Annotated in this window: 43 protein-coding genes, 2 tRNA genes and 1 pseudogene (1 of these 46 running past the window's edge); 26 read left to right on the plus strand and 20 right to left on the minus strand. The window is 61.9% G+C overall.

What is annotated here, in order from left to right:
- The 3 genes from HZC36_16725 to HZC36_16735 form a co-directional block, all read right to left on the minus strand.
- On the minus strand, nt 1-764 hold a 764-nt coding region (locus HZC36_16725; GenBank protein MBI5708631.1), incomplete at its 3' end, for a hypothetical protein.
- Nucleotides 765-875: 111 nt separating this feature from the next.
- Nucleotides 876-2318, minus strand: coding sequence for a Gfo/Idh/MocA family oxidoreductase (locus HZC36_16730; GenBank protein ID MBI5708632.1), 1443 nt, complete (start codon nt 2316-2318; stop codon nt 876-878).
- Between the two features lie 66 nt (nt 2319-2384).
- Nucleotides 2385-3155, minus strand: coding sequence for a hypothetical protein (locus tag HZC36_16735; protein ID MBI5708633.1), 771 nt, complete (start codon nt 3153-3155; stop codon nt 2385-2387).
- A 257-nt stretch (nt 3156-3412) separates the two neighbouring features.
- Between HZC36_16735 and HZC36_16740 the strand changes: the two genes are divergently transcribed.
- The 4 genes from HZC36_16740 to HZC36_16755 all read left to right on the plus strand — a co-directional run bounded on the left by HZC36_16740 (nt 3413) and on the right by HZC36_16755 (nt 6237).
- Entirely contained in the window at nt 3413-4153 is a 741-nt protein-coding gene (locus HZC36_16740) for a PEP-CTERM sorting domain-containing protein (GenBank protein ID MBI5708634.1), read from the plus strand.
- 318 nt (nt 4154-4471) lie between these two features.
- Complete coding sequence (locus HZC36_16745; protein MBI5708635.1) at nt 4472-5197, plus strand: PEP-CTERM sorting domain-containing protein; 726 nt, start codon at nt 4472-4474, stop codon at nt 5195-5197.
- 263 nt (nt 5198-5460) lie between these two features.
- Nucleotides 5461-6063, plus strand: coding sequence for a PEP-CTERM sorting domain-containing protein (locus tag HZC36_16750; GenBank protein MBI5708636.1), 603 nt, complete (start codon nt 5461-5463; stop codon nt 6061-6063).
- Between the two features lie 98 nt (nt 6064-6161).
- A tRNA-Arg gene (locus tag HZC36_16755) sits at nt 6162-6237 on the plus strand.
- Between the two features lie 213 nt (nt 6238-6450).
- Here the strand turns inward: HZC36_16755 and HZC36_16760 are convergent.
- On the minus strand, nt 6451-7470 hold the full coding sequence (locus HZC36_16760; protein ID MBI5708637.1) for an aspartate-semialdehyde dehydrogenase: 1020 nt from the start codon (nt 7468-7470) through the stop codon (nt 6451-6453).
- A 252-nt stretch (nt 7471-7722) separates the two neighbouring features.
- Here HZC36_16760 and HZC36_16765 point away from each other — a divergent pair, with 252 nt between their 5' ends.
- A complete protein-coding gene (locus tag HZC36_16765) occupies nt 7723-8373 on the plus strand; it encodes a PEP-CTERM sorting domain-containing protein (protein MBI5708638.1) in 651 nt (216 codons plus the stop codon).
- Nucleotides 8374-8628: 255 nt separating this feature from the next.
- Here the strand turns inward: HZC36_16765 and HZC36_16770 are convergent, their stop codons facing one another.
- The 4 genes from HZC36_16770 to purF form a co-directional block, all read right to left on the minus strand.
- Nucleotides 8629-9681, minus strand: a complete 1053-nt coding sequence (locus HZC36_16770; GenBank protein ID MBI5708639.1) for a hypothetical protein — start codon at nt 9679-9681, stop codon at nt 8629-8631.
- A 26-nt stretch (nt 9682-9707) separates the two neighbouring features.
- Nucleotides 9708-10592 carry a hypothetical protein gene (locus HZC36_16775; protein MBI5708640.1) on the minus strand — a complete coding sequence of 295 codons (885 nt, stop codon included), beginning with the start codon at nt 10590-10592 and terminating at the stop codon, nt 9708-9710.
- Nucleotides 10593-11065: 473 nt separating this feature from the next.
- Nucleotides 11066-13780 (minus strand): HEAT repeat domain-containing protein, encoded by a 2715-nt coding sequence (locus HZC36_16780; GenBank protein MBI5708641.1) that lies wholly within the window; start codon nt 13778-13780, stop codon nt 11066-11068.
- Between the two features lie 4 nt (nt 13781-13784).
- Nucleotides 13785-15260: an amidophosphoribosyltransferase gene (gene purF / locus HZC36_16785; GenBank protein ID MBI5708642.1), complete on the minus strand. Its 1476-nt coding sequence runs from the start codon at nt 15258-15260 to the stop codon at nt 13785-13787.
- A 394-nt stretch (nt 15261-15654) separates the two neighbouring features.
- Here purF and ispH point away from each other — a divergent pair, with 394 nt between their 5' ends.
- Both ispH and HZC36_16795 read left to right on the plus strand, forming a co-directional pair.
- Nucleotides 15655-16776: a 4-hydroxy-3-methylbut-2-enyl diphosphate reductase gene (gene ispH / locus HZC36_16790; protein ID MBI5708643.1), complete on the plus strand. Its 1122-nt coding sequence runs from the start codon at nt 15655-15657 to the stop codon at nt 16774-16776.
- A 37-nt stretch (nt 16777-16813) separates the two neighbouring features.
- A pseudogene (locus tag HZC36_16795) lies at nt 16814-17026 on the plus strand (type II toxin-antitoxin system HicB family antitoxin).
- Nucleotides 17027-17047: 21 nt separating this feature from the next.
- On the opposite strand, the gene HZC36_16800 reads toward HZC36_16795, so the two are convergent.
- Both HZC36_16800 and trpB read right to left on the minus strand, forming a co-directional pair.
- Nucleotides 17048-18136, minus strand: a complete 1089-nt coding sequence (locus HZC36_16800; GenBank protein ID MBI5708644.1) for a hypothetical protein — start codon at nt 18134-18136, stop codon at nt 17048-17050.
- Nucleotides 18137-18302: 166 nt separating this feature from the next.
- Complete coding sequence (gene trpB / locus HZC36_16805; protein ID MBI5708645.1) at nt 18303-19484, minus strand: tryptophan synthase subunit beta; 1182 nt, start codon at nt 19482-19484, stop codon at nt 18303-18305.
- Between the two features lie 242 nt (nt 19485-19726).
- Between trpB and HZC36_16810 the strand changes: the two genes are divergently transcribed.
- Nucleotides 19727-20302, plus strand: coding sequence for a peptidylprolyl isomerase (locus HZC36_16810; protein MBI5708646.1), 576 nt, complete (start codon nt 19727-19729; stop codon nt 20300-20302).
- Here the strand turns inward: HZC36_16810 and HZC36_16815 are convergent.
- Nucleotides 20299-21372, minus strand: a complete 1074-nt coding sequence (locus HZC36_16815) for a mannose-1-phosphate guanylyltransferase (protein ID MBI5708647.1) — start codon at nt 21370-21372, stop codon at nt 20299-20301. The two genes, HZC36_16810 and HZC36_16815, sit on opposite strands and share 4 nt — an antisense overlap.
- A 35-nt stretch (nt 21373-21407) precedes the next feature.
- On the opposite strand from HZC36_16815, the gene HZC36_16820 reads away from it, so the two are divergent.
- From HZC36_16820 to HZC36_16845, 6 genes are read left to right on the plus strand one after another with little or no spacing between them, the layout of a single operon-like run.
- Nucleotides 21408-22199, plus strand: a complete 792-nt coding sequence (locus HZC36_16820; GenBank protein MBI5708648.1) for an endonuclease III — start codon at nt 21408-21410, stop codon at nt 22197-22199.
- Nucleotides 22196-24847 (plus strand): hypothetical protein, encoded by a 2652-nt coding sequence (locus HZC36_16825; protein MBI5708649.1) that lies wholly within the window; start codon nt 22196-22198, stop codon nt 24845-24847. The genes HZC36_16820 and HZC36_16825 overlap by 4 nt, the downstream gene beginning before the upstream one ends.
- A 24-nt stretch (nt 24848-24871) precedes the next feature.
- The gene (gene plsY, locus HZC36_16830) at nt 24872-25627 is read left to right on the plus strand and encodes a glycerol-3-phosphate 1-O-acyltransferase PlsY (GenBank protein MBI5708650.1); all 756 of its coding nucleotides are present in this window, start codon (nt 24872-24874) and stop codon (nt 25625-25627) included.
- Nucleotides 25621-26418, plus strand: a complete 798-nt coding sequence (locus HZC36_16835) for a zinc ribbon domain-containing protein (GenBank protein MBI5708651.1) — start codon at nt 25621-25623, stop codon at nt 26416-26418. The genes plsY and HZC36_16835 overlap by 7 nt, the downstream gene beginning before the upstream one ends.
- The gene (locus tag HZC36_16840) at nt 26415-27488 is read left to right on the plus strand and encodes an LptF/LptG family permease (protein ID MBI5708652.1); all 1074 of its coding nucleotides are present in this window, start codon (nt 26415-26417) and stop codon (nt 27486-27488) included. Before HZC36_16835 ends, HZC36_16840 begins: the two co-directional genes overlap by 4 nt.
- Nucleotides 27485-29815, plus strand: coding sequence for an LPS-assembly protein LptD (locus HZC36_16845; protein MBI5708653.1), 2331 nt, complete (start codon nt 27485-27487; stop codon nt 29813-29815). The genes HZC36_16840 and HZC36_16845 overlap by 4 nt, the downstream gene beginning before the upstream one ends.
- Before the next feature lie 254 nt (nt 29816-30069).
- On the opposite strand, the gene HZC36_16850 is transcribed toward HZC36_16845, so the two are convergent.
- The gene (locus HZC36_16850; GenBank protein ID MBI5708654.1) at nt 30070-30855 is read right to left on the minus strand and encodes an ABC-2 family transporter protein; all 786 of its coding nucleotides are present in this window, start codon (nt 30853-30855) and stop codon (nt 30070-30072) included.
- A gap of 23 nt (nt 30856-30878) precedes the next feature.
- Between HZC36_16850 and HZC36_16855 the strand changes: the two genes are divergently transcribed.
- From HZC36_16855 to HZC36_16870, 4 genes are all read left to right on the plus strand, one after another.
- The gene (locus HZC36_16855; protein ID MBI5708655.1) at nt 30879-32834 is read left to right on the plus strand and encodes a hypothetical protein; all 1956 of its coding nucleotides are present in this window, start codon (nt 30879-30881) and stop codon (nt 32832-32834) included.
- 86 nt (nt 32835-32920) lie between these two features.
- On the plus strand, nt 32921-33403 hold the full coding sequence (locus HZC36_16860; GenBank protein MBI5708656.1) for a hypothetical protein: 483 nt from the start codon (nt 32921-32923) through the stop codon (nt 33401-33403).
- Nucleotides 33400-34752, plus strand: coding sequence for an aspartate kinase (locus HZC36_16865; protein MBI5708657.1), 1353 nt, complete (start codon nt 33400-33402; stop codon nt 34750-34752). Before HZC36_16860 ends, HZC36_16865 begins: the two co-directional genes overlap by 4 nt.
- Nucleotides 34749-35561, plus strand: coding sequence for a hypothetical protein (locus HZC36_16870; GenBank protein ID MBI5708658.1), 813 nt, complete (start codon nt 34749-34751; stop codon nt 35559-35561). The genes HZC36_16865 and HZC36_16870 overlap by 4 nt, the downstream gene beginning before the upstream one ends.
- Before the next feature lie 81 nt (nt 35562-35642).
- Here HZC36_16870 and HZC36_16875 read toward each other — a convergent pair whose 3' ends face one another.
- Nucleotides 35643-36296 carry a 2TM domain-containing protein gene (locus HZC36_16875; GenBank protein ID MBI5708659.1) on the minus strand — a complete coding sequence of 218 codons (654 nt, stop codon included), beginning with the start codon at nt 36294-36296 and terminating at the stop codon, nt 35643-35645.
- Nucleotides 36297-36410: 114 nt separating this feature from the next.
- Here HZC36_16875 and HZC36_16880 point away from each other — a divergent pair, with 114 nt between their 5' ends.
- The gene (locus HZC36_16880) at nt 36411-38066 is read left to right on the plus strand and encodes a hypothetical protein (protein MBI5708660.1); all 1656 of its coding nucleotides are present in this window, start codon (nt 36411-36413) and stop codon (nt 38064-38066) included.
- A 168-nt stretch (nt 38067-38234) separates the two neighbouring features.
- On the opposite strand, the gene HZC36_16885 is transcribed toward HZC36_16880, so the two are convergent.
- Nucleotides 38235-39038, minus strand: a complete 804-nt coding sequence (locus HZC36_16885) for a prepilin-type N-terminal cleavage/methylation domain-containing protein (GenBank protein ID MBI5708661.1) — start codon at nt 39036-39038, stop codon at nt 38235-38237.
- Nucleotides 39039-39455: 417 nt separating this feature from the next.
- On the opposite strand from HZC36_16885, the gene HZC36_16890 reads away from it, so the two are divergent.
- Nucleotides 39456-40967 carry a proline--tRNA ligase gene (locus HZC36_16890; GenBank protein ID MBI5708662.1) on the plus strand — a complete coding sequence of 504 codons (1512 nt, stop codon included), beginning with the start codon at nt 39456-39458 and terminating at the stop codon, nt 40965-40967.
- Between the two features lie 57 nt (nt 40968-41024).
- Here the strand turns inward: HZC36_16890 and HZC36_16895 are convergent, their stop codons facing one another.
- The gene (locus HZC36_16895) at nt 41025-41576 is read right to left on the minus strand and encodes a hypothetical protein (protein ID MBI5708663.1); all 552 of its coding nucleotides are present in this window, start codon (nt 41574-41576) and stop codon (nt 41025-41027) included.
- A gap of 37 nt (nt 41577-41613) precedes the next feature.
- On the opposite strand from HZC36_16895, the gene HZC36_16900 reads away from it, so the two are divergent.
- On the plus strand, nt 41614-43734 hold the full coding sequence (locus tag HZC36_16900) for a hypothetical protein (GenBank protein MBI5708664.1): 2121 nt from the start codon (nt 41614-41616) through the stop codon (nt 43732-43734).
- Here the strand turns inward: HZC36_16900 and HZC36_16905 are convergent, their stop codons facing one another.
- Complete coding sequence (locus HZC36_16905) at nt 43735-45051, minus strand: M20/M25/M40 family metallo-hydrolase (GenBank protein ID MBI5708665.1); 1317 nt, start codon at nt 45049-45051, stop codon at nt 43735-43737.
- A 27-nt stretch (nt 45052-45078) separates the two neighbouring features.
- Here HZC36_16905 and HZC36_16910 point away from each other — a divergent pair, with 27 nt between their 5' ends.
- Nucleotides 45079-46014 (plus strand): hypothetical protein, encoded by a 936-nt coding sequence (locus HZC36_16910; protein ID MBI5708666.1) that lies wholly within the window; start codon nt 45079-45081, stop codon nt 46012-46014.
- 86 nt (nt 46015-46100) lie between these two features.
- Here HZC36_16910 and HZC36_16915 read toward each other — a convergent pair whose 3' ends face one another.
- Both HZC36_16915 and HZC36_16920 read right to left on the minus strand, forming a co-directional pair.
- Nucleotides 46101-47579 carry a glycosyltransferase family 39 protein gene (locus tag HZC36_16915; GenBank protein MBI5708667.1) on the minus strand — a complete coding sequence of 493 codons (1479 nt, stop codon included), beginning with the start codon at nt 47577-47579 and terminating at the stop codon, nt 46101-46103.
- Entirely contained in the window at nt 47576-49414 is a 1839-nt protein-coding gene (locus HZC36_16920; GenBank protein MBI5708668.1) for a 5'-nucleotidase C-terminal domain-containing protein, read from the minus strand. The genes HZC36_16915 and HZC36_16920 overlap by 4 nt, the downstream gene beginning before the upstream one ends.
- Nucleotides 49415-49899: 485 nt before the next feature.
- On the opposite strand from HZC36_16920, the gene HZC36_16925 reads away from it, so the two are divergent.
- From HZC36_16925 to HZC36_16940, 4 genes are all read left to right on the plus strand, one after another.
- Nucleotides 49900-49975: transfer RNA gene (locus tag HZC36_16925), tRNA-Ile, on the plus strand.
- Nucleotides 49976-50118: 143 nt separating this feature from the next.
- Complete coding sequence (nadB, locus tag HZC36_16930) at nt 50119-51615, plus strand: L-aspartate oxidase (protein MBI5708669.1); 1497 nt, start codon at nt 50119-50121, stop codon at nt 51613-51615.
- A 157-nt stretch (nt 51616-51772) separates the two neighbouring features.
- Entirely contained in the window at nt 51773-53146 is a 1374-nt protein-coding gene (locus HZC36_16935; protein ID MBI5708670.1) for a VCBS repeat-containing protein, read from the plus strand.
- Nucleotides 53143-54879 (plus strand): hypothetical protein, encoded by a 1737-nt coding sequence (locus HZC36_16940; GenBank protein ID MBI5708671.1) that lies wholly within the window; start codon nt 53143-53145, stop codon nt 54877-54879. The genes HZC36_16935 and HZC36_16940 overlap by 4 nt, the downstream gene beginning before the upstream one ends.
- 28 nt (nt 54880-54907) lie before the next feature.
- Here HZC36_16940 and HZC36_16945 read toward each other — a convergent pair whose 3' ends face one another.
- Both HZC36_16945 and HZC36_16950 read right to left on the minus strand, forming a co-directional pair.
- On the minus strand, nt 54908-56752 hold the full coding sequence (locus HZC36_16945) for a hypothetical protein (protein MBI5708672.1): 1845 nt from the start codon (nt 56750-56752) through the stop codon (nt 54908-54910).
- Nucleotides 56736-57671: the 3' portion of a hypothetical protein gene (locus HZC36_16950; protein ID MBI5708673.1), read on the minus strand. It continues 1065 nt past the right edge of the window; only the last 936 of its 2001 coding nucleotides appear in the window; its start codon lies beyond the right edge, outside the window; it ends in the stop codon at nt 56736-56738. The genes HZC36_16945 and HZC36_16950 overlap by 17 nt, the downstream gene beginning before the upstream one ends.

The raw sequence follows: 57671 nt of genomic DNA on the forward strand, positions 1-57671 counted from the left end.
TCCCAATCGGGCTGGTTGAATCCCGCAGCCAGTCTCTCGCCAAGCCACACGGGTTGCCTTACGATCCGGGGGTCGTCATCTCCACCGTAATACCGGATGACCTTGTCACGCGAGATCCAGAGCCCAGCAGTAGATTCGCCCGTGTCAATCGTCAAGGAGATGGCGGCCTCCTTGGTCGTCGGGTTCCAGATGAGCCCGTCTTGGCGCGTGAGCTCGACATAGAACGGCCCGCGATGCCACCGAAGGAGCCTGACTCGGAGCGAGACAGGGTCCAGCGTGTAGAGGGCGATCGGCCCTTCCGCACCCTTGTTTCCCTTGGCCAGAAGCACGCGCCCCGATTCGTCTGCACATGAGAACGACATGGAGCGAGGAAGTTCGCGCTTGCGGGTCCCAATCTGGATGTACTGAGTTTCCAGCCAGCCGCCTTCTTTGTCTGTGTGCGGCCGGATCCGGGCCGCGTCATTGCCAGACCACCAGGCGTCCTGGCAGGCGCCGGGGAGCTTTGTGATCTGGCGCGCCTTAAGGTCCACCACGACGGCCATTTGCGTATAGATCCGATAGATCAGCAGCCGCCCGCCATCGGGGCTGATCCTGATCCGTTCCGGTTGGAAGAAGTCCTCGTCTTTTGGCAGGTCGACAGCCCTGTCATCGGGCCAGAAGCAGAGTTGAGGCCTGTAAGGACCCTCAAACGAGTCTGTGGTGTAGTAGAGCGTTTTGCCCGAACGATCCCAGGCCAGTGCCGCGATCTCTCGGCCCTTCGGCAAGGCCATCCGCGCCTGTTCGACATAGTCGGGTCCTTGAGCCAGGACTCCTGAGCCGCAGCCTATCAGGGCAAGTAGTGTCGCAAACGTATGGTCATCGCCTCCTAGCTTTGCTTACGCCACAATCCCCAGTTCCGGCACGTTCTTCCAGACCCCTCGGGTGAAGTCGGGGACATCCACCGACCTTCCCCGCCTGGCCACTGAGACCTCGGAGAGCGGCGAGATCGCCGACCAGGCTGCCGCGTCGTAAACGTCCTGATCCAGCGGGAGACCGTTGCGCAGGCAGTAGACCATGCGCCAGAGCATGATGAAGTCCATGTCGCCATGGCCGCCGAGGTTGCCGGGCAGGTTCTTCACCTTGGTGTAGAGCGGGTGGTCGTATTTCTGGAACCACTTTCCAAGCTCTGCGTCCTCGGTCCAACCGTCGGCGCTCTTGGTCGCCAGCAGCCGGTTTTGCGCATCCTGGGTGCCCTTGGGCGCCTCGATGACCATGCGGTTCGGGTAGCCGCCGAAGACTCCCCGCGTACCCTGGAGCAGGTTCAGCCGGTTGTAGGGGCGCGGAAGCTGCTCATCCCACTGCACCATGATCGTCTTGCCCATCACCGTGCGTATGATCGTAGTATTGATGTCTCCGCAGATGAACTTGGCCTTATTCCACTTGTGGTCCGGCGGGAAGTTGTCCTTGGCGTATTGGGCGCGGACCCGCGAGTTCGAGGAGACCGAGCTGAGGAAGTCCATGCGGTCGCCTCGGTTGATGCCCATGTACTGGCACACCGGCCCCAAGCCGTGCGTCGCATAGAGGTTGCCGTTTCGCTTGATGTAGTGGGGAGTTCTCCAGCTCCCGGTGCCCCGCTCGATCTCGTGCATTTGGCCGCGCAGATCATGGATATAGGCGGCTTCGCCATGCAAAAGCTCACCAAAAAGTCCTAGGCGCGCCATGTGCAGGACCAGGAGTTCCTCTCGCCCGTAGCAGCAGTTTTCCATCATCATGCAGTGCTTGTGGGTCTTTTCCGAGGTCTCGACAAGCTGCCAGCACTCGTCGAGCGTCACACAGGCCGGCACCTCGATGAAGGCGTGCTTGCCCCGGTTCATGGCATCCACCGCCATGCGGGCGTGCTCCTCCCAGGGCGTCGAGATAATGGCGATGTCGATGTCGTCGCGGTCGAGCATCGCCTTATAGCTGTCTTTGCCGGGGCCGTAGATCGTCGGCTTGGGGCGGCCTGCCTTTACACACCGGTTGGCGCTGTTTTCGGCCCAATCGGGATAGAGGTCGGCGATCGCCTTGACTTCGACGCCATCGATTTGCAGCATCTGGGCGACGTGGCCGGAGCCTCGCGCGCCCACGCCAATGAACCCGACGCGCACCTTGTCCAGTTTCGGAGCCGCATAGCCCGCCATGGTCTTCTGGTTCTGAGCAGGAGTCGGCTCGGGGAAGGAGATTGAATCCGGTCCGAAGTCCGAGGCCCGAGGTCCGAGGGAGTTTGCCAGGGCTGACGAGGATAGGGCAGCAGCTCCGGCGGTGCCGAGGAACTGGCGTCGGTTGATGCGTTGGCTCATGGCGCCTAAGTTACCGCAGGTTCGGGGTCAATGGTGTTGCCGCCGGTTGGTCCATCGAAGAGGCGGCTACTTCTTGAGCTTCATCGAGATGTCCATCGTTTGCACGACATCCATCCCGTTGGCGCGAATCGTATTTCTGCCCTTGGCGGCAGATGACTCTGGAAATCCCGTGGCGACGTCGACCACAACGGTCCCTTGGGCGTCGATCACGAGGGTGACCTTCGTGGCGGCGGATTTTGCGCCGGACGAAGCCCCCATTTCGGCGCTGCCTTTCATCGCGTAAAGGATATGGGCCAGGGTCTTCCCACCTCGCTTCTCAACCTTCAGAAGCTTGAAGGAGATCGGAACTTGGCCGCCCTTGCTGATGGTCGCTGCGCCGGAGCTCGCGGCTCCCATCATGTCCTTCATGTCGATCGACGACTTCCAGGTGCTGCCGGGAGAAACGGGGCCGCTCGGAAAGACGACCCCGAGAAAGCCCGCACCCATATTCGACATGGAGCTGGCCAAGGGGTTGGCGGCCGCCTTTCCTCCCATCTCCAGCTTCCCAACGTTATTGCCTAGCGGATCGTAGAGTCCGGTTACGGTGAAGCCCCTGGTGGTGTCCTCGATCGCCTTCGCCATCCCCTCCATCATGCTGCCCTTCGGGGCTGAGACCGAAACGTCCGTGATCGTTGTCTTGACCTTGAAGCCCTTCGCGGATTTCGACAGGACCTCTAACGTCATGGTGATCCGCTGGGTGGAGTCCATATTCATGGGCCCGGCGCTATTGGCCCCGGCTTTCATCTGGATCGCCGTTGTCGCCGAGTAAACGGCTTTCTTGCCAGCAGGTGGGTTCAATCGAAGGGTAATCGCTTGAGGCCACGCGGTGGCCCCGACGAGCGTTGCCAGACATAGACAGGAGAGGGTCCTCACACCCTTCAGACGCGGCAGCAGGCCCCCTTTGATGCCGAAATTGACAGGATCCGAGCCCGCTTTTTTCTGCTCAGCCCTGTTTGGCACGCAATGTGCTCACCTCATTGACACAGACCGAGGTGAAGCCATCCAGGCAACACCCAACATGGCCAGGAGGCCCCGCTCGGTCAAGGGAGTGAACCATGAGCAACGCACGAACTTCTCGAATCCTCGTCCTCGCCGCCGCAACCGCCCTTATGGCTCAGGCAGGCGCCGTCACCTTCAGCTTTAGCGGCAATTCGGGCATCAACGGCCAGGCCCTATCCGCCACAGCCAAGTTCACGGTTTCGGGCAACCACTTGACCGTCGTGCTCACCAACACGGGCCTTTCCGCGGCCAACGCCGGTGGCAACGTGCTCGACGCGCTCTATTTCAACATCAACGGCACCCCGACCCTCTCCAACGGCAACGCCACGCTCACCGCAGGTTCGAACCTGGTTAAGAAGAACAACAACGCGAACCAGAGCGGCAGCAACCTGAATTGGGAGTGGATGTACAGCGCCCCCGCCGGCGCCGGCTCGATCGGCTCCCGTTCCTATGGCATCGGCGCCTCGGGCTTTGGTGGATTCGCCAAGGAGAGCGAGAGCTTCGACCAGGTCTTCCACGGCGGTTCGCATCATCCGGGCAACAACGACAGCGCCTACGGCATCGTTCCGACGGCGGGCATTTCGGCGGGCAACGGCTCCAATCTCTATTGCCGCAACTCCGTGACCTTCGCCTTCGACGTCAACCAGCCGATCCAGGAGAGCGACATTCGGAACGTCGCCGTCTCTTACGGCTCGGCCGGCGAGACCCAGCTCCAAGCGGTCCCTGAGCCCGCCACGCTCGCCGTGCTCGGCATCGGCGGTCTGGGACTGATTCGTCGAAAGCGAAACCGCCGATAGTCGAGGCTTCGGAGGCTCTCACCGAAAGGGGAGGCGGCAGGGAATCCGCCTCCCCTTTCTTGCTGCATTTCACCATTTCGGTACTTCGGTATTTCTAACAGGCTCCGAGGACCAATTACCGGGTTGAGACCTGGCATACGTACCGGCTTACGCGTGCGCGCGTCACGCGAGGAACGGGGTTTGACAATTACCGAGTGTGCTCAGCCGGACCCCATCGAACCTGGGAACGGGGCGTTGATTCGATTTGGTCCCAAGTCGGGAGCCGGTTGAGACGGGTGCTTTGAGCCGCAGAAGCGGCTAGTGAAAGGAGAAGAATTGATGAACCATTACTCTGTCAGCCGCTTGGCTATGATTGTCGCACTTTCAACTGCGGCGATCAGCGCCCATGCGCTCACGTTTACCTTTACCGGCGTTTCCGGGACAAACGGCCAGAACCTGAGCGCTGAAGCCACGTTCACGGTTTCCGGCTCGACCTTGACCGTCGTTCTCACCAACACCGCTACCGAGGCCGCAAGCGACGGCGCTAACGTTTTGGATGCGATCTACTTCGACGTCGATGGCGTCTACTCGTTCTCAAACGGCCAGGCGGCCCTCACGTCTGGATCGAGCCTCCGCAAGAAGGACGGCAGCACGGCATCGGGCAATCCGCTCAACAACGAGTGGATGTTTGACGGCCCTAAGGGCGCGCCGGTCAACCGAGACCTCGGGATCGGCTGCACGGGTTGGCTCGATTTCAACACGAATGCCGAAACGTTCGATCGCGTGTTCCATGGTGGAACGGGCAGCGCCGGCGCCAACGACAACTATGGCCTGATCCCGACTGCCGGCATCAGCGCGGGCAACGGATCGAACCTGTATGCCAGGAACTCGATGACGTTCACGTTCACGGTAAGCGGCGGCCTTACCGAAGCCAAGATCTCGGGAGCGAAGGTGTCCTATGGCTCAGGCGGCCAGACCGTGATCGAGCACGACCCGGTGCCGGAACCGGCCACCCTTGCGGTGCTCGGTCTTGGGGCGCTTGGCCTGATTCGGCGACGCAAGTAAGGTGCCTTCGCAACGAAGTAGCCCTTGCTGCTTACAAGGGCCACACGTGGCCCGTTGCCCCCCTTGGGGACAGCGGGCCATATTCGTTCTTGGGGGACCCAATCGGCCAAGAAGGTACCAATGTCCCCGCAAAATTGCGGGCTAGACGGGAATCTAGGGCCAGCACGTCACAATCTTCCCTTCCCCGGACAATTACTACCTAGCCATCTAGCACTAGTGCGGGGCACTCATTGCGCTTGCTTCATAGATGGAAAGGAGCACAAATGAATACGAGGTCAATCAGAAGTGTGCTGGTTGGGATTGGGGCAATCGGATTCGCAACGGCCCATGGGGCCATCCTTATTGCCGCAGGCAACTCAGCCTTCACCGACAAAAACGTGTTGTTCAACGACGGAAGTTTGACCCTTGATGGCACGACCATCAACGGCGTCCTCAACGGGACATCCACCTGGGTGGACTTCTTCAATGCCGGCGAGAGCCTGCACGGTAACGGCGGCCAGGCGCGCGTGGAAGGTTCCGACGGATCCTTCACCAAGCTCGAAATGAGCATGCACGATGCCGGTTGGGGCTACAAGACCCTGGTCTGGAACATCAATGCCGAAGATGACGGTACGGTCACGTTTACGGTGCACCACACCGGCGGCGCAGACCACGTCGAGTCGTTTTCCGTGAACGACAACGGCAATAACTTCTTCAGCATCAGCACCACGGCCGGAGAGTTCATCACCTCGACCGAGCTCGCCATGGATGTGGATGCCGAAGACGTGCGCCAGATCCGCGTCGGCGGCGAAGGCGTGGTGCCCGAACCGGCCACCCTTGCGGTGCTCGGTCTTGGGGCGCTCGGCCTGATCCGACGCAAGCGATAAGACATCTGCCGAGCACCATTGGCGAAGCGGTCCTTGGGTATTTCCGAGGACCGCTTCGTCGTTTGGTGGGACGTAAACAGGTATCTTGAAACCCCTGCGCGGCTGTAGCTCAGTGGATAGAGCGTCTCCCTCCGGAGGAGAAAGTCGGGGGTTCGAATCCCTTCAGCCGCGCCATTTTCACTCTTGTCCATAGCGGGCTTTTGGGTGACAGATGATTCGAGACGCATCGGTTATGCCTTGACGGCAGAAAATGGGTTGGACATGGGATGCGTCCATCCCACCACGGGTGGCGCCCCGACAGATCGGGATCCGTAGACTGCCGCTCGACCCTTGGCGACTCTCTTCTGACCCCGTTGGGACGTCGCGATCTGGGGTTCGGTTGCCCTCCTACCGATAGCCTTTCGCCAGGATCGTCTCCGCAATTTGAACCGCGTTCAGCGCGGCGCCCTTCAGGAGCTGATCCCCGGAGATGAACAACGCGATCGCATTAGGGTGCGAGATATCCCGCCGGATGCGCCCGACCAGGACGTCGCCCTGTCCACTGCTCTCCGAGGGCATCGGGAAGTGGTTGCCCTCCCGGTCGTCCACCAGTTTCACCCCCGGACTCGCGGCCATCGCGGCGCGGATCGCCTCGACCGTCGGCGGCTCCCCCTCGAATTCCACGGTCACCGATTCGCAGTGCGCCCGAAGCACCGGCACCCGTACGCAGGTCACGCCCAGCCGCAAGTCCGGCACGCCCAGGATCTTTTGCGTCTCCTGGATCACCTTCCACTCCTCCTCGTTATAGCCGAGCTCGTTGATGGCGGTGTTGTGGCTGAACAGGTTGAAAGCGTACGGGTGTGGCATAACCTTGGGCTCGGCCCGACCGCCGGCGAGCACGGTGCGGGTCTGGTCCTCCAACTCGCGCATGGCCGCCGCTCCCGCGCCGCTCGCGCTCTGATAGGTGCTCACGGTGACCCGCTCCATCTTGCCGAGCTTCATGAGGGGATAGAGCGCCATGCAGAGGATAATGGCGGTGCAGTTGGCCACTGCGATCAGCGTGTCATCCCTGGTCATCGCGTCCTGGTTGATCTCCGGAACGACCAGCGGCACCTCGGGGAGCATCCGATAGGCGCTGGAGTTGTCGATGACCGTGGCGCCCGCAGCCCTGGCGATCGGCGTGTACTGTTTCGAGCGTCCCGCACCCGCGCTGAAGAACCCAAAGTCCACGCCCGCAAAGCTCTCATCGTTCACGGCCTGAACCACGTTTTTCTCGCCCCGGAACGCAATCTCCTTTCCGGCGGATCGCTCGCTGGCCAGGAGCGTGAGCCTGCCCACCGGGAAGTTTCGCTCTTCAAACAGGCGGACGAACTCGTGCCCTACAGCGCCGGTGGCGCCCAGAACGGCAACGTGATAGGTTCGGGACATAGGGTGATTAGATACCAGATGGGGGTTCTGCTGTGCTGACGGAGAAGGGGGAGTGTGGGAGTTTGGAAGGGTGGAAGGGCGGAGGAGAGGGACGGGAGTTGGGAAGGGTGGCGGGGTGGAAGTGGGCACTGGTCTGGCCCACGCCAACCTTCTTAAGTTAACCGGCAATTTTGCTATTCCCCTGATGATCTTGCCGGGTCTTAAATGGAGGAGTTAGCTTGCCGCATCGGTGGAGCTTTGGAGAATGCCCCAATGAAAATGAGATTTACAGCCATCGCAGGTCTGGTGGCCTGCGTTTCTGCTGCCCAAGCCTATGTCATCGTGCAGCCCACCGCCGCTACGAGCACCCACACCAGCTATACAGGCGGCGAAATCGAGCGCACCATCGATCAGAGTGGCTTGTTCACCGGCTATACGAGCGGCGTGACCGACTTCGATGCCTACATCGCTTCCAGCCCGTACCACACCAATATCTTCTTTGGCTATGAGTGGTGGGTGGATGACGGCTCCACCACCGACACCCTGATCTATGATCTCGGCGCGGTGTACATGGTGGACCGCGTCGCTCTTTGGAACGAAGAGAGCGCCGGACTGGACAGCGTGACCGTGACCACAGCCACCCTTTCGGATTTTTCCGACGCTATGGGTGGCGGCGGCTTCACGGCAACGGACTGGCCCGAAACCATCTATCTGCCTGACGTGCACACCCTTGCCGGCGGAGTCCGTGCGACTCGCTACGTGAAGCTCGAGGTCACGGCAGACCCCACGCCCTCGAACGCAAGCCTTGGAGGCGTTCCTTACCTTTCCATGGGTGAGTTTGCGGTTTCCGCGGTACCTGAGCCCGCGACGATGGCCGTTCTTGGCCTCGGCGCGGCCGCGCTCTTGCGACGACGCAGACGCTAGTCTCTCCGTATGCCAATCGAATCGCCCCTTTGGCAGAACTGCCAAAGGGGCGATTCTTTTCGATGCCGCGCTTCTCCGTTGCACGGCTCGATGGGCCCGTGCCGCGCGTTCGTTCCTTTGCGCATCTGGCGAACACCTAAAGTGCGCCGGCACGGAACCGGCGGCTTTGCGCATCTGGCGAACACCTAAGGTGCGCCGGCACGGAACCGGCGGCTACTCTATGGGACTTCCGGGTCTGTTAAGGTGAAGCGCCGGCTAAAACACCTCTCGCTCCACCTTCTCAAGCGCCTTCGCTGAGTCGAACACCTTTTTCATCGCCTCTTCCGCCTTGGAGTCGCCCTCCGAGCGGATCGCCAGGAAGAACCAGACCTCGCTTCCAACCGTAACCGCATAGGAGGTCGCCACCTTCTTCGCGCCCTTCGACTCAAAGGTCAGCGTCGCGTGGACCACGCTTTGACCTGCAAGCGGCGCCCGATCCACCTTAATCGCCACGTTTCTCACGTCGGGTAGCTTCGATTGACCCTCCGATTGCCACTTCAGCGCCTTTTCCAGCAAGGTGTGATCCAGCTTTACGCCCTCGCGAACGGCCATCTGCGTCACCCGAAGGACTAGCCCGTCTTGGCTCCCGGCAAAGGTGGTCTCGTTGTCAAACCAGTTCGCGTTGTGCATGTTGGTCGGCTCGCCCGCCCCCAGCGGAAACGGAACGATCATTCGAAGGCCAGGCGCACCGGTCTGGAACCGGTACCACCCCGAGGCCAAGTCCATGAACTTCCGGCTCGAGACGATCCGCTGGGCGGTGTCGAGGTCCTTTTCCTCAAATGTGTAGCGCGCCATGCACCCCCACTCGCCATCCCAACCAGCCCAGTAGCCATAGCCCACCTTTTTGGGAGGCATGCCGCTGTCGGAGATGGCGATCATCAGGTCCACCACCTGCGCCCCACCCTCCATGGAGTTCGCCTTGCTCATGTTGTTCTCGTTCAGCATCGAGCCATAGATGCTTTTGGAGAGCGCCTCGGCGCTTGCGAGCGCGCGGAACGGGTCGAAGTAGCCACCGGTCGCCTTGGGAAACACCTGCAGCACCATCTCGAACGACCCGAACTTCAGCTTCCAGGACTTGGCGTCCTGGTTGCGGGTGTAAACGCTCAGCCCTGCGTCATCCTCGGCTTGAACCATCGGGAAGGGCACCTCCATGCTCAAAGGGGACGTCCCCACGCGCATACGCTCCCATTTGGGCTCCTTGGGAGGCTCTTGGGGCTGCTGCAACCCGGCAAAGAGGGCGACGGCGAGGGGTAGGGCCGCTAGGATCATGGCGTCTATGGGTTTAGACGCAGCACCTAGGGGATTCGAACAGTAACTTGTGCATCGCGGGCCACATAGGCTGTGACCCCAGTGCCCACCTGCGCGTGGATGGTATGGCCTCGGAAGGCGCCCTTTAGCCCCTGTTCGATCGATCCCGCCAATTCACCAAGCTCCTTGAGGGCGTTCAGCGCAAGGGCGATGTCGCCGGTGGAAAGGGCGGTTATCGATCCGCTACGGGCCGAAGCCAAGAGCTTTCCAAGGTCGTCGAGACTGGACTTACCGTCTTCCGAAAGGTATTTCTTGGCGCTCTTGAGGTCGGTCGCATCCAGCAGCTGCCTAAGGGCCCTCTCGGTCTCGGCGCCGCCGCGAAGATTCTCCGCGTTTCCAGCCGAGAGAAACTGCTCCAGCGCTTGGTTCAGGTCCTCGACCGTTGCCCGTTGTGTACCATCGACAAGGTTCTTGACTTCGGCCTCCAGCCGCCCGGGGACGGAGTTCTCGCTCGTGAAGCGGAAGACCTCGTCGCCTTCCGACTTGGGTGCGGCCGTGATGGCAATCGCGTTTTGGCCCTCGGGCTTGATCGTGAAGAACCGAACGGCAAGCCGCGCGGGCCGGTTCATCGCTGCCGAAAGCATGCCTTCGCTTCGCGACTCGGCCACTTCGCCTTCGGCCAGAGTCCCCCTCGGCACGAGCACTCTGCCTTGGGAGTCCTTGATGTCTTCCGAAACGACGAGCGCGACCTTCGCACCCACGTCGGCCGTTCCCGCGCGAAGGTCGGTCAACAGCACCAGCGGCACCTTGGTGCCGGCGGAAAGGGTGGCCTGGACCTGCTTGTCGGGAGGATTGATGACCGTCTGGCCGGAGCACCCCGCCACGGCAAATAGGACGGAAGCGATCACAGGAATAGCGAGAAATGCCTTCATGGCTTATTAGGGAAACGTGTTGGAGAGGTTTGGAGTTTCAACTGTGCGTGGGGCGAAAGGCGAAGAGCGAAAAGCGAAGGAAGGAGGGCGGGCTTCAGCGCGCCTTGTGCGCAGGGCATTCATGCCCAAGCCGCATCGAGGAATTGCCTGCTCCTAATGATGCTCGAGAGACGCTGCACTCTTGCGCGACAACCAGGACCCGCGCGGAGTGAAAGGCAAAGGAGTGCGCCGATCTTCGGCGCACCATGGAGCGCAGGCATCCTTGCCTGGCCCTGGAGGGCGAGTCTCCGTCCGAGCCGGCCGAGGGGGGGTGGCTCCGGCATGACCGGCGACCCCGTTGGCGCACTTTGGCAGTCTTGCCCGTTGGCTCCTTCACGTGGAATCCCCTGGAGTGATTGCCCTCAGCCTTTCCGGAGTCTCCCACCCCAACCCCTCCCTCAGTTTAGCTTCGCAAAACCAAGGGAGGGGCAATACTACCGCCCCACATCGGCCCTGAGCGCCAACGCTCGTACCAGCGGGTTCGGATCCTCCCGAAGCTTCAGAAACGCTACTCGGAACTCCGCCGGGCACCGGCCGTCCAGCGCCAAGAGCGCCTGCGCCCGAACCCCCGCACGGGGGTCCTCCAACCTCATTCCCACGAACGTCAGTGCCTCTGGCGTACCTATCAACCCGAGCATCTCGATCCCCGTTCGGGCTCTGACCTCCTCAGGGTCCTCCGCCAGCGACCTCGCCGTGATCACCGACTGCTCTGGCAGCTTAGCCATCACAGCCATCGCCGCCTTTCGCATCGGGAGTGAGAGGTCGAAGAGGAATGCAGAAGCAGTTCCAAGCGCGCTTGGATCGCCGATCTGCCCAAGCGACACCATCGCCGCCAAAGCCGTCAAGCGGTCCTTCGACGTAGTGAGCAGCATCAGATCGTTGCAGAGTTCCTTGCCACCAAGCAGGCCCGAAGCTCGCGAAGCCAGCCGGGCTGTTTCTGGGTTCTGCAGCGCTTTGGGTAGGTAAGCCGCGGCCTCCTTGATGGTGCCATCAATGCAGGCGCCAAGTGCGGGAATGACCACCGCCCTCTCCCCGGCCCCCACCTTTTCCGCGAGGACCGCGCGCCCTTCGGGCCCAATGCCATTGGCAATCAGCGCATACGCGCTCTGCTCCAAACGGCTTGCGTTGGCGAGCTTGTTGTCCGCGATCCAGCGCATCGCCGGGACACCGATCTCGATGAGGGAATCTACGGCTTCGGCGGCGTCTTGCTGCGCGGTGCCCACGGCCCATTGCGTGGCTCGCCGATACAGTTCGGCGAGCGCCTCCATCGAGGGCATCGGCTTGGACCCGGGTATTGGCTTCGGCCTTTGAGCGGGAGGAATAGCCGTCTCGGTTCCGGCAAGGCTCGACTCTTGGTCGAGTGCGACGGCCCATTGAGTTGAAACCCGCCCCGCCCCATCCGCCAGACCGTCCATGAACTTGTCCGGCCCGTTCATATCGACAAACACGCCGAGCGACCCGGTCCCCCTCGCGGGGTTTCCGGTGGCAGGTGGCCCGATGTACCGGTCCTGGCCCGCCCCGTCGATAAAGACCCCCAAGCCGTTCGCGTTTCCCGTTCCGGGGCTGGCATCCCTTGAAGCATATAGATCGTCGCCTGCTCGGTCCAGAAAGAACGCCACCCCGTAGTCATGCCCGATGGCGTGGCAGGCGCCCCAGGTCACCGCGTAGCTGTCGTCGCCCGCGAGGTCGAACAGGAACGCTCCGCAGAGGTGCATCGCGCTGGCCTGCGAATAGTGGTAGGCGCGGTAGGTGTCGTGGCCCTTGGCGTCGAAGAGGCTGCCGAGACCAAACCAGTAGCTCGCCGCCTGGCAGTAGGTCTCGCCGATGTAGGCGTCATCACCCGAGAGATCGGTCAACAACCCGACCCCTCCGCTCAAGCCGCCCGTGTCCTCGCGGTAGCCGGTGCCGAAGCCTTGGGCATTGGAGTAGTGGATGTCGGCGAAGAGCGGCGAGTTGAGAATCACGCCGCCGGCCCGATAGGTGTCGTCACCGGCGAGATCGATTAGCCAGCCGACCCCTTGGGTACTCGCTGCTCCCTGAGCGTTCATCGCGGCTTGATAGTGGTCTATGCCTGCCGTGTCCACACACACACCGATTCCGAATTGGGCGTAGCCCTGGCCCATCGACTGGCACGCATAGAAATCGTCGCCGCCCTCCTTGAGGAACACCCCGACCCCCGCGAGCCCTGCGCCGAAGCACAGCGACTTGCCTCGGAAGACGTCTTTGCCGCCGAAGTCCATGGCGATGCCGATGCCGGTAACCCCCGCGCCGATACTTAGGTCTGGCACGTCGTACACATCGTCTCCACCAAGATCGAGCAGCACTGAGGCGTATCCTGGGCCGGCGCCGTAGCGCCCCGTGTAGCGGTCGTTACCGCCGAGGTCCACCGCAAGCTGCGCGGCCCTGCCCGAGTGCTCGTTGGATTCAACGCCGGAGAACTCCACGGGCACGTTGCCGGCCACAAACTCGATCTGCCCGCGAAACGTCCTTCGCTTGGCGATGTCGGCGAGCGCCTTGGCGGGTCCGGAAATGTCGAACGCCAGCCGCTGCGCCGCCATTCGGATCCTCGAGAGATCCACTTTCGCTAGCAGCTCTAGCAGTTTGGCCTGATCGGCGGTTTTGACTTTGGAGAACTCCACCTCGAACTCAGGCGTAGCAAATCTCGGAAGACCCTCGAGCAGCGCTCGCTTCTCCTCACCCGTTAGTTTGCCTAGTGATGCTTTCGTCTCCGAGCTGGCCCGATAGACTGCGGCCACGAGCCCGCGCATCGCCTCGTGGAACGCCTCCGGGATCGCCAACGGTATCTTGATGTCCGGCAATCCCGCCGCGCTCGAAGCGTCTCCGGCGGTGTCGGCAAGCAGCTCTGTCCGGCAGAGACTCAGCAAATCGAACACACTTCGGCCAGCCCGAGCGTGGATCCCCGTCAGCTTGCTTGCCGCTTCGACGGGCTTGTCCAGGCAAAGGTCGGTGATCGGCAGCCGATAGGCGTCTGAGAACGCCTTTCGCTCCCACTCCAGGTCGGAGAGCTTCATGTTGCCGAGGAAGAGCGTGTCCGCCAGAGCTTTGGTTTCCGATTGCAAAATCTGGGACAACGCCAACCCGGCGCAGGCGGCCAGCATCAGTGAGAGCAGCGCTTTCGCGAACTTCAAAGGATCACTCCTCGTCCACATCGAGCAGCCTGCCCTGGCCCCGGGTGACGGCGGCAAGCTGCCCCACGTCGGGCGGCTGCTCGAAGGCGAACTTCTTTACATCCTGGGGTACTTCGATCGGATAATCGCCGTTGAAGCACGCCAAACAAAAGTGGTCGGCGCTCTTGCCGACCGACTCGACCGCTCCCGCAATGGATAGGTATCCTAGCGTATCGGCGCCGAGCTTCTGGCGGATCTCCTCGATGGTCCATTTTGCCGCGGCGAGTTCCCCGCGCGAGGCCATGTCAATGCCATAGAAGCAGGGGTGCTTGATCGGTGGCGCCGTGATCCGCACGTGCACCTCCTTGGCGCCCGCATCGCGCATGAGCTTGACGATCTGTGTGGTGGTGGTCGCCCGCACAATCGAATCGTCCACCAGCACCACGCGCTGCCCCGCGATATGCTCGACGAGCGGCGTCAGCTTCATCCTCACGCCGATCTCGCGCATCTGCTGGTTGGGCTGGATGAAGGTCCGGTGGATGTAGCGGCTCTTGGTCATCCCTTCGCGAAACGGGATGCCGCTCACCCGGCTGTAGCCTAGCGCCGCAGGGATGCCGCTATCGGGCACGGGCACAACGATGTCGGCCTCCACGGGGTGCTCTCGGGCCAGGGCTTCACCCATCCGCTCGCGCGCCGAGTAGAGCAGCGTGCCGTACATTTGACTATCTGGGCGCGCGAAGTAAATGAACTCGAAGAGGCACATGGCGGGGCGCATTCCGGGGCGTCCCTGCGCGTAGCGCAAGCCATCTTTGTCAATGATCGCCATTTCACCCGGTTCAAGCTCCCGCTCTGGGACGCCGACCACGGGGCCGAAGGCGCAGGTCTCGCTGGCCAGCAGCCACCCATCCCCAACTCGTCCCGCCACCAACGGGCGCACGCCCCAGGGGTCGCGAAAGCCGATGACCATCGTTGGGGTGAGTACGGTCACGCTGTAGGCGCCCCGAATGCGGGCCATCGTGGCAGACACCGCGTTCTCCGGTCCAAGGTGCATATTCCGGACCAGTAATCGGGCGATAACCTCGCTGTCGCTCGTGGTATCGAAGACCTCGCCCTCGGCTTCCATCTCGGTGCGCAGCTTGAGAGCGTTGATCAGATTTCCGTTGTGCGCAACGGCGATGTCGCCGACGAGGCTCTCGCAAAAGATGGGCTGGGCGTTTCGCAACACGCTGGATCCCGAGGTGCTGTAGCGCGTGTGGCCTACCGCCATCTGGCCCTTGAGGGTCTGCAGCACTTCTTCGTTGAACACGTGCCCGACGAGGCCCATGTCGCGGTGCATCCGCACCTTGTCGCCGTCGCTGACGGCGATCCCCGCGGATTCCTGGCCCCGGTGCTGGAGGGCGAATAGCGCGAAGAAGGCGGTGCGGGCGGCCTCTTGGTTGGGCGTGAAAAGTCCAATGACGCCGCACTCTTCCTTCGGCCGGTCCAGGTGGTGGTGCTCCACTGTCGGAGGGTACCCGGGCGGGCGGCAGAGGATGAAGAGTGTGGGCCTTGAGGTGTGGGGTTTGGGGTGAGAGGAATGCGGATGCCAGCTGACGAGTGGGGATATCACGTTCGATGAGACCTCCGTCAATCATCGTTCTTCGAGTGCCCGTAGGGGAATGATGGAGATCGAACGCCCAAAGACGGCAGGGGAGACGGGCGCGAGGATGAGCGATATAGCGCCGATCTATCGCTCATGGTGTGGAACTGGCAGACCTCGGAGCGTTGAGAAGAACAGGGACGGGAAAGGGGACCAGATATTGGCTGCCCCTGTAGCCATGGGCACGCCTCCCGTCGGGCTCTTGTACATTCTGTTCCCCACAATGCTCCGCCCCATCCTCACGTAGAATAACCCCGTGGACCGGATCCTGCTTGCTGCACCCCGAGGCTTTTGCGCTGGAGTGGCCTATGCCATCGAGGTGGTCGACCTGGCGCTCAAAATCCACGGCCCCCCCATTTACGTTCGCCATGCCATCGTACACAACGAGTGGGTGGTTCGTAGCTTTGAAGATCGCGGCGTCGTATTCGTCGAGGACGTAGATGACGTCCCGACAGGCATGCCCGCTGTTTTCAGTGCTCACGGCGTGAGTCCGGCTGTCCGGGAGCAAGCCAAAAATCGGGGCCTGTTGGTCATCGACGCGACTTGCCCGCTGGTCACCAAGGTTCACAACGAGGCCAAGCGCTACGCCGACAAAGGTTACTTCATGATCTACATCGGCCACGCGGGACACGTGGAGGCTGAAGGCACCATGGGCGAGGCGCCTGGGCGTATGGTACTGGTGGATAGTCCCGAAGACGCCGAGAAGCTCGACTTGCCCTATCACGAGAAGCTGGCGGTGCTCACGCAGACGACCCTGAGCGTCGACGAGGTCCAGCGCACGCTCGATGTGCTCAAACGGCGCTTCCCGCATCTGGAAACCCCCGCGAAGGAGGACATCTGCTATGCGACCACCAACCGACAGGCCGCGGTCCGCGAACTTGCGAAGCACTGCCAATTGGTGCTTGTAGTCGGAAGTCAAACCTCGTCGAACTCCAACCGACTTCGAGAAGTCGCTGAGTCCCTGGGGGCGGAAGCCCACCTGATCATGTCGCCCTCAGACATCCGGCCGCAATGGCGGACGAACTACCCGGTCGTGGGAATCTCCTCGGGCGCAAGCACCCCGGAGCATCTGGTGGAAGATGTGATCGGCGAGCTGATCAGGGAGCCAGGGACGGAGGGACAAGGAGGAGGTCTGCGGTCTGAGGTCCGAGGTCAGGAAGAAGAGAGACCAAGGGACGGAGGGACGGAGGGACAAGGAGGCACTGCCTTAGCCTCGCCCCTTTGGGGAGGGGCCGGTGAGCGTAGCGAACCGGGTGAGGGGGAAGCGGGTCCACGCACAACCCCAACACGGCCCACCGTCGAGATTCTCGAAACCGTTCGCGAGGACGTCCGGTTCTTGCCGCCTAGAGAGTTGATTCAGTTGGCGCAAAAGACCTAACAGAGTTCGCTTGGAAATCCGGGGACAGGGGGCCATAATGGACACTATGGAGAAGCTGTTCGACATAGAGCTTTACCCCTGAGAAGATGGTTGGTGGGTAGTCGAATGCCCGTCTCTCCCTGGATGCGTAAGTCAGGGAAAGACTGAAGAGGAAGCGCTGGAGAATATCAAGGATGCCATCGCGCTCTGTCTGCAAACCCGAAGAGAAATGGGCCTTCCTGAGACGGTCAGCCGGCATCACCGTCGATGAGTTCGCGGCAAACCTGGACGCCTAGCCCCGCTTCAGCGCGCCGGTGATCTCGCCCGTTTTCTCGTGAAGCAAGAGCAGCTTCTTGCCGCCGCCGGTCAGCCTCGCTTTGATCTGTGGTTTCTGGCCCTCAGGCATGGCGTCCAAAATCGCCTTCGGCTCCTTCGGCTTGAGCTGGATCGTGTCTCCCTCGATCTTCCAGGAGCCTCTGAACTGGATCATCATCGTCATGATAAAGGTGTTGTCTTCTCTGAGGTTGAGCCTGAAGTTGCCCATCATCTGTCGCATCATCGCCTGGCCCTTCTTCTGCGCCTCGGTCATGCCCGCGGTTGGGGGCTGATAGTCGCCATCATAGAGCCACGAACCGACGACCTTGGATTCGGCCGCCGTCACGCTTCGCTTGCCGACTTCCACACCGGGAGGCGCGTTTCTCACGAAGGTGATGTCCATTTCGTCAGGCCGCTCCTTCTTGCCGGGAAAGAACAGCGCGCTTCCGCGCATGGCGCCCACCATCGGCTCCTTGAACTGTGCGACAAATGCCGCGTTGCCCGCTTTGGCGGCCTCGTCGATGGAGCGGCCCATGACCTTTCGCGTCTGGAGCGTTAGCGTGTTGCCTTTCAGGGTGTAGTCGCCTTCAGCCGCGACACCGGTCAATTCCATCTTGAATTTGCCGCCCTTTTGCAGTTCCAGGGTGTTGATCATGGATTGCGCCACGACGGCCATCTGCTGAGCGTTCTGGCTCATCTGGCTCCCTTCGGTTGGGCTCAAAGCCCCGTACCACTTCCCTTCGATCGAGCCGGCAGCGGCAGGCTTTTCGGACTCTCCCGATGATGGGGGCTCTGTGCCGGCGGGCTCCGCCCCGAGGTTGGGTGAGGTCCCGTTGATCTTGGGCTCTGCTGAAGTCGCCTGGGAGGTTCCGTCGCTGGAGACGGGCGTGTCGGGGTCGGTTCCCGGCGAAGCTGAGGCGGGTTCGTCGGGCTTCTGTGCCGAGCCGCCGGCCTGGTCCTTAGGGGTTGCCTCAGATGAGGGTGAATTCTCTGCGGCGCCGCCGGAGCAGCCGGCGGCGATCAGAGCGAGGGCGGCAAGCCAAGGCAACAGGAGCTTTCGGTTCATGCGCTGATTATGGAAGATGCGGGCGAGGGGACGAGCGTTGTGAACGTTGCGAAAATGGAGGTTACGAGGCGGTGTCGGTGAACCACCGACGAGACGCCTGGGGACGAGAGGACAAGGCCGTGGCGAGGCAACCCTGGCGAGACGCCCGGGCTACAGAGGCTGGGGGCTATAGAGCCAGAATCCGGGAGGCGGATTCCATGTCTTTGTCGCCTCGGCCGGACATGTTGACCAGCACCCGCGTGCCAGGCTCAAAGAGCCCCGGCCGCCTTAGCATCGCGAACGCGTGCGCGCTCTCGAACGCGGCGATGAGCCCCTCGCGCCTGGCGAGCCATTGAAACGCCGACAGTGCCTCGTCGTCGGTCGCCGCGACATAGTCCACGCGCCCCGAGTCCTTCATCGCGGAGTGCTCGGGGCCGACCCCCGGATAATCCAGACCCGCAGACACCGAATGCGTAGGCAGGATTTGTCCATCGTCATCCTGCATGACATAGCTATAAGCGCCATGGAGCACCCCCGGCGATCCTGCGCTCAAAGGGGCGGCGTGATCGGGGGTCTCCAGACCGCGGCCCGCCGCTTCGACACCTACTAGCCGGACTTGGGGATCGTCCACGAAACCGGCAAAGAAACCCGCCGCGTTGGATCCTCCTCCCACACACGCGATGCCGACGTCGGGGAGCCGGCCGTGCCGCTCCAGATACTGCGCCCGGGCCTCGATCCCGATCACCGACTGAAACTCCCGGACCATATAGGGATAGGGGTGCGGGCCGGCCACGCTGCCGATCACATAGTGGGTGTCGCGTACGTTGGCGACCCAATCCCTGAGCGCCTCATTGAGGGCGTCCTTGAGCGTCTTGGTGCCGCTGGAGACTGGGTTTACTTTGGCCCCGAGGAGCTTCATGCGAAAGACGTTGAGCTCCTGCCTCTTGCAGTCCTCGACCCCCATGTACACCTCGCACTCCAGACCAAAGAGCGCGCAGATGGTGGCCGTGGCCACGCCGTGCTGGCCCGCGCCGGTCTCGGCGATGATCCGTTTCTTGCCCATGCGCCGAGCGAGCAGACACTGTCCGATCGCGTTGTTGATTTTGTGCGCGCCCGTGTGACAGAGGTCCTCCCGCTTGATCGAGACGTGCAGACCGGTGTCCTCAGATAGGCGAGTGGCCTCGGTGACCGGGGTGGGCCTACCTACATAGTCCTTCAGCAGCCCATTGAACTCGGCACGAAACTCCTCCGATGCCCAGGCCTCGTCGAAGGCCGTGGCCAGTTCGTCGAGGGCGGGAATCAGGGTCTCGGGGACGTAGCGCCCGCCATAGGCGCCAAACCGCCCCTTGGCATCGGGTCGTTGAGGCATCGGAGCCTATTCTACTTGGGGGCGGGGTGTAGGATTCGGGGTCTGGGGTTCGGGAGCTGGGGTCCGAGGTCCGAGGTCTGAGGTCCGAGGTCAGAATTCAGAGGTCTGCAGGTTCTCAAGTATTCAGGTGCGAAGCGTTACTGCAGGAACCACTTCGCCCTTCACCTTTCGCTCATCTCCCCTCGCGTCGGGCAAGGTCCAGGGACCCGATCTTGGCCTTGAGACGTCTAAACTCTGTTAGCATGAGAGTTGTGAGATTCCTCTTGGTTGTGGCTTGGACGCTGATCGGCGTTCTCGCCGCCGTGCCGCAGGCCTATCAGGCTCAGCCTGGCGAGGTGCTGCTGCAACTCTCTGTCGAGGGCCGGGGCACGATTATGATCCGCATGCAGACCAAAGAAGCGCCCAAGACCACCGAGCACATTCTCTCGCTAGCGCGACGGGGATTCTACGACGGGCAGCGCTTCCACGAAGCGATCCGAACACCCAGGCCCTACCTGGTTCGACTCGGCGATCCGCTCAGCAAGGACCCCTCCAAGCTCGACGACCCCAAAATGGGCACGGGAGGCAGCGGATCGAAGGTCGCGTTTGAGAACTCCGGCCTTTCTCACGACACGGGCGCGGTCGGCCTCGCCACCGTTCAGGGGGAGCGGAACTCCGGCGACAGCCAGTTCTATATCATGCTCGCTCCTGCCAAGTTTCTCGATGGCAAGTACACGGTCTTCGGCAAGGTCGTGGCCGGGATGGACGTCCTTGGGCGTGTCCAGAAGGGCGACGTGGTGACCTCGGCCCGCGTGATCGTTGGGCAAGAGAGAAGCTAGACCCGCGGATCCCCTTTCGCCTTGAGCGCCTCCACCAACTTCCTGACCTCTTGCGCCCGGTCCTTGGGGCACACCAGCACGGCATCGCCCATCACAGAAACCACCAGCCCTTCGCACCCCACCAGCCCCACCACCTGGTCCGAGGCGCCGTTGTAGACGATGCAGTCGTTCGAATCCGCGATCAGGGCATCGCCCACGATGGCGTTGCCGCTCGCGTCGTTGGGCAGGGTGCGGGTCAGCGCGTCCCATGAGCCCACGTCATCCCAAGTGAAGGACGCGGGCACGACCATGACCTTCTTGGCATGCTCCATCAGCGCGAAGTCAATCGAGATGCTGGGAAGCTGCTCGAAGACGTCCGCCGCTTCCGCAGGGCTGCCCAAAGCAAGGTATTCGGCGATGCGATGGGTCTTGGCAAAGGCATCCGGCTGAACGGCCTCCAGTTCGCGCAAGAACGCCGCAAGCGTCCACACAAACATCCCCGAGTTCCAAAAGTGCTTTCCCCCGGCCACGTAGGTTTCGGCGGTTGCCAAGTCGGGCTTTTCCCGAAACGCCGCCACCGGATACGCTACGCCGCTCGGAGAACTCCCGTCGGCGACTTCGATGTACCCGTATCCGGTCTCGGGCCGGGTCGGCCTGATGCCGAGCGTCACCAGGCTTCCGGTGGCTTCGGCGGCCTCGAACGCTGTGGCAAGCGAGGCGCAGAACGCCTCTTCCGGAGCGATCTTGTGGTCGGCCGTCAGGATCGCGAGCGTTGCGTCGGCCCGTCCCTCAGCCAGAAGGTGCGCCGCATGCCAGCAGAGGCACCCGAGCGTGTTACGCTTCGCAGGTTCCACGATCACGTTGGCCTCGGGGACCACGCCGGAAGCCCGGACCGTCGCCTCGATCGGCTTGCCGATGAGTACGGACACATTTCCCTTGCCAACGAGAGGCTCAACCCTCGCCACTGCCTCCTGAAGCAGCGACCGGTTCGGATCGCCGAGGTTCAGGAGTTGTTTGGGCATCGAGGCCCGGGAGGCTGGCCAGAACCTCTCGCCCGAGCCGCCGGCCATGATCGCTGCAAGTCGTGCCATTGCCGGAGATTATGAAGGGAGTATCCTTTTAAGCGATGCCCCGACCGTCCGCGCAAGCAAGGCCCGGCTCCAAGCAACTCGCGGACAGCCGCCGCCAATCGCGACTGCGCCGCACCTGGACCCCGGCGGCGATCCTTGCCCTCATCGAAGCGCTTGAGGCCCGGTACGGGACCGCCGACCCCCACCCGCGCTGCGAGCCGGTGGACGAGCTCATCTCGTGCATCCTCACCCAGCACACGACCGACGCCACGGCCTTCCCCGCCTTTGACCGGATGAAGGCCAAGTTCCCGAGTTGGGAACAGGTGGTGGCGGCAGGGGAATCAGAGATTGCCAACCTCATCCGAACGGTCGGGCTGGCCAATCAGAAGGCCCGCAACATCCTTGCCTGTTTGCGCGAGATCCACGCCCGAAACGGCGGCTACCACCTTGAAAACCTGCAAACCCTGCCGCCGCTCGAAGCCCGGACCTGGCTCATGGAGCTACCGGGAGTCGGCCCCAAAACCGCCTCGATCGTGCTGAGCTTTGCGTTCGGGATGGACGTCATCCCGGTAGACACCCACGTCTACCGTGTGTCCTGGCGGCTGGGGTTGATCCCGGAGGGTTGCGGCGAAAACAAAGCGCACGACCTTCTGCTCGACCTGGTGCCGGCGGGCATGGCGTTTCGATACCATGTTGCGCTGATCCGGCACGGCCGGGAGACCTGCAAGGCGCCCATACCGCTCTGTGAGGCCTGCAATGTCCGAGAGTCCTGCGCTTGGCTTAAGTCCAACGGCCCGGCGAAGCGCCGCAAGGAAATGAGCGCCAACAGGAAGGGCCGAAGCTCATGAGCGGGCAACCCGCATTTCGCGATCCAGAAAAGGCGCATGCGGCCTTGGGGCGCATCGGCGAGCTTTGCGAGCTTGAGCCCTCCGAGGCCTTGAGCAGCCTGCTCACCGCGAACGTCGACCCCGACCGAGCTCTCGGCAACCTTGAAGCCTGGCTTAAATCGGCAGCCAACCCGGCGGCACAGCTTCAGGGTTTGCTCGATTCACCCGGGCTCGGCCGGCTGCTCCTGCAGCTCATGGGCGCGAGCCAGCCGCTTGCGAACGCGCTCATCCAGAACCCCGAGCTGGCCTCGCTGCTCACCGACCCCACCGCGCTCACACAGGACCCGAGCACCGAGATCATCGAGGCCGATGGCGAAAGCCTGCTGGAGTCCGCGACCAGCTACAGCCATGCGCTGGATCGCCTGCGCTACCTGCGCCACCGATGGCTGCTGCCGATCGTGCTGCACGACTTGGCTGGCACCATGCCGCAAGAACAGGTCTGGCTGGGCCTCTCGAACCTGGCGGATGCCCTAATCCGGCTGGCGCTGCGGACGGCCTGGAGGGACTACGCCGTTCAAAAGGGCCTCGAGGGGGCGTGCCCGGTCGCGATCGTTGCGTTTGGCAAGCTCGGTGGACAGGAGCTGAACTACAGCTCCGATGTCGACCTCGTCTACGTGGCCGACCGCGCCTTGGCCGAGCAGGAGGAAAAGCACGCCACCCGCTTCTGCGAGGTTTTTGGGCGAGCCTTGAGCGACAAGATGGGCCGCGGCTCGCTATACAGGGTGGACCTTCGGCTTAGGCCGTTCGGCGGCGCGGGGCCGGTGCTGCAAACACGCCGCGCGGTCGAGGCCTATTACCGGTCGCACGCCCATCTCTGGGAGTGCCAGGCGCTGTTGCGGTCACGAGTCATCGCAGGATCGGAGGATTCTGCCGATTGGTGGGAGCGCTTGCGGCTCGAGCACTGCTTTAGGCCCCTCTGGAGCACCCACGCCTTGGAGGAGATCCTCGACATGCGCGCGCGGACAGAGGATTTCGGAGGAGAGGACGACCTGAAGCGGGGCTACGGCGGCATCCGCGACGTTGAGTTCCTCACCCAAGTGCTCCAGATGATCCACGGCGCGAAAGCCGCCAACCTTCGCGAGCCGAACACCCTGTCGGCGCTCGCGGGTCTCAGGTCGCACGGGCTCATCTCGGAGGAAGACGGCCAGAGCCTCGCTGAGGCATATCGCTTGTTGCGAAAGTCGGAGCACCGATGCCAGTTGGCGGAGGATCAGCACACGCACTCGCTGCCCGCCGATGAAGAAGGCCGCGCCCGCCTCGCCAAGCTGATGGGCTTTTCCGAGTGGACCCCCTATGCCGAAGCGCTAGCCGCGACAAGAAACCAGGTAAGGGAGATTTACGATGCGCGGTTCCCCCGGTCTGTGGTCGACGACGACAGGCTGACGGTCTTGGCCTCCTTGGGAGAAGCCGCGTCCACCGCAGAGGTCTGGTTTGACGACCTGCCCGAATGCGAGGCCTTCTACAAGAGCCTCCACGAGAACCGAGACAGCCTGGAGCGGGTCCGCAAGATCGCGGAGATCGCACCGGTCCTCTCGGAGGTGCTCGCCAAGGATGTGAGTCTGACGGAAGAAGTCCTAAGCGGAGAGGTCCTCGAGCCCTGGGAACCGGGCCGCAAGATCGCCGAGCTGCCTCCCGATGCGACAGACGAACGCTATGCGCTGGCCATCCGGAGCGAATGGACCAAGGCCGCCATCCAGTGGATGTTTGAGCCGTCTTCTGAGCTAGGGCAAGCCATTCAGAGGATCGGCGACGCGGTCCTCCGGTCCGCCATGGAGCGTGTCGGCGCAGAGTTCGACGTCGTTGCGCTCGGAAGCTATGCCTCCGGGGAGCTGGGTCTGGGCTCCGATCTCGATCTGCTGTGGCTGGTGGACACCGCCGAGCGGCACATGGGCGCCGAGACGCAGGCCCAGAAGCTCATGCTCCACCTGGACCGGATCAAGCGGCTCGGCGCGCCGGTGTCGATCGACCTGCGCCTTCGCCCGGAGGGTAGACAGGGGCTCCTGGTCAGGACCTATGCGGGTCTGCGCGCTTACGATCTGGGAGAGATGGAGATGTGGGAGCGCTTCGCCCTCGGATCGGCGCGGAGCGTCTGTGGCGATCCGATGGCGGAAGCGGGCGCTCTCGCATCGGCCTATGCGCTGCCCCTAACGCCGGAACGCCTGACCGAACTCCTCAGCATGAAGCAGCGGATCGAAACCGAGCGGGTCTCGATCAAGCACCGCCACCGCCACCTGAAGCTTGGGCGAGGCGGGCTCTCGGACATCGAGTGGTTCGTGCATCTGCACGAACTCCGGTATCCCACCACCACCCAGGCGGGCACCCGGCGCGAAATGCCGCCTCGGATTCGAACGCTCGGGCACGCCCAACTCATCAATACATTGGAGCAGGAGGCTCTGTTGGAGGCAAGGAAACACCTTCTCGCCACTCGTGATCGTCTGGTTCTCTTGGGGTTTACTCCCGACATCGTGCCCGAAAACCCCGACAAGCTCGACATCCTTGCGCGTGCGGCAGGGTTTGTCGACGGAAACGAGTTCTTGGCCATCCACGAAGACATGACTCATTCGGTGCGTTCCATCTACGAGGAGGGGATCGATCGGCTGCAAAACTGAGCCCGCCGACCTGCCACACGAGCCATGACGCACCTGCTTCTTGCCCTTGGCGCCTACGTTCTTGGCGCGATTCCGTTTGGGGTGCTCGCCGCCAGGCTGCGCGGTGTCGATCTGGCGAAAGTGGGCAGCGGAAGCACCGGCGCGACGAACGTCCACCGCGCGCTCGGCTGGCAATGGAGCCTCCCGGTGTTCCTGCTCGACGTGGGCAAGGGGTTTATTCCAGCGCTCCTCGCAAGGGGTCTCATCGAGGAACATGCGACGGCGTGGTCCCTTGGGATCGGGCTCTGCGCGGTACTGGGACACTGCGCGTCGCCATTCCTCAGATTCAGGGGCGGCAAGGGGGTCGCGACGGGGCTTGGCGCGATCTTGGGGAGTACGCCATTGGCGGCGGCCGGCGCGCTGGCGGTGTTTGTGCTCATCATGGTTGCCACGCAGTACGTGAGCCTGGGATCACTCCTCGCCACAGGCTCTTTGCTCATCTTCGATTACATCTTCATCAGCCCCATCCCGGTGGTGGCGGGCCATGGACTGCTGGTGGCGATGGTCTGGTACCGTCATCGAAGCAACATCAAGCGCCTGAGAGAAGGGAAGGAACCGAAATTCAAGTTCAAGAACAAAGATAGGGCCGATGGCGGATATGATCGAACATCGCAAGACGTTACCAGTCAGATAGGAGGCGCCGTCGTGGAGTGCCCTGATCGACCTGGCAATAGCGGGGAAGACGAGCCATCCGACGGTGAACCGGCTCCGGCCAAGGACGCAGCAGGACGAGAATGCTAGCTCAGTTTGAGAATCCAGGATCGCTGGCCTTTGGGTGCTTCATATGGGCGCCCCTGGCGGTCTGGATCATCTCGCTGGTGCACTGGATGATCATGGGCGAGATCGATGCGATCTCAGGGGTCTTCGGCATCTTCGTCGCCTTTGGCATGGGCTACCTGGGCCTGAATCCGCCCTTTCCTGATTTCGCGATGATTGACTTCGTCGCTGTGCTCGCCACGGTGATCCTGGCGCCCATGACCCGCGTCGCGATGAACCGCTCGGCCCTCAGCGCCCTCGACGTCGAGGCCATCGGCCGCGCCTACGAACTCCTCGCCTCGAAGCCAGACAACTTCGGCGCGAAATTCCGCTTGGCCCGTTCGCTCTACAACAAGGGGATCGTCGGGCATGCGATCGCCATCGCCGACTCGGCGCTCAAGAACGTCCCTGAGCGAATGTTCCCCGAGGAGTTCCGGATGCTCCAGCAATGGAAAGCCCACGCGGGGAAATTGGATGCGCAAGAGCGGATTCGGTGCTTTGAGTGCGGCGTTCCAAACTACCCCGGCGCGGTCTTCTGCAGCCGCTGCGGCGCTCCTTACCTGCTCGACTATGCCCAAGGACGATGGATGAAATCGACGATGGTGAAGCGCGTCCTAGTGACGTGGATCTTCGCCATGCTGTGTGTAATCGGAATCCCCACAGCGGCGGTGACCATGCCGCTGTTTCTGGCGGTTCCGACCATCGTTCTCCTGATGGCCCTTGGTGTGATTCTGCTGGTCTCGGGCTTCAGGGATGGTGGCGGCAATAAGCCTTGAAGAAGCTCGATAGCTACGTGCTGAAAGAACTCGTGCTGCCGTTCTTGGTCGGCACGGTCGCCGTCGTGCTCATGTTCCAGGCGAACATGCTCATCTTTCAGCTCAAAACGTTCTCGGTCTCGAGCGTCCCGCTGACTGCCACTCTCCAAACGATCCTCTATAGCACACCCGGCTTCCTGCGGATGACTCTTCCAGTCGGAACCTCCCTTGCTGCGGCACTCGCCATTTCGCGTCTGGCGAGGGAAAGCGAGCTCAACGCCATGCGCATCGCCGGCGCGCCGCTTCTTAGGATCTGCATCCCCGTGGCGTTCTTCGGGCTGGCGGTCGCAGCGGGCAACTTCTGGATCTCGGAGAAGGTGATGCCCGTGACCGAGGTCGGCGCCCGCAAAATCATGCAGCAGGTGGGGCTCCTCGGCGTCATGCCGGACTTCAAGAGCAACGTCGTGATCAACCTGCCGAACTACTCGGCGAACATCGGCTCCGTCTCAAAGACCAACGACAACACGCTAAGGCTCTACGACGTGATCCTCTTTGAGCGGCCCGATGCCGACGTGATCAGCGTCATCCGCGCCAAAACCGGCGAATACAAGGACGGCGTCTGGACCTTCCACGGCACCAAGTACTGGTGGTTCAAGGGCGACAGCGTCGTGGACTTCAAGTCCGGCAAGCCCGTAGTCATCAACGACCCGATCACCATTTCGGACTTCTTCACCACCGAACTCGACACGGAGTCCAATGCCGCAACCCTGGCTCAGAGCATCGCCGAGCGCAAGAAGACAGGCGTCGATTCCACGTGGGCCCAAGTGCTTTACCACACGCACTTCAGCATCCCCGCTTCCTCGATCATCTTTGCATTCGTTTCACCCGTGTTCGCCGTGCTCTTCGCCCGCAGCGGAAGCTACATGGGTCTCTTTCTCAGCATCCTGATCTGCGGCCTCTACTATAACGCGCATATCGTGTGTACCGAGGTTCTGGGCAGGCATGGCTGGCTGAGCCCCGTGCTGGCGGCATGGGCGCCCAACATCCTCTTTCTGGCTTTGGGAGTGCTGGCGGTGCGGAGGTTGGAGTGAGGCCGCTGCCGGCGGCGATTCTGATGGCGCTTCCCTGCGCGGCGCTCGCACAAAGTGGGGGCACGGGTCTGGCCACCGAGGTTGGAAAGGCGCTTGGCGCAAAGCCGAGGCCCGGCAACCCGCTCGATCCCAAGGGCACCCCTGGGCTACCCGAGCGCGACTCCTCCCTTCCTGAACCCCAGGCGGACGTCAACGTCTTTCAGTTGGTCCAAGCCGATCGTTGGAAACGAGTGGGTGACCAGATCGTGCTCGACGGCGGGGTGCAGTGCCACTACAAGGGCTACGACCTTTTCGCCGATCACATCGAGGGCGACCTCGTCACCAACGTGTTCACCCTCACAGGGAGCGCCCGACTGGTCGGCAAGGACGGGATCGTGCGCGGCGACATCATCACCGCCGACCTCGACGCCAAGACATTTCGCGCAGGCAAAGCCGCGGCCCAGCTCCGTCCGGATCTCCTTCAGGGCCGCGTGGTGGACGACGTCTACATCTGGGGCGCTGAGACCTATGGCGACCCCAAGACCATCCACACCCACGATGGCGGCCTGACAACGTGCAACCTGGACCATCCCCACTACACGATCGACTCGAAAGATATCACGATCCGTACCGGCAAGCGGATCATTCTGAGAAACTCGAAGTTCGTGGTCCTCGGGCGAACGCTTTTTCGGATTCCCTATCTGGCGATCCCGCTCGACACGAAGAGGGAACGATACACGCCCCAGATTGGGAGCGACCCTACCACGGGCTTCTTCATCAAGAACCGCATCGGCATCCCGATCCGGGGCAATAACTCGCTGGACGCCGACCTCGACTATTACTCCAAGCTGGGCTTCGGGATTGGAGGCATTTTCGGCTATGCGGGGAGCGCTTACGACGGCTACCTAAGGGCCTATGGGATCCTCGGCGACACCAACACGGTGGAACTCCGCTCCCAGCACAACCAGGATTTTGGCTCGGGCGCGCAGTTCACGATGTCGAACAATTATCAGCAGCGCAACCAGTTCAACGCACCGCAGAACACGAGCCTGAACACCCAGGCGTCACTCACCCTTCCGAGGGGCGGCCAGGGCCAAGCCCGGGGCCAGAACACGACTCGGCTGACCTTAATACGCAACTCCAACGAGTCGCCATCTTTTTTCAGCAAGAACCAGGTCTGGGGTCTCTACGATCAAGAGCGATGGGGCAAGACGACCTCTGCGACCCTCAACCTTAAGTGGGCCACCTATGAGTCGGGCTCTTCGAACGGCACCCCGGTCCACCGGGAACAGGTCGACGTGCAGGTGCGCGCCCAGCAGGAAACCTCAAAGGGCCAGGCCGAGCTTGAATACTCGCGGAGCATCCCTGTCGGCGAGGTGGCGAACTTCTTCAGCGCGCAGGATAGAACCCCGGTCCTCTCCTTCCGCACCGACTCCCGGAAGCTGCTCGGCGAAGACGCGAAGCCCTGGCTTCCCTTCACCGCCGAAATGAGCCTTGGTGAGTATGCCGATCCGGGTTCAAGGGGCAAGATCACCAGGTCGTTCTTCGATTTCTCTGCCAACCGGGCGATGCAGAGCGGGAAAGGGTTCGGTTTTGGGCTTCAGGGCCGCTTCCGGCAAGGAATCTACAGCGACGACACGGCCCAATTCGCCCTCCAAGTCAATCCGACGTTGCGCTACGGGTTCAGTAACGACACGGGGCTGAACATCCGCTACAACTACTTGCGGGCTCATGGATACTCGCCGCTCTCTCAAGATCGTGTGGGCGAAACCAACCTCGCTACGGCCGACCTGAGCGTTCGTGCCCTGCCAACGCTGAAACTGGGGGTCCAGACCGGTTACGACCTGCTGGCATCGGAGCGCCCCGGCGTGCTTTCCGCTTGGCAGCAGCTCGGCATACGCACCGAATGGACCCCGAACGACGCCTTTCAGCTTCGCGCTTGGCCCGTGTACGACACCGCAAACCGTCGGTGGGGCAACGTCCGCCTCGACGCCGACTACGGGTACGGCGACCTCTATCTTTCAGTGGGCGCCCGGTATGACTCCCCCCGGCACACTTGGGGCACCGTGAACTTCCGGGCGGACGGTTTGACCTTCGGCAAAACGCGCCTGAGCGTGCAGGGCGCGTTCAACGGGTACCTGAACAAGTGGGAGTCGATCTGGTATTCGGCAAGCTACGACCTCCATTGCTGGGAAGCCGTGCTTCAGGTGGCCGACAACAAGACCGGTTTCCGCGCTGGGCAGCAGATCTTCTTTGGGGTGCGCCTGAAGGCGTTCCCGTTCGACACGAGCTTTGGCACCGGCACCCGCGGCCAGCCGATCGGCACGGGTACGGGTATGGGGTACTAGGTCGGGGAACGCAGTGAATCGAAGATCCCGCGCCTTACTGGACCGGGTGATGGTGTCAGGTCTGAGGTCTGAGGTCCGAGGTCCGAGGTCTGAGGTCTGGGGTCTGAGGTCTGAGGTCTGAGGTCCGAGGTCTGGGGTCTGGGGTCTGGGGTCTGGGGTCCGTTTTCCGCTATCCGGTATCCGTCATCAGTGGTCCCAGTATCATCTCTCCCGACCGGGAGAGGTCGGTGAACGCAGCGAACCGGCGGAGGGGACTAGCTGCTCGCGCTAGCGTAGTTCCTTGTCGCATACAGCCAGAACAGCCGAGAAGCGAGGAGCGCGCCGAGCGCCCATGCCACCCCGATGCCGACGTGGATCAAGTTGAGACCGCGGGTGAGCTGGCTCGCCGGGACCGTTGCCAGGAAGGCCAACGGAATCCCATAGGTGAACGCCCTGCGCACCGACATCGGGAAGATGTCGATCGGGTACCGGGCGATGTCGAGCACGGTCTCCCCCAGCACCCACAGGTTGTCCACTCGGACCAGCCAGATGGCGGTGGTCATCATGATCAGGTTCGCCGAATAGAAAAGGGCGATCGCGACCTTGATGAGCAGCAGGTACGCAACCCACTGCCAGAAGCTTGGGTGCAGGCCGGACTGAACGAGGCCGATCACGAGCATCACGATCCCCGCCAAGAGCGCCCCGAGGCGGTCGAAATTGAAGCGTCGCATCGACACCCAGAACTGGGAATCGAGCGGCTTGGTCAGGATGTAATCGAGGGTTCCCCGACGAATGTGTTCGGGGATCTCCATCAGCGAGAAGAACATCGCCGAGAACAGCGCGCTCATCGCAAAACAGGTTGCCACCAGAATGAACGCCTCACCCCGTCCCCAATTGGCGATGCTCGGCGTGTTCCGATAGATCGCCAGAAGCACGAGCAGGGAGAACCCGACCCACGTGGCGTTTTGGAGCAGCTTGGCCAGGAAGTTGGCGCGAAACTCCAGCTCGCGGGCAAGTGAGCTGACCCAAAACGTGCGGTACACGCGCCAAATGCGGGACATCAGGGGGAATATACTGCAACGCGATGCTCGGCCTGCTGCTCAACTATGTCATTTGTCTGGGAATGGCGGGCCTGGGCCGGCGGCTGTTTTCGCGCCTCATCGGGGACCTGGACCCGGCCCTAAGGTGGGGGATGGCGGGGATGCTCGGCTTGGCGGTGCTGGGGTGGGCCACGCTGCCGATAGGGATGATCCCCGGTGGGCTGGCCGTGGGGCCCTTCCTCGTTCTGGGGGGCGCGTTGATAGGCATCGTATTCCTGGTTCAGGCGGCCAAGTTGGAGCGATTGCATGCCACAAAGCCTGTGGGATGGAAACTGGCGATCTCTGCCGCCTTGGGGCTGGCCTTCCTCTTTGCCTTGCTTGCCGCACTGGGACCCATCGACACGATGGAGTGGGATTCGCTCGCGTATCACCTGGCGGTGCCCAAACTATGGCTGAAGGCAGGAACGATCACCTGGACTCCCACGATTCATCATAGCAACTTCCCTTTTCTTGTCGATAACCTCTATCTGTGGGGGCTTTCAGATGCCCTATCCCTGGGCTCCGGTGGCGCCGCCGCCAAAGCCTACAACATCGCCTACGCCCTGTTCGGCTTGCTCGCACTTTTCGGTTTTGCCCGCGCGCGCTATGGCGACAAAGCCGCTTGGTGGACGGCCTTGGCGCTTGTCGCCACACCGGTTGCGCTCTGGGAAATGGGCACGGCGTATGTAGACCTGGCGCATGGGCTCTGGGCGGGACTCGGGGTGCTCTTCGCTGCCCAGTACGCGGCAGACCGCGCCGACAAGAAGTCCCTTTGGTTGGCGGTGTGGTGCCTTGGGTTCGCCGCCGCGAGCAAGTACACCGGCCTTCAAGTGGCCGTCGCAGCGGCCGTTTCTCTCATCATCCTTAGCGCTGCATCGAAACAGGCGGCAGAGGGCCTCAAGGCCGGCGCCCTCGTGGGAATCGGAGCGATCGTCCTCTGTTCGCCGTGGCTCATCCGTAACGTCGTGAACACGGGGAACCCCTTCTATCCGTTTTTCTACAGCGTGTTCAAAGGGAAGAACTGGAGCCCCTGGCACGGCGAGATTTACGAGAACGAGCAGCACACGTTTGGGGTTGGCAATGCCGTCGGAGCACGCGACTGGAAACAATTGCCTCATGCTCTTTTGGGCATGGCCTATCAGCCGGGGCGTTATACGAATCCTATGCCAACCGAGGGCCTTGGGATGCCGAATCAGGCCCTTGGACCGGCGGTGTTCTGCGGCGCCCTGCTGTGGCTGCTCTCGGGCCGGATGCGTCGGTTCGAGGCGTTCACCCTGCTCAGCGTAGGATTCTGCTTCCTATTCTGGTTCGTACTCAGCCAGCAGAGCCGCTACTCGCTGAACATGGGCGTGCCCTTGTGCCTCCTGGCCGGCGCGGCAGTTTCCCAGATTCGGGCTGGGCCGGTCCTTGCGGGGCTCCTCGCCCTCCAAAGTGCTTATGCGTTCTTCTTAATCAAAGTGGCAATCCTCGACGCCAAGCTGCCGGTGGTAATAGGAAAGGTCGCGGCCGAGGACTTCCTGGCCAGTTCAGTGGCCTTCTACCGTCCGGCACAGGAGATCAACAACGATTCGGACGCTCGAGCGGTTGCACTCTATGATGAGGTGTTCGGCTATTACCTAAACAAACCGTATATGTGGGCCAACCCTGGACACAGCACCCAGATTCCCTATGGTTCGATGAAGAGCGGCGCCGACCTTGCCGATGCTCTCGCCAAATTGGGGATCACGCACGTCTATGTGAGCTTCGCCCAAGAGCCGCGCGGCGTGCTGGCGGCGCAGTTTGGCCCCGCAGCCGTCCAAAACGGCATCAAGCCCCCTCTTTCGGCGGATGACCTGAAGGGCATCGAGGCGGAGCCCCAGACCAAGTGGAAAGCCCTGATCATCGATGCGGTGCGGCAGGAACGACTGACGATCCAGTTCACCGCGCCCGTCGGGGTCCTGTTCCGGGTTTCGGATAGGTAAACTCCGATTTCCCGCGCGATATCGGCAGTGCCGCCGAAGCCAAAGACAATCCTCGCGCAAAGCCCCGATTTCAGAGACCAAAGAGCATGTCCTTTCAAACCGCCGGCACCGAATTTGAGAAGCCTCGAGGCGTCAGCCAGATCGAGGTGAGACGCGGATTCGCTCAGGTTCACGTGTCCAACCTATCCGAACCGATCGCCGAGCGAAGGCTCGGCGTCTTGAAGTCCATCTCCGATGCCGATATCAGCCTGGACTTCCTGAAGCTCACCCAAGGCGGCCTGTCCTTCGTTGTCGACGAGCAGAAAGCCTCCTCGGCACAGGCCGCTCTCGAGGGTTCTGGTGCGACGGTTTCGGTCCAGCTCGGCTGCAGCATCGTGCTGGTCCACGCCGTGAATATCCGCGACGAAGAGGGCCTGGTCGCGCGGCTCGTCTCGATCGCCACCCGCGAAAACACCCGCATCGAGCACCTGGCCGATATGCACGACCGACTGCTCTTGGTCACTGAGAACGAACAGGCCGCCAAGCTCGCGGACGCCTACACGCGAGAGCTTATCGGGGGCCAGGCGTGAAAGTCCGCGTGATGAAGTTTGGCGGCACCAGCGTCGCGACGGCCGACGCCCGCAAGAAAGCCGCAGCCCTCGTCGCCGCCGCCAAGGAGCAAGGCTGGGCGCCGGTGGTCGTGGTCAGCGCCATCGGGCGGCGCGGCGATCCCTATGCCACCGACACCCTGCTCGGGATGCTGCGCGAGGTTGATCCCGCCGTGCTCCCTGACGCCCGCGAGGAGGACCTTATGATCGCCTGTGGCGAAATCCTCTCTGCGGCGGTGTTTTCCCAAACCCTAAAGTCGCTCGGGCTCTCGGCCCAAGGCTATCGGGGCGGACAAGCAGGCATCCGTACCGACGGCGTCTTCGGCAACGCGCGGATCGTCAGCATCAATCCCTCCTCGCTCTTTGAGTCCGTAGAGGCCGGCCGCATCCCCGTGATCTGCGGTTTCCAGGGCACCTACGTGCCGAAGCCGGGCGTGCCCGGCGGCGAGCTGACCACCCTCGGCCGCGGAGGCTCCGACACCACCGCCGCCGCCATTGGCGCCGCGATGAAGGCCGCGATGGTCGAAATCTACACCGACGTCGACGGCGTGAAAACCGCGGACCCCGACTACGTCCCGGACGCTCCCACCCTTGGCAAGGTGACCTATGACGAGGTCGCCGAAATAGCCCACCTGGGCGCCAAAGTGCTTCATCCCCGCGCCGCAGAGATCGCGATGAAGTTCGACATCCCGCTCTGGGTCAAGAGCACCTTCAGCGACGCTCCCGGCACCGAAATCGTCAAGCGCGCCGACTTCCCCGGCAGCCGCGTCACAGGCGTCACGCACACCGGACGTCTGGTCTATCTTCAGTTCGACCTTGGCGCCGCGCCAACGGATAGCCGACGCTCGATCGAGGCGCGAGTGTACGAGATGCTGGCCAGGTACGAGCTCAACACCTACATGATGAACCACAGCCCCGACGGCTTCGGGTTCGCGCTTCCCCGGGAGCAGTATCCTGCCGCCGAGAACATCCTCGACGGCCTCGTGCTTCCAGCCGGAACCTCGGCCACCGAGCTGTTTCTGGTCCAAATCGGCAAGACCCCGTCCCGCGAAACGGAGATCCAAGGCGACCTGCTCAAGCCGCTCGGCAAGGTCACCACGATCCCGATCGAACTCACCGAGAACTGCACGATCGTGTCGCTCGTGGGGCACGAGTACCTCCAGCAGCCCGGCGTCTATCTGGACGTCCTAACTGAGCTCCGCAACGCCAACATCCACGTCCAGCAGACCAGCGACTCAGAGTTTTCACTAAGCTGCCTCGTTCCGGAGGTGGACCAGAGGCGCGCCGTTCGCATCCTTCACGATCGCTTTGTGGTTGGCGAACACCAGTGAGAAGGCCCTCACCCACCGAGCCCGTAGCCGAGCTCAAGCGCGTGCCTATTCAGGAAAACGGAGAGCCGATGGTGGACTTCGCGGTCGCTTGTCCGACGCTCGTCATCGCCTCGCCGGTGTACCGCTACACGCGAGCGACCCTTGTCCGCGCCACGGTCGCCGAGATGCTCAACAGGGCCGCAGAAGCCATCCCCAAGGGTTACCGGCTGGGCATCCTCGAAGGCTGGCGCCCCAACTACATCCAGCGCAGGATGTATCTGACCCAGTGGATCCGCTTCAAACAGCTTCATCCGGACTGGTCGGACCTGCAGCTTCGCCGCGTCGTCAACCGCTTCACCCACCCGCACAACGCCAAGGCGCCACCACCCCACGCCAGCGGCGGCGCTGTAGACGTCATGCTTGTGGATGCGGAAGGCCAGCGGATCGACCACTCTTCGCCCTACAAAGTCTTTGACCCGAAGAACTACCCGCATGACTGTCCGGGCCTGAGCGAGACGGCCAAAAAGCACAGGCAGATCCTTCGCGAAGCGATGTTTCACGGCGGGATGACGAACTACCCTAGCGAATACTGGCACTGGAGCTACGGCGACCAGGGGTGGGCATACCGGGGCTCGCAAGCTCCGAGCGTCCCTTTGTCCCTTGGTCCCTCTGTCCCTTCGCTAGGCCAATCACCCCAGGGATTCGCAATCTATGGCCCGATCTTCACCCCGGAGGGTTGGACGCCTGTTGCCGAAGACGACAACGACGAGCCGTTGGAACGCCTCTGGGGCGGTGGAGTGGGTAGCGGGTTTCCTCGAAAGGCCTCCTAAGCCAGACACGTTTGCAGAGCCATGTGGTCCCCCACACCATCAAGTCGGGCTGCGGGCCAATCGGCAGAGGGTCCAACGTGGCTATTCGTTCTCTTCCAGATACTCGTGGACGATCTCTTTGGCGTCCTTGTGCGAGAGCCCCGTTTCCGCGCGAATCTGCTGGATGGCTCGCTGCACCACTTCGGTCTTCTTCGCGTGCGCCTCCTCCTTCAGCCTTCGCCTGAGCTCGCGCGCCTCGCTGCCCGTGCCGATGTGTATCCCTGCGATCGCTCCGCTAGAGACCTCGTCCACCATGCCGGTCTCTCGGAGAGACTTGCGCGCCCGCCACCGTCGAAACTCGCGCTCGTTATCGTCGCTGCCCCGAGCGAACACGGTCCACGCGTGCCCGAAAATGCCGATGCCCCAACCGAGCAAAGGCCAGAACGCCCAACTGATGTGGCCATCTTTGAAAAGGTCCATCCCGACCAGGCCCAGGTTGACGACGACGTACCAGCCGAGGTGGCCCCAAAACTCTGCCTTTACGTGCTTGTCGAATTCAAGGCGCTCTTTAACCTCGGCAGAACGGGTCCTGTACTCGGTTTCCGCCGCGAGCACGGCTTCTGCGGAGATGCCGGCTTCGGCAGCATTGGCGAGGAGTTGCTCCCGGCTCATGGAGCCAGACGCATACTTGCGCGCGGCTAGCAGCAAGATCTGCTCCGCCTCGTCCTCTTCGAAAAACTGCTGTTCCTCCGACACCCTACGATTCTATGCGAATTGGAGAGCGGGGGTTGCAAAAGGGGATCCATTCACGGCAAGTTGGGCCCGACGAAGCGATTTGAGGGCCATCGGCCGTAAGGAGGTGTAGCGGGATTGGCATCGAATCCCCTTTGCTGGGCGAGAATCGGAATGACGAGCGTGGGGAGCAAGGCAAGGCAGTGGGCTATCAGGTGCTTTGTGGTGCTCCTGTGCATGGCGCTTGGCGGTGCCCTGGTCGCCGGATACAACTTCGTCAGACACCGCAAGGCCGAGTCAGCGGCGCTCCTAGGAAGCTACGCCCGCAAGGACGTGCTCGCCGAAGCCGTGCGCAAAGACCCCTCCGCCGCGAATTACTTCAAGCTCGCCGAGGCCGCCGTGGCCACCGAGGACTTCGAGTCGGCGAGAAAAGCCTACGAGGGTGCGGCAGGCATCTACCGATCACTTGGCAAGATCAGTTTTGCCTATTCGGCCGAGCGCTTGGCGCAGCGCTACGAGGTCGTGGCCAAGCCCTTTGTTCATGAGGAGGCCGACAAGGGGACCATGGCGATGTTCGACACCAAGCGTCGACTGGAACCCGCCTATGGCTGCTATCTGGGCGCCTTTATTGACCACGAGGACTCGATCAAAGGCACCTACCGCGACGAATATGGAACCTGGAGGCGCGACGTCAGCTCCTTCAACCACCTCTCCGGTACGCACCACGCCCTGTTCTTCATGTATCTGGGCTACGGGCGGCAATTCCCCCAGAAGTTCGTCGAGCACATGAAGCTGAACAAGGCGGGCGCTCAAATCGCGTGGGAGCCTTCAAGCTTGGAACAGGTCAAGGACGACGCCTACCTGCACGAGTTTGCCAGGGCCGCCAAAGAGAGCAAGACCCCCATCTTTCTGCGCTTTGCGAGCGAGATGAACGGGGATTGGGTGCCCTATCACGGCGACCCCAAAAAGTACATCGAGAAGTTCCGCCTAGTGGCAAAGGTGATGCACGAAGAAGCCCCGAATGTGGCGATGGTCTGGTGCCCGTTCGAGACGCCGGTCAGCATTATGAACGACTACTACCCCGGCGACGAAGCCGTTGATTGGGTAGGGGTAAACATCTACAGTGTGCCCTATTGGAACGACGACCCCAAGCAGCCGGCAGCCTGGCGCAACCCCGCGGACGCGTTGCGATATGTCTACGAAACCTATTCCGAAAAGCATCCGATCATGATCTGCGAGTACGCGGCCTCGCACCGGTCGTCCCTCGACCAGATGGACCGCTCCGAGCTCGCGCGCACCAAGATGGCCCAGTTCTACTCGGCGCTCCCCAGGATTTACCCACGGGTGAAAGCCGTCTGCTGGCTCAGCATGAACGCGATCAAGCACGCCATCCCGGGGAGGCAGTCGAATGACTATTCCTTGCTGGGAGATGAGAACGTGCGACGACGCTACGAAGAGCTCTTGAGCGTGGAGCCGCACTACCTAAGAACACTTGAACTTGGGGAATGGACCTATGCGAAGTCGTATCCTGTCGAGCTGGACGATGGCGCTCTGCTGCCTCGCCGAGCGGCGCTTACAGCCTGGGTGAAGCTCTACGACGACCACCCGACGGTGGTATGGAAGGTCAACGGCCAAGCCGTTTCGCAGTCCTCGCTGCCGGGCCCGCACCGCTATGTGCTGGATACCCGCAAGCTGCCGAAAGGCGAGGCGACGATCGAACTGGACGTGTTTGACGACGCAGGCCGACTGGCAGCGCATGTGGAGCGCAAGGTTCAGGTGGGGGATGGGCGTTAGGGCATTAGGGCACTGGGGCATTACACCTGTGCCATGGCTTCCCTTTCCGAAAGGCGGAAATCGGATAACGTATAACGGATAGCGGACACTCACTGCCCTAATGCCCTCATGCCCTAACGCCCTAATGCCCTAATGCCCTAATGCCCCAATGCCCCAATGCCCTAACGCCTACTCATAGATACTCTTCACACTCGAAAACATCGGCCTCTTCAGGCCGAAGTAGGTGATCCTCTTGGCGTGGGTGTCGGCCCAGAGCGCATTGGCACCTTTGCGGTGGAGGAAATGGAAATGGTCGATGAGGTTCGGGTCGTTCGGAGGACTGTTGAACCAGTCGGACGGCTGGAGGAAGTTGCAGACGGGCGCCCTGGCCTCGTGCTCCCAAAGCAAGAGGGTGCCGGCAGGCTCCTCGACCACCGAAGCATTGGCGCCGAGCGAGACCGTGGCGCCGCTGACATCGGTTTCACCGGTACGCGCCATCGGGCCATATTCTTGGCCCCTGGCCGCAGGGTTGGTGTTGTAGTACTCGGACGAGATCCCCGGATTGAACCAATTGGTGGCGTAGGAAAGCTGCCATTCGCCCGGCATGGCGGGGCAGCGCTTGACGCCTTCATCCTTCAGGTAGCGGTCGATGGCGCCCGGCCGGACCGGATTCTGCGCGGGCTCGATCCCCCTACCAAAGAACCCGCCCAGGAGACCCGCATTGTTGTTGTCATAGCCGATCCACATCTGCTGCGGCGCAAAGCCGGGTAGGTTGTCGATGAGCGCCGCTGGGCAATAGGTGTCGTCCTCATCGGCCAGATAGAGCGAGACGGCGAGGCCCAACTGGCGCATGTTGCTCATGCACACGATCTGCTTGGCGGTGACCTTTGCCTGGACAAAAACCGGCAGCAGGATGGCAGCGAGGATCGCGATGATGGCGATGACAACGAGCAGCTCGATGAGCGTGAAGGCCTTTGGCAGGCGACGGCGCATGGTTTCCCTCAAGGTATCTCCCATTCTGATACACGTCTAGGTCCGCTTGAGGCCCCGGTTTGGTTCGCAGAAGAGGCGAGAGGTGAGAAGCGAGGGGCGAGGAGCGAAGGGCGATTGGGGCCCCCTCCTTGGTTTTGCGAAGCGAAATTGCTTCCGAGTCCCGACGTGTCGGGAAGGAGGGGGTTTCGGAGATCCCGCCGACCGAAGGGAGGGAAACGAAGTCGGGAGGGGGTGGAGACACCGGACTCAGTCCCCACAACCTAAACTGCAGTGCACCAGAGCACCTGAACACCCGAAAACTTAACTCCCTATCACCTGAAAACCTGAACGCCCAGCACCCGAACACCTGAACACCCACGCGCCCCTCGCCCTTCGCCCTTCGCCCAGGGCCCTCAATATGCCACAATTCAGGTTCAAATGAGCGGAAATCTAGGCATCACTCCACGTGGCGAGAGCTACAGCGACTGGTATACCGACCTCGTCCTGAAGGCGGAACTGGCCGACTACTCGCCCGTGCGCGGCTGCATGGTGATCCGCCCGAACGGCTATGCCATTTGGGAAAACATGCAGCGCGCCTTGGATGATATGTTCAAGGCAACAGGCCACACCAATGCCTATTTCCCGCTGCTTATTCCAATGTCCTTTCTGGTCAAGGAGGCCGAGCACGTCGAGGGCTTTGCCCCCCAATGCGCCATCGTGACCCACTACCGCCTCAAGCCGGGCCCGGACGGCAAGCTGGGCGTCGATCCAGACGCCGAGCTTGAGGAGCCGCTTATTGTCCGCCCGACCAGCGAGACGATCATCTGGCCAATGGTCAAGAAATGGGTCCAAAGCTATCGCGATCTGCCGGTGCTGCTCAACCAGTGGTGCAACGTCATGCGCTGGGAACTGCGTACGCGCCTGTTCATGCGCACTGCCGAGTTTCTTTGGCAGGAGGGCCACACCGCCCATGCGACCTATGAGGAAGCCGAGGCCGAACAGCTTCAGATGATCCACATCTACCGTCGATTTGCTGAAGAATGGATGGCCGTACCTGTACTGACCGGCCTCAAGACTCGAAACGAGACCTTTCCGGGCGCGGATCACACCTACTGCATCGAGGCCATGTCGCAGGACCTGCGCTGCGCCCAGGCAGGGACAAGCCATCACTTCGCGCAGAACTTCGGAAAAGCCTACGAGGTGCAGTTCCAAACCGCCGACGGCCAACTCGACTTTGTGCACACCACGTCCTGGGGCCTCTCCACGCGCATGATCGCGGTGCTCATCATGGCCCACTCGGACGACAAGGGCTTCGTCGTCCCACCGAGACTCGCTCCGACGCAGGTGGTGTTTGTGCCGATGGGCCGCGACGATGAGACCCGTGCGCGAACCTATGCCGCTGCCGACCAGATGGCCGAGGCCCTCACCGGCGCTTCTTGGAACGGCCAAGCCGTCCGGGTGAAGGTCGACAAGCGCGCGAATGAGTCCCCCGGCTTCAAATACAACGATTGGGAGCTCAAAGGCGCCTGCCTCCGCGTGGAGGTCGGCCCGAGAGACCTGGACAGCGGGACCGTGGTCGTGGCGCGAAGAGACACAGGCGAGAAGGCCACAGTGCCCTCCGGAGAATTGGTCCAATACGTCCTATCCGCCCTATCCGACATACAGAGCTCCCTGTTCCGGAAAGCCCTGGCTCTCCGAGAAGCGAACACGCACCGTATCGACGACTGGGCTTCCTTTGAGAAGCATTTCGAAGGAGAGGGTGGCAGCGGTTTTGTGCTGGCGCACTGGGACGGCACCACCGAGACCGAATTGGCTATCAGCGAAAAGACCAAGGCGACGATCCGGTGTATCCCGTTCGAGCCGCTCCACCCGGACGACGCCAAACCCGGCAAGTGCATCCTCACCGGCAAGGAAAGCAAGCAAAGGGTCGTCTTCGCGAAGGCGTACTAAAGACTCAGCGTTCTCTTGGCCCCAACCTCGATCGTCGGGGTTGAGGTTGAGAGAGCTTCACTCCTCGCTGGGCAGCGAAGTCGACTTCCAGAACTTGGAGGCTCCGCCCGATATGCCACGCCAGATGCGCCGTGCGCCGATTAGCAGCACCAGACCGCAGAGTAGCGATACCAGTTCTTCTATCCGGACCGGCTTCATGAAATAGTCCCAAAATGGGTTGAGTAGCTGTCCCTCGGGGTCCTGACGAGCATCTGCCCAAGCCACCCAGATCCCCTGGACCAGGGGGCCCGCCGACTCGACCACAAAGTAGGCTCCTACAGCGCGAAGGAGTCCCGTCGTCCAGTCTTCCGAAGTCGCTTCGCGGTCCGATTCGATGGACTTCTCACGAAAGACCGAGGCGAACGTGCTCGCCCAAACCCAAAGGCCAACCGCCAGCAAAACGTCCACTGCAAAGGGTGTTACCGCCGATAGGAAATAAGAAGGCGGCATCTCATTGCCCGGCAGACCCTGAACCAACGCAATGGCATAGGCCAGAGCTCGGCCCGCCATGACTGCACAGACCACCGACATCAGACGTGCTGCCAGAAACCCGATCTGATAAGGAGACATGCCGCCATAGTAGCTGAAAACGAACCATAATGGAACTATGGTCGGAGTCTCGTCGATTCTGATAGCACTGTGTCTATCGGGGCTCCAAAAGCCGGCCGGGGCCGCCGTATCGCTGGACATTCCGGCCCAGACGGTCAAGGCCGTTTTGACTTCGCTGGAAGAAGCGGACGGCGTCACGCTAAGAGCCCTTGAACCGCTAAACGAAGAGGTCGTTACACTTCATTGCGAGAACCGCCCGATCGGCGAAATCCTCGAGCGGCTCGCCGATGCGCTTCGAGCGGAATGGTCAGAGGAGAAGGGCCTGCGCGTGCTCAAACGGTCCAAAGAGTCCCAATCCAGGCTGGAGGCCGATGATCGCCGGATGCGGGCCAACGCCCTCAAGCCTCAGCTCAAGCAGTTTGCTGACAGTTTGATCGCTTTGCAGACCCCCTATCTTTGGGCGCGCTCCACAATTGAGGAGCTCAAGCGGACAACAAATGGGGAATATAAGGTCGGCGTCGACGCTGTCCTGCGCTACAGCGCGCCTGCAGAGACCCTCCTGAAGCAACTCGTGGTGGCGATGGGGTCTGATAGGCTCGCAGCGCTTCCCTATTTCCACCATGTGACATTTGCCCGTCGTCCAAATCCCGCTGAAGAAGCTATTGGCAAGGGCACAGAACAGTCCTTTGCGCATTACGAGAAGACACTCGAAGCACTGGCCCAGGTCAATGAGGAAGATCTTAAGCTCCCCGATCCCTACCTCAATGACAGGTATCGGCTTCTCATGAAGGCGGCGCGGCGCGGAGGCGGCATCGGACAGGTTCTGCTTTCTGCCATTTGGTTTCCCGGCCGTATATCGCTCATCCTGCGCACGTTTGCCACCGACGGGACCATCATAGAGACCGCCAGTCAGAACCTCACCACCAACGACGGCTACCCCGCCTTCGGCCAGGCTGTTGAGCCGACCCTGAAGCGTCCTTCCCTGAAGCTGGGTGATCCGGCAGCGAGCATTCTCTCCATCCTCAGCGGCGTCGGCAACGAATATTACTTTCTCGATGCGCCTCGGCCCGACGGCGAGTTGACGCCCGGAGCCAGAGCCGCGCTTCTTAATCCTGAGGAAACGGACCCCCTCGCGCTTGGCGCCGCGCAGGCGGTCCGCGATTCGTTTGAGGTTCAAGGCAGGCCCTTCTTGGCGGTTCTGCCGGACGCGCTCTTGCGGTGTGCCATCCGCGCTACAAAGGAAGGCATCCTCGATTCCTCGACGTTCGCAAAGGAGGCGCAGGACTTCGGGGGCTTGAAGCTCGAAACCCGAAATGGCTGGACCTTTGGCACCCCAAACAGCTCACTTGTCTCCGAGAGAACGCGAGTTCACCGCCAGCCGCTGGGGGTCCTCATGCGCCGGGCCGTAGCGGACCAAAAGCTCACGATACGCGCAAAGGCGAAGTTCGTGGCGGCCGCGGGCGAAGGTTCGCTGGGTAGCCCACTTGCTGGCGCTTATCAGTTTCTGCTTCCCAAGTGCGGTGCTATGGCGCAGGACTTTCAGATGCCGAGCATCGTGCTGATGATGCTTGGGAATCTCCCCGATACCCATTGGGCCCAATTGGTCAAGGGTGAAACCTTGGATGCGGCCTCGCTTTCCGCAGGCTTCAAAACTTGGTTCAGGGATTGGGCCAACTGGGGCCCCGACTATTATGAATGGCTCTCTCTTGGAGCAGAAGGCATCCGGCAGCAGCCGGCGAAGCCGTTGCCCGACCTCATGCGCGCGGGAGCGGAGTGGATGCCTACAGGCGTGCCGACTGGGACCTCGTTTCGGCTCAACGTCGGACAAAGGCACCAGGCGCTGAACCTCGATGCTTCAAGCAGCTCAGGGACCTGGATCGGCCACAGCACCATCGCTAACAGCGCCGACGAAATAGGGCACCAGGTATGGTACGCCCATTTTCGAAACCCAGACCTGACGCCTCAGGAGCTTCTGAAGGGCCGCTGGTCCTTGCGTCTGGCCGAGGAGTTTGAGCTCGAAGCCCGCGCGCCAACCGGCCTGATCCTCAACTGGAGGTACAAGGGCCTGGTTCTTGGGGACGAGAACTCCGGCCCTGTCCGGTTTGACGAGGCGCCACCGTCATTTCGCGAGCGAGTCATGGAGGTTTACGAGCTCATGAAGAAGCGCTACGGTGGGTAGCTATTGCGCCGCAACAGGTACGCCGCCCACTGCCCCGACCGCAAACATGTGGTCGTCCACATTGATCTTCTGCGCGATGAACTCCGTCTTCTCGCCCACCTCGAAAACGCCTTGCCACACCGGGCTCGAGGTCTCGCGCCAGTAGACCACGTACTTGACCCCCGGAGTGCCGCGCCATGTGATCTTGGAGTGGTGCCCCTGATCGCGCACCATGCGCACGTTCGTTGGCGCCTCGCCCGCATTCGCAAGCGCCGCCATCGAACAGAGGTTGGCACGTACGTTGTTGGCGAAATAGGCGTAGTCGATGAATTCGGGCAGGTCGTTCACGGTGTGCTGACGGTTGTATTCCTCGATGACCTCCACGAACCGCACCGCCGTGAAGCCCTGCCGGACAAACGGCGTGTGGTCGCCGCCGCGCCCAAAGCGGTCGCGTCGGAAGACTAGCTTGATCCCGTGCCTTCCCTTCATCGTCTGCCGAACCTGCCACTCGATGAACCGAGCCAATTCGCGGGAGTTGTGGGGCCTGGGTCCCTCCCCTTGTTGCGCGGCGGGAGGGGCGGCTACCCCCTCACCCGGTTCACTTCGCTTACCGACCTCTCCCACGGGGGGAGAGGTGGACTGCGAGACGCCGGCAGGCTGAGAGTCTGCCCCACGGGTTCGCGTGGAGGGAGATGGGACATATTCCTCGCTGAAAACCCGAACGAACTTGGTTTCCTTCTGGCTCAGGTCGTTGTGCGTGTTGCCCACCATGTCATTGCTGAGCACGGCTTCCAGATCCCAGTTCTCTTCGCGGGCTCGCTTGGCGAGCGCCCCCGAGCCCAACAGTCCCTGCTCTTCTCCCGAAAACGCGCAGAAGACTAGCGTGTTCTCCCACTTTCTCTGGCTCAGGATTCGCGCCAGTTCGAGCGCGAGGGCCGTTCCACTGCCGTCGTCGTTCGCTCCCGGCGAACGCGCTGTGAAGGGGTCCGCGCCCTGGCCCATGTTGATCGTGTCGAAGTGCCCGCCCACCAGAATGCGCCGGTTCGTTCTGCCGGGCAGAACCGCAACGACCTCCACCACTTCTTTGTCGGCCGGGATACGGCTCCCCCGCTTCACCTGATACTTGTAGAGCTCAACCTGAAGCCCGGGAATCTTCTTGTATTCGCCCGCGATCCACTCGGCCGCCTGGAAGAGCTCGGGCGTGTTGGTGTTCCGGGTGTTGAAGCTTGCCAGCTTTTCAACAGTCGCACGCAAGCGCTTCGGGTCGACTTGTTTGAGCATGGCGTCGAGGCTGGGTTCCTGCATCGTTAGGGCTCCAAGGGCGAGGATTGCGAGCATGGGGGAGTTTTACTCCATAATGCCGCCATGAGCGAGTTTCTGGAGCCGCGAGTCAAGATTGACGGCGTCGTTTACGTTTGGGAGCGGGACTTCTTCAAGCTGCCGGCCGAGGTGAAAATCGAGAAGAACACCCATCAGGTCCAGGTGGACAAACAGGGCCGAATCTATGTGCACTCGCCCAGCGACCACGCGGTGATCGTCTTCGACAAAAGTGGGCAATACGTCTCCTCCTGGGGCAGCCACATGCACCAGGGCGCCCACGGAATGCAGATTCGCGAAGAAGACGGAACGGAATACCTTTACTTTGCGACCACCAACCAGCATTGGGTCTCCAAAAACACCCTCGACGGACGCGAGATCTTCCGGCTTGGCGCGCCTGCGGAGTCCGGCAAGTACCGTGAAGAGGGGCAGTACAACCCAACCAACATCGCCTTTGCTCCGAACGGCGACTTCTACGTGGGCGATGGCTATGGGATGCACTACATCCACCAATACACGAAAGACGGCAAGTTCATCCGGACCTGGGGGGGTTACGGCAGCGATCCCGGTTTGATGAACTGCCCGCACGGACTCGCGGTCGATACGCGTGGCAAGGAGCCTCTTCTCGTCGTCGCCGACCGCGGCAACCACCGCCTGCAGCGCTTTACGCTCGATGGCAAGCATGTGGACTTCATCACGCACGACCTGCGCCTGCCCTGCCACTTCGACTTCCACGGTGGACTGACCCTGATCCCGGATCTCCAGGGCCGCGTGACGCTGATGGATGAAAACTACAAGCTCGTCGCCCAGCTCGGCGACAACCCGAAAGAGGGCGAACGCGCCAATAACGGCGTCAAGCGCGGAGACTTCCTCGATGGGCGCTTCATCGCCCCGCACGGCGGCTGCTTCGACAAGGACGGCAACATCTTCATCGCCGAATGGGTCAACGACGGCGGTCGCTTAACTCGGTTGAGAAGAGAATGATTGAGCCCCCTCCTTGGTTTTGCGAAGCGAAACTGAGGGAGGGGCTTCCAGACTTCCCTTTCCCCGGCAATACCAAGGGAGGGGGGTTACTTCAACTCCCAGAGTTCGTACTTGTCTCCCCGCTCTTTGCACCAGATGTTGCGGCCCGCGACGCCGACCTGGATGAGCTCCGGCTCGCCGATGCGGCCCACTCGGGTCAATATGAGGCTGGGCTGGGGGTTCTTGAGGACGAGAGCAAAGTCCTCGACTTGTGGCACCACGCGGTTCACATAGAACTCCAGCGAGGGCAGGCTCGTCTCCATTACCTTCAGCTTGCCGGTACCGCGGTCCTTGGTCCTGCGGCCCATCTGAAAGGCCACGACGTCTCCACCGAGCGACCTTGCCCGTGTAGCGAGGGAATGAACTTCGGCCTGCCCGCTCGAGCGGTAATACCCGAGCCCGGCACTGGTGGCGACTACCGCAAGCATCAGAGCCATGAACACGACTCCGAATGCCGGCCTTGAGATGAACACTGATGGCTTCTTGCCCGCGAGTCTTGTCCCAAGGACCATCCCCAGGGCCGGCACCGCCGGGTAGATGTAGTGCGGCAGCTTGGACCCGCTGATCGAAAAGAACACCAGCACCACCCAGAACCACCGCCAAAGGAACCGTTCGACCTCATCCTGCGATGCATCGGCGGCTTCTTGTGCGGGCCGAACGCGCCGCACCACGAAAGGCCACCAGGGAAGCATCCCCACCGCCAGCACCACTGGGAAGTAGATCGGATGCGACCAGATTGGCACCTTGTGCGCCTGGTCCCCGCCCGTAAATCGCCCGATGTTTTGTGCAATCAGGAAGTCCTGCACGAACCGGTCGCCGTTCACCATCCAACAAGGCCAGTACCACAGCGCGATCACCGCCGCCATCACGACGAAGGCGCCGAGGTTGTCCACCCAGTTCAGGATGGAGGGCCGAAGCTCCTTCTCAGCCAATAACGTCCACAGCCAGATGCCCCCGAATAGCAGGATCGCCACGGGTCCCTTGGCCAACACCGCAGCCCCAAGGCATGCGCCGGCCAACAGCCGCCAACGTCCACAGTCCCGCAGCGAACGCCACCAGCAGAGCATCGCCGCCGCAAAAAAGAAGACCAGGAGCGGGTCAACCAGCATCATCCGGCCGACCAGCGCGGTGATGAGCGAGGTTCCGAGCACGACCATCGCCGCCCGGCCCGAACCCTCGCCGAAATGCCGCCGCACGAACCCGCCGCAAAGCGCGACCAGCCCAATCGTCGCCAGCACCGAAGGAAGCCTCGGCCCGACCGATTCGCCGAAAGCCGCCACGCTGGGCGCCGAGAACCAGTAGAGCAGGATCGGCTTTTCGAACCAAGGCGTACCATTGTAGTGTGGGGTGATCCAATCACCGCTCCGCAACATGGCTGAGGTCACGGCGGCATAGAAACCCTCATCGAGGTCGAACAGCCCGTAGAGCCAGAAACCCATCAAGGGCAATGAGGCAACGGCGAGCCAGAGCAGCCAAGTTCTCCTGCTGCCCGATTCCCGAGCCTCATTCTGGGCTTCGAGGGTCAACGCGCTCCTTGCCGGGCAGGGCCACCGACCCTATTGAGGGCAAGTGACCCGACCGCATACCTACAGCGATTCTCCAGGCCGAAGGGAACGAAAGATGGAGCGTCCGAAGGCCCAAGGGGCCGCTCTGCTGAAGCGAAGGGCGTAGCCCTGGGACGAAGCCGCCACCCCTCAGTTAGCCCTGTAAGGGCGACCTTCGACGCGGGGCCGAAAGTGCCGGAGCCAACGCGGCGCCAGGTCGCCGCACTCCAAAGATCAGACGCACCCCAAACGACAGCGCCTCCTGCTTTCACCCTCCCCTCCACTTGCGGGTCCACGGGGCTGTGCTTCTTTAGGTACTCGAGCAGCGCGTCGATATCCAGCATCCCGGTATCCACGCGTCGACCCTTCGCGTTCTTCAGGTCCTCGTGCGCGTCGCCGCCGCCCGCCACAAAACTGTTCAGGCACACCCGGTAGGTCTTGGCAAGGTCGAGCTTCTCACCCCCGACCACGACGTTTGAGACCCTCTGCCCCGCCGGCTTGTTCTTGTCGATGGTGTAAGCGCTTCCCTTCGAGATATGCAGGAACCCGCTGACGCTCGCACCATGCTCCAAAGCCGCCAAGAGTTCCGCGCCCGTCACGTCCAGCAGCACCAGCGTGTTGTTGAACGGCTGGACTGCGATTGCGGCCCCATAGGTAATCGTCCCGGCCTCCAGGTCGCCTCGAACCCCGCCGGCGTTCATACAGGCCATCACCGCCCCCTGGGCCCGCGTTGCCTCGAGCATCGCGTCCGCGATCATGTTCCCCATCGGGCTCTCGCCGGCCGCGTTCTGGGCGCGCTTGACCCCCCTGGGCGCTTGTCCCACCTCCTTGTTCGCGAGATCCGCGATCGGCTTCTTCAGCGCGGCAATCATCGAAAGAAAGGTCTTGTCCTCTGGCACCGATTCGTCCACCAAGATCGGCGCGGCATCGAACCACTTCACCACCTTCCCTGCCTCGTCGAAGACCACTTTGATCCGCCCGAGAAGCTTGCCCCAATCGTGCGCCTGCACAACCAGCACTGTGTCGCCGTCGGCGTTCTTCGTCACGGTCGGATAGGGCCCCGCCGAACCCGAAAAGCCGTCCACCTTGATGTCTCCGAGAAGCGTATGGCTGTGCCCGCCGACGATCACATCAACGCCCTTCAGCTTGCCCGCCAGCTCGACCTCCTCCCTATAGCCGACGTGGGTGACCAGGATGATTTTGTTGATCCCCGAGCTACGAAAGGCATCGATGTTGGTCTGGCAGCTTTTAACCAGCTCGAGCATCCGGACATTGGGCCCCGGCGAGCTGATCGAAGGCAGTTCGGGAGTCACAGCGCCGACGATCGCGATCTGCTCCTTGCCCACCCACGTGGTCGCTCCACCGGCGATGTAACCGTTCAAGTCTTTGTCTGCGGAGACGTCGAGGTTTGAGGCAAGTAACGGAAAGGAAAGGGACTTTGCAAAGGTCGCAAGCGCCTTGGGACCACGATCGAATTCATGGTTTCCTACCGCCATCGCCGCGAAGCCGGCGTAGTTCATAAACGCCGCGTCTGCGAGGCCCTCATACACATTGAAATAGAGCGTTCCCTGAAAGGTGTCGCCCCCGTTCAGGAGGATCGGATTGGGATCGGAGGCCTTGTACCTCCGAATAAGGGTTGCCAGCCTCGCGTAGCCGCCATAGAGTTTCCCTCGTATGCGGGTGGACTCCACATGCGCGTGCATGTCGTTCGTGTGCAGGATGGTCATCGTGAACTGGTCCGCGAGAGCCGCCCCAGAAGCGAGAACACAGACGACGCCGAGCACGCAGCGTAGCGAGAAGCAAAGACGATGGCGCATGGGTAGCGGTATACCCAAGGGAGTCCCCTTGGAGTGCGGGGAATTGCCTGTGCTTTGAAAGCAAGAAGCGAAGGGCGATGCGCGATGCGAAACACGCGTTGAGAGAGGGACGATATGTGACCGGCAATGCGCGGCGAGCGATGAGCGATGAGTTGTATCACCACCTCGCCTCCTTGTGGAGAGGTCGGTGCCTGCCCCGGTTCCATCGGGGAGCAAAGCGAATCGAAGATCCCGCGCCTTATGGGACCGGGTGAGGGGGCCTTGTCCCTATGTCTCCCACCCCAACCCCTCCCTCAGTTTCGCTGCGCAAAACCAAGGGAGGGGCTCACACCACCTCGCCCCCTTTGGGAGAGTTCGGTGCCTGCCCCGGTTCCATCGGGGAGCGTAGCGAATCGAAGATCCCGCGCCTTGCGGGACCGGGTGAGGGGGCCTTTGACTCTTGAACGGCCCTGACCTCCCCCGGAAGGTATCCTTGAACTCCTGGAGGGCCTGTAGCTCAGAGGTTAGAGCGTGCGGCTCATAACCGCTTGGTCCCGGGTTCGAATCCCGGCGGGCCCACCAAGGGATTTACGATTTGCGATTTGGGATTTACGATTTCGGAAGGGCTGAGAGGATGAGGGGATGATGAGAACGGTTCATTCAATACTTTCACTCTCACCATTCCTTCCACTCTCACCACTCTCACCACTCTCACCTCCCTTACTATGACCTCTGAGCGCTACGACTTCATCGCCATCGGCAGCGGGCTCGCCGGCCTTGCCTTCGCATTGGAAGCCGCCGAACACGGCACGGTCTGCGTCATCACCAAGGCCGAAGCGGACAATGCCAACACCAGCTTTGCCCAAGGCGGCATCGCCGCCGCTGTCGGCGAAGCAGACTCCTGGGAACTCCATGAGCGCGACACCCTGGTGGCAGGAGCCGGAATCTGCGACCCGGCCGCCGTGAGGTTCCTCGTGCAGAACGCGCCCTCAGCGATCGACTGGCTGCTCGAAGTGGGCACCCGGTTCGACGAATCCCCCAAAGGCGAGCTGTCCCTTGGCCTCGAAGGCGGCCACAGCCGCAAGCGCATCGTCCATTACAAGGACAAAACCGGAGCCGAGATCGAGCGCGCGGTCATCGCCGCGGTCCGGGCCCATCCAAACGTCCACGTCCTTGAGCACGCTTTCGTGACAGAGTTGCTCGTTCATAAGGGCCGGTGCGTGGGCGCTGCCGCGATGATCGAAGGGCTCGGCCTCACCGCATTCTATGCCCGCGCCACACTGCTCGCAACTGGCGGTTGCGGCGTCATGTATCAGCACACCACAAACCCTCGTGTCGCAACTGGCGACGGCATCGCGCTTGCCGACGGCGCGGGAGCCAAGGTCGCGAACATGGAGTTCATGCAGTTCCATCCGACGACGCTCTATCACCCGCAGCTTCGTGGGTATCTGATCTCCGAGGCCTGCCGCGGCGCAGGAGGAACCCTGAGAAACCACTTCGGCAAACGCTTCATGTACGACTACGACGAGCGCCTGGAACTCGCCCCTCGCGACATCGTGGCGCGCGCTATCGACGCCGAAATGAAGCGTCTGCAAACGTGGTGCGTGTACCTGGACCTGGCCCACCTCGCGCCCGGAAAGGTCGAAGAGGAGTTCCCCACGATCTACGCCAAGCTGAAGAGCGTCGGGCTGGAGTTCGACAAGGAGTGGGCGCCGATCGTCCCCGCTCAGCATTACTCCTGCGGCGGTGTCGCCACTGATCTGGACGCCAAGACCAGCGTGCCGGGACTCTATGCCGCCGGTGAGGTCGCCTCCTCCGGTGTGCATGGTGGCAACCGCCTGGCGAGCAACAGCCTCCTCGAAGCCATCGTCTATGCCCGCGCAGGGGCCGCAGCTGCTGCTTCTGAGCCCGAGCTAGGCGAAGCGCTTCCCAAGCCTACTCAGCCCCGCTGCATGGCAGAGACCGATTCTGTCCAGCTTCGCCGGGCGCTCCAGCACGCGATGACCGAACGCGTGGGTATCGTACGCACCACGGCGGGTCTCAGGGAAGCCGCCAAGGAGATCGAAAGGCTCATCAAGGAGTACGACTCAAAGACAGGCGCGCCCTATTCTCCTTACCCCTTGGAGACGCGCAACCTGCTCTTGGCCGCTCGCCATGTGGTGTCCGGCGCGCTTAGCCGGGGCGAAAACGTCGGTCTGCACTTTAACTCCGATCTGATTTGATCCGAGGAATCGGCAAGATTGTGATCCTGTACTTCGAAGTCAGGAATACGAAAACCTGGTAACGAAAGGCCCGTTACACATACCAGCCCGTGTTAGTATCAGGAACATGAGGGCATTTGCCGGGCACAGCACGCCACGTATAGTCTGCCTCTTACTGTTGACCTGTTCACTGTCTTCTGCTGTGGACGCAGGCGACCCGGACCTTAAGCCAGGCTTTCCGGTTCAGTGCTTCATCAAAGCTCATGACTTGTCTGGCCACAAGTTTATCGCCATAGGCAATGTGGACCTGAAGCCGGACCTAGAGATCATCGTGGAGCGCCGCAACGTGTTGGGCTTGATCGAAGTGGTTGGTATCAGGAGCGACGGCACAACCACCCGGAACCTGATCAGCAGCTCGACAACGCTAAACAACGGACTGTCTATTGGCGAGCTTTCCTTGCAGCACCCTGGCCTTGAAGTCATCGCGGATGCTTCGCTTGCGAGCGGCTCCATCACGCTCTCTTCAATCTTGCGCGCGGGGAGGTTTGTGGATTATTTCTCCATAGGATTTCCATCGATCGGCATCCCAGCACTCTTCGATTTTGATGGCGACGGCGAAATGGAGATCGTTCACGGCGTGGATATCGGGGCAAGACTATACGTTCGGCGAGCCAATGGGGCAGTGATGCCAGGTTGGCCCGTTACCGACACGAGCGTCTATGGAGTCAGTACCGTCTGCGTTGCAGACATTGATCTTGACGGTTCCCCTGAGATCATTGTCGCGGCGCGGCCAAACTCAACGGACCGCAAGCTCTTTGCCTTTCGACTCGATGGAAGCACCGTTCCCGGGTGGCCTCTGTCCTTCAGTTCGCCAAACTACAGGACGCCAATCGTTGTCGGCAACGTCGATGACGATCCGCAACCCGAAGTCGTCTTTTTGCGGCCGCAGGGGATGTCCGGCAGTAATGCATCCGTTCTTCTGATCGGTCCCAACGGCGCCACGAAGAGAGTCATTCCACTAAGCAGTTACCAAGATGGTGATGACATCCCCTGCCCTGCATTGGCAGACATTGATGCCGACGGTAGGGCTGAGATCATCGTTCAGACCGAAGGCAAGATTGATGTTGTTCGGGGCACCGGCAGCTCGATGCCAGGTTGGCCTGTAAGCTATCCAGGTGTGGTCAGTCGGGCAGTCCCCATCGTTGGAGACATCGATGGCGATGGGTCCCCTGACATCTGCTTTTCTTCGTCTGGCTTTCTTACCGAAATCTACGCCTACTCGGCAAATGGGTCCCTGATTCCAGGCTTTCCCAAGTCTCTTCCCGATACCACCGGGATTGGACTCACTAAGGCGACCATTGCGATGGCAGACCTCGAAGGCGATGGACGGACTGACCTTGTGGTCAGGCGATACGCGCCAGTTTTTGACACGGACGCCTTCATGGACACGGTGTGGGCGTTTGACCTCAAAGGGCCTCATTACGGTCCCGTTCTTTGGGGCCAGTTTGGCGGCAGCCCCCGTCACATCTTTACCTATCCGGTGATCCCATGAAAAAGCTCATCACCACATTGAGCGTTTGCTGCCTCTTCGGTGCAACAGTCCAAGGCCAACTCACAACGAAATGGTCGGCTCTCTACACCGGACCTGGCGGCGTTGCCGTCCCGAAGTTGGGAAGAGGAATCGTGCTCAGCCCCGACGGAACCTGCTTTGCACTAGTCAGGAGCAAAGCGAACAACAAGAGCTCGTTCTGCGTTGTCAAATACAACGCCGCTGGAGCGCTCCTCAGTGAGGTGACCAACGGAGTGGGCTCGCAGGACGAGCCCATGGCAATCACTCTCTCCACGAACTCAAGTGTCTGGGTCGCCGGCTACGCACACAACGACACGGCCAAGGAGACCGCAATTGTTCGATCCTATTCCAATTCGCTGAGCCTCGCCAGCCAGTATTCGATCGTTCAGACCTACAGTGAGCGCTATTACTGTCTGGCGCCTGATGGCAGTGGCGGCGTCTATGCGGGTGGCTTGACGTCTCCCAATTCGGCGACAGTCCTTGGAGTGGTCACGCACTTCAGCCAATCCGGTACGGTCCTCTGGCGACGGGAGATAGGCGCAAGCAATGCTCGCTCTGAAGTCCGGTCTCTCGCCATAGCCGTTGACGGATCGGTCTTTGGGGTGGGGTACACCCAGCCATTGCCTTCAAACCGAGATGCCCTCGTAGCAAAGCTGAGCCCTGCAGGAGACCTCCTTTGGCTCAGGACTTTCGACGGAGGCCATGGTCCGGACCAGTTCCTTGGCTGTGCCAATGTCGGCAACGGGCCCGTGGCTGTGGGCCAAACCATGAACGGGAGCGGCAATTCGGACGGATGCGCCATTAAGTACGGCTCTGATGGTACGGCCCTTTGGGTTGCCCAATATTCTGGACCCGAGGAAGCACCAGACGGCTTCAATTCCGTCTCCTATCAACCAGGACTAGGCTTCGCGCTGGGCGGATGGACTGGAAGTGCTGACAGCGGAGAGGATTTCCTGGCCGTTAAGCTCAGCGAAGCAGGAAGTCAGGTTTGGGCCAGAACTGCGAGTAGCGCAGGCAACGCATGCGACCATGCCGAAAGAGTGTTCCTGGACACCGCGGGCAATCTGTTCGAGCTTGGCACTGGAGACGGCGGGAGTGCCGGACTGGACTTCATGGCGGTTCGCTGGGCGTCAGACGGCCTGGAGTGCTCCAGAAACCTATGGGACTCCGGAAACGCCGACGACGACCTGGGGTCTGCAGCTTGGGATGGCGTGAATCGCTTCTTTATGACCGGCTTGGCAGGCACTGAAAACGGGACGGTCTCGATGGACGATTCGCAAGTCGTTCCGGATACCGCTGTGCTGGTCAAGGGGCTACTGGTGAGTGGCCCCATCACCAACGTGCGGCTCAGAGACGGAGTCTCGGCCGTCGTTCGGGGGCGGCCGTCGGTGATCGTGGAGTGCTCGGGCGTATTGCCCCTTAGCCAAGTAGCCTCGCTGTCCCTTAGGTTGACCGGCCACACGAACATCCGAGAGATCGTGCAGATCGCAGAGATGTACGACGTAGTGCTGGGCCAGTTCGTACAGGTCGGGTCTTCTTCAATGACGACGACAGACGTTACGCGCACGTTTTCCTTGAGTAGTCCCAATCGCTTCGTTGATCAGTCGACGGGCCGGTTGCGACTTCGAGTTACCTGGTATCCGTTCGCAACGCGCCGTTTCCCGTCCGGCTGGCAGCTATCCAGCAACGAGATCGGCTGGACGTACGCCCGGTAGTTCCCTGCTTTCTGCGGCTACACGCCCCCTACCGAGCTATCTCCGCATATCGGGGAAGGGGGACAGCGGACGGAAGCGGCTTGGCCCAGGGCGGGATCTGGAGGATCAGTTCGCACCTTCCTGGCGCCGAGGCGCGGTACTTAATGATTGTAAATCCCAGAGCGTCCTGAACGTTAAGGAGCGTGAGGTTCGTGCCGGCAGTGACCGTCAAGGGGTATCCAGAGGCCAGCACGAGCGTCTTGGGTTCTGCGGAAGCCGCGTCGAACTGCAGCACGGTTCCGGGGCCCTCGTTCTTTGCCGCGAGCGCCGCGTCGCCATACACCCGCACCTCGCTCTGAAGCATCTTCAGCAGAAGCTCGTCCGCGGGCGCGCGGCTCGCCATCGCAAAGATCGCGTTTCGCGCGCCTTCCAAAGGTTCGATCAACTCAGGCGCGCCGTCCGTTCCCAGGGCCGTGTGCCGCCAAACCTGCAAACCCCTCTCTGCCGCAAGCCCCGCCTGAAGCATTGCGGCATCGAGCCTACGCTCCTTCTCTGGGCAGAGAGCCGCTGCGAGGGCTGCCAACGCGGTCGCGCGTCGCATGAGCACTGGATTGTTGGCCCAGATCCTCCAAGTTGCCCAATCGCGCCTCCAAGTGACCGAAGTCAACAGCGAGTTGGGCTCTGACGTGGCCTTGTCGGCATTCATGGCGCATTGCATGAGAAGCGCGTGGGCTGCCGCAAGGTCGAGCCCCTTGCCAGATGCTGAGTAGGGGAGCTGCTGGCCTGAGTTGGGCTCAGCCTCAAAGGCCGCCTGGCGCAGGTACTCGTCGAGCGTCGCCTCCGCCAGCGCTTTCGCGCCCGAGTCGCGCCGGCAGCCCAGATTTGCCAGCGCGAGCTCGACAACGCTCGGCACGTCGATGGACGAGACGGTGGCCGGCGCGACCCAGTCGGCCTCCCCCACCGCCACGGCGCGCCCCGTTGGGATCCGTCTGACCGGGAACCGGATGCTGAGCGACTTCTCCAGGGCCACGACCACCGGGCCAATCTCGTCTCGGATGCGAAGGCTCTTTGTCGCGCCGGTGACCTTAATCGGATAGCCACCCATCGAGGCGAGAAGCACGGGATCGGGAAGGACCGCGCCCTCGCGATCAAAGGTGTAGGTGGCGGTTACCCCGTTCAGGTCCTCCTCGACTACAGTGGAAAGGAGCTTGGGCAAGGAGCTACTGTTGAATTGCGTGTCTGCCTTGACCCGATTGACCAGTTCCCCCAGGTCGGCGGCCTTGTTCGCCGAATAGCCCTCCAAACCGATCGGCGCCACGACCCGTACCCACCCTGAATACGGGGCCGTCGTCTTCAGCGTCCAGTTCCCCGACTGCCCATCAAGCTGAACGGCGCCGGGTTCGCCGGGAAACCCAAACAGTACCGGGGGCTGCTGGTCGCGGAAGGTGACGAGCACCCAATTGACTTTCGGCGTGGGCACGCCTGGCCCCACACTGCCCTCGAACCAACTGAGAAACGGCGCGGCCAGCGAGCCCAGTTTGAGGCGGAATCCGTTCTGATAGTAGAGTTGAAAACCTGCCGCCAAAAGGTCCACTTTGAGCTTCTGAGGAGTACCTCCACCGCCACCCAGATAGAGCGTCTGGCCCATCTCGGAGGTCGCCGTCACCCGCCAAAGGGAAGCAGGCGTGTCGAAGGCGAACCAGTCGGCTTGGGAGTGCTTGACCCGGAAGCCCCTCTTGTCCACCTCGAATCGCGGTATGGCAGCGCCCGCCTGATAGCCGAATCGGCCGAAACCCGTACCCGAGACTTGAGCGCCCTTCAGAACCTCGAGGGTCGCCCTTTCATGGCTTGCGAGGGCTCTCCCAGACGGGACGAGGCTAATCGATAGGAGCACCAAGGACCTGAAGGCCAAGGCGTTTCGTCTGACGCGAATACACCAGTCCAATATCTCGGCCGCCGAGCCGATACGCCAACATCCAACTGTCATCGAGGTAGGAGCTTCCCAAGTAGCGGTTGTAAGTATAGGCGTAACTTAGCCTCCAAAACTGGCTGACGCGGTAGGAAGTGTCCCCATAGTAGGTGAGCCGGTCCAGGTCCAGGCTCTTGTTGCCAAAGAGCGACAGCGTCGTGCGTCCAGCGGAATAGTAAGCCTGCATGCTCAACGAGTGCCGCCCGATGACCTGGTTCGTGAAGCCGTCTTCGGCGAAGTTATAGGTGAGCACCGTCGAAGCGTTCCTTCCCAGCCTTTTGGAAAGTGAGACGTCGGAGAAGTAGGTGAGCCCCTTCAGGGTGTTCTCGCCCTGGAGCTTGCTGACCGTGAACGAGAAGTTCACCATCGACGAAGAGTCAACCTTCCACGGCGTCATCTGCAACCGCGAACGGACGCCAAAAGCCGACTGGCTTCGATCGTAAAAGTCGGTGTGGGTGTTGTTTTGAGTCGCCGTGATGCCGTTGTAGACCTTGAATGGCGATTTGCCGATCTGAGAGCCGTTGGTCTCCGCCACAAACGCATAGGAACTGCTGTCGAAGGTCGGGCCCTTCAGCGACCGCGCGCTGTTGCCGCTCAGCGACATCGTGAACCCGTTGAACTGGCGTGAGACGCTGCCCGAGCCAGAAATGCTTTGGTGCGCTGGAAGCTCCAGACCGATGTTGAACGTGGAGCGATCGTCGATCTTTTGGAAATGGCGGATGCCCAGGCCCCAGTCCTTGCGCGCAAGGCCGTTGATGCTGAGACTCCCTTCCAGGTCGTCGCCCTTGTGCCAGTCCACCTCATAGTCCAGAAACGCCCCGCCACTGGTGGAATAACCCCGTCC

This window comes from Armatimonadota bacterium (assembly GCA_016223145.1).
In the GTDB taxonomy this organism is placed as follows: Bacteria; Armatimonadota; Fimbriimonadia; order Fimbriimonadales; family Fimbriimonadaceae; genus Nitrosymbiomonas.

Coding starts and splice junctions, on each gene's coding strand:
- HZC36_16730 (MBI5708632.1), bottom strand. CDS start 2,318: ATGAGCCAACGCATCAACCGACGCCAGTTCCTCGGCACCGCCGGAGCT.
- HZC36_16740 (MBI5708634.1), top strand. CDS start 3,413: ATGAGCAACGCACGAACTTCTCGAATCCTCGTCCTCGCCGCCGCAACC.
- HZC36_16745 (MBI5708635.1), top strand. CDS start 4,472: ATGAACCATTACTCTGTCAGCCGCTTGGCTATGATTGTCGCACTTTCA.
- HZC36_16750 (MBI5708636.1), top strand. CDS start 5,461: ATGAATACGAGGTCAATCAGAAGTGTGCTGGTTGGGATTGGGGCAATC.
- HZC36_16760 (MBI5708637.1), bottom strand. CDS start 7,470: ATGTCCCGAACCTATCACGTTGCCGTTCTGGGCGCCACCGGCGCTGTA.
- HZC36_16765 (MBI5708638.1), top strand. CDS start 7,723: ATGAAAATGAGATTTACAGCCATCGCAGGTCTGGTGGCCTGCGTTTCT.
- HZC36_16770 (MBI5708639.1), bottom strand. CDS start 9,681: ATGATCCTAGCGGCCCTACCCCTCGCCGTCGCCCTCTTTGCCGGGTTG.
- HZC36_16775 (MBI5708640.1), bottom strand. CDS start 10,592: ATGAAGGCATTTCTCGCTATTCCTGTGATCGCTTCCGTCCTATTTGCC.
- HZC36_16800 (MBI5708644.1), bottom strand. CDS start 18,136: ATGAACCGAAAGCTCCTGTTGCCTTGGCTTGCCGCCCTCGCTCTGATC.
- trpB (MBI5708645.1), bottom strand. CDS start 19,484: ATGCCTCAACGACCCGATGCCAAGGGGCGGTTTGGCGCCTATGGCGGG.
- HZC36_16810 (MBI5708646.1), top strand. CDS start 19,727: ATGAGAGTTGTGAGATTCCTCTTGGTTGTGGCTTGGACGCTGATCGGC.
- HZC36_16815 (MBI5708647.1), bottom strand. CDS start 21,372: ATGGCACGACTTGCAGCGATCATGGCCGGCGGCTCGGGCGAGAGGTTC.
- HZC36_16820 (MBI5708648.1), top strand. CDS start 21,408: ATGCCCCGACCGTCCGCGCAAGCAAGGCCCGGCTCCAAGCAACTCGCG.
- HZC36_16825 (MBI5708649.1), top strand. CDS start 22,196: ATGAGCGGGCAACCCGCATTTCGCGATCCAGAAAAGGCGCATGCGGCC.
- plsY (MBI5708650.1), top strand. CDS start 24,872: ATGACGCACCTGCTTCTTGCCCTTGGCGCCTACGTTCTTGGCGCGATT.
- HZC36_16835 (MBI5708651.1), top strand. CDS start 25,621: ATGCTAGCTCAGTTTGAGAATCCAGGATCGCTGGCCTTTGGGTGCTTC.
- HZC36_16850 (MBI5708654.1), bottom strand. CDS start 30,855: ATGTCCCGCATTTGGCGCGTGTACCGCACGTTTTGGGTCAGCTCACTT.
- HZC36_16855 (MBI5708655.1), top strand. CDS start 30,879: ATGCTCGGCCTGCTGCTCAACTATGTCATTTGTCTGGGAATGGCGGGC.
- HZC36_16860 (MBI5708656.1), top strand. CDS start 32,921: ATGTCCTTTCAAACCGCCGGCACCGAATTTGAGAAGCCTCGAGGCGTC.
- HZC36_16885 (MBI5708661.1), bottom strand. CDS start 39,038: ATGCGCCGTCGCCTGCCAAAGGCCTTCACGCTCATCGAGCTGCTCGTT.
- HZC36_16890 (MBI5708662.1), top strand. CDS start 39,456: ATGAGCGGAAATCTAGGCATCACTCCACGTGGCGAGAGCTACAGCGAC.
- HZC36_16895 (MBI5708663.1), bottom strand. CDS start 41,576: ATGTCTCCTTATCAGATCGGGTTTCTGGCAGCACGTCTGATGTCGGTG.
- HZC36_16900 (MBI5708664.1), top strand. CDS start 41,614: ATGGTCGGAGTCTCGTCGATTCTGATAGCACTGTGTCTATCGGGGCTC.
- HZC36_16905 (MBI5708665.1), bottom strand. CDS start 45,051: ATGCTCGCAATCCTCGCCCTTGGAGCCCTAACGATGCAGGAACCCAGC.
- HZC36_16910 (MBI5708666.1), top strand. CDS start 45,079: ATGAGCGAGTTTCTGGAGCCGCGAGTCAAGATTGACGGCGTCGTTTAC.
- HZC36_16920 (MBI5708668.1), bottom strand. CDS start 49,414: ATGCGCCATCGTCTTTGCTTCTCGCTACGCTGCGTGCTCGGCGTCGTC.
- nadB (MBI5708669.1), top strand. CDS start 50,119: ATGACCTCTGAGCGCTACGACTTCATCGCCATCGGCAGCGGGCTCGCC.
- HZC36_16940 (MBI5708671.1), top strand. CDS start 53,143: ATGAAAAAGCTCATCACCACATTGAGCGTTTGCTGCCTCTTCGGTGCA.